The sequence below is a fragment of the Candidatus Hydrogenedentota bacterium genome (assembly GCA_013359265.1).
Lineage (GTDB): Bacteria > Hydrogenedentota > Hydrogenedentia > Hydrogenedentales > SLHB01 > JABWCD01.
In genome coordinates, this window is record JABWCD010000035.1 from 1 (window position 1) to 57,671 (window position 57,671).

At 60.2% G+C, this 57,671-nt stretch carries 45 protein-coding genes and 1 tRNA gene (1 of these 46 running past the window's edge); 22 read left to right on the plus strand and 24 right to left on the minus strand.

Annotated elements, in window-relative coordinates; all coding sequences use genetic code 11:
- Together HUU46_23170 and HUU46_23175 are read left to right on the plus strand one after the other, a co-directional pair.
- Positions 1 to 1,065, plus strand: a 1,065-nt coding sequence (locus HUU46_23170) for a glutamine synthetase (GenBank protein NUM56543.1), incomplete at its 5' end; no start/stop codon positions are given.
- Between the two features lie 564 nt (positions 1,066 to 1,629).
- Complete coding sequence (locus HUU46_23175) at positions 1,630 to 1,962, plus strand: helix-turn-helix domain-containing protein (GenBank protein ID NUM56544.1); 333 nt, start codon at positions 1,630 to 1,632, stop codon at positions 1,960 to 1,962.
- 899 nt (positions 1,963 to 2,861) lie between these two features.
- Here the strand turns inward: HUU46_23175 and HUU46_23180 are convergent.
- The gene (locus HUU46_23180; protein ID NUM56545.1) at positions 2,862 to 3,167 is read right to left on the minus strand and encodes an MFS transporter; all 306 of its coding nucleotides are present in this window, start codon (positions 3,165 to 3,167) and stop codon (positions 2,862 to 2,864) included.
- Between the two features lie 44 nt (positions 3,168 to 3,211).
- Positions 3,212 to 4,519, minus strand: a complete 1,308-nt coding sequence (locus tag HUU46_23185; GenBank protein NUM56546.1) for an MFS transporter — start codon at positions 4,517 to 4,519, stop codon at positions 3,212 to 3,214.
- Between the two features lie 194 nt (positions 4,520 to 4,713).
- On the opposite strand from HUU46_23185, the gene thpR reads away from it, so the two are divergent.
- The 4 genes from thpR (at position 4,714) to HUU46_23205 (ending at position 7,053) form a co-directional block, all read left to right on the plus strand.
- On the plus strand, positions 4,714 to 5,271 hold the full coding sequence (thpR, locus tag HUU46_23190) for an RNA 2',3'-cyclic phosphodiesterase (protein ID NUM56547.1): 558 nt from the start codon (positions 4,714 to 4,716) through the stop codon (positions 5,269 to 5,271).
- Positions 5,268 to 5,546, plus strand: coding sequence for a YggT family protein (locus tag HUU46_23195; protein NUM56548.1), 279 nt, complete (start codon positions 5,268 to 5,270; stop codon positions 5,544 to 5,546). Before thpR ends, HUU46_23195 begins: the two co-directional genes overlap by 4 nt.
- Positions 5,547 to 5,638: 92 nt before the next feature.
- Complete coding sequence (locus tag HUU46_23200) at positions 5,639 to 6,253, plus strand: protein-L-isoaspartate(D-aspartate) O-methyltransferase (GenBank protein NUM56549.1); 615 nt, start codon at positions 5,639 to 5,641, stop codon at positions 6,251 to 6,253.
- Positions 6,254 to 6,270: 17 nt separating this feature from the next.
- Positions 6,271 to 7,053, plus strand: a complete 783-nt coding sequence (locus HUU46_23205; GenBank protein ID NUM56550.1) for an ATP-binding cassette domain-containing protein — start codon at positions 6,271 to 6,273, stop codon at positions 7,051 to 7,053.
- 24 nt (positions 7,054 to 7,077) lie between these two features.
- On the opposite strand, the gene HUU46_23210 is transcribed toward HUU46_23205, so the two are convergent.
- The 4 genes from HUU46_23210 to HUU46_23225 all read right to left on the minus strand — a co-directional run bounded on the left by HUU46_23210 (position 7,078) and on the right by HUU46_23225 (position 10,947).
- The gene (locus tag HUU46_23210; protein NUM56551.1) at positions 7,078 to 7,485 is read right to left on the minus strand and encodes a GntR family transcriptional regulator; all 408 of its coding nucleotides are present in this window, start codon (positions 7,483 to 7,485) and stop codon (positions 7,078 to 7,080) included.
- Positions 7,486 to 7,617: 132 nt separating this feature from the next.
- Positions 7,618 to 8,418, minus strand: a complete 801-nt coding sequence (locus tag HUU46_23215; protein ID NUM56552.1) for a carbohydrate ABC transporter permease — start codon at positions 8,416 to 8,418, stop codon at positions 7,618 to 7,620.
- 181 nt (positions 8,419 to 8,599) lie between these two features.
- Positions 8,600 to 9,514: a sugar ABC transporter permease gene (locus HUU46_23220; protein ID NUM56553.1), complete on the minus strand. Its 915-nt coding sequence runs from the start codon at positions 9,512 to 9,514 to the stop codon at positions 8,600 to 8,602.
- Complete coding sequence (locus HUU46_23225) at positions 9,511 to 10,947, minus strand: ABC transporter substrate-binding protein (GenBank protein ID NUM56554.1); 1,437 nt, start codon at positions 10,945 to 10,947, stop codon at positions 9,511 to 9,513. Before HUU46_23225 ends, HUU46_23220 begins: the two co-directional genes overlap by 4 nt.
- A gap of 225 nt (positions 10,948 to 11,172) precedes the next feature.
- Between HUU46_23225 and HUU46_23230 the strand changes: the two genes are divergently transcribed.
- Positions 11,173 to 12,069 carry a fumarylacetoacetate hydrolase family protein gene (locus HUU46_23230; GenBank protein NUM56555.1) on the plus strand — a complete coding sequence of 299 codons (897 nt, stop codon included), beginning with the start codon at positions 11,173 to 11,175 and terminating at the stop codon, positions 12,067 to 12,069.
- Positions 12,070 to 12,096: 27 nt separating this feature from the next.
- On the opposite strand, the gene dnaA is transcribed toward HUU46_23230, so the two are convergent.
- Positions 12,097 to 13,491: a chromosomal replication initiator protein DnaA gene (gene dnaA / locus HUU46_23235; protein NUM56556.1), complete on the minus strand. Its 1,395-nt coding sequence runs from the start codon at positions 13,489 to 13,491 to the stop codon at positions 12,097 to 12,099.
- Positions 13,492 to 14,323: 832 nt separating this feature from the next.
- Here dnaA and pdxA point away from each other — a divergent pair.
- Both pdxA and HUU46_23245 read left to right on the plus strand, forming a co-directional pair.
- Positions 14,324 to 15,262 (plus strand): 4-hydroxythreonine-4-phosphate dehydrogenase PdxA, encoded by a 939-nt coding sequence (gene pdxA / locus HUU46_23240; protein ID NUM56557.1) that lies wholly within the window; start codon positions 14,324 to 14,326, stop codon positions 15,260 to 15,262.
- Positions 15,262 to 16,503 carry a VCBS repeat-containing protein gene (locus tag HUU46_23245; GenBank protein NUM56558.1) on the plus strand — a complete coding sequence of 414 codons (1,242 nt, stop codon included), beginning with the start codon at positions 15,262 to 15,264 and terminating at the stop codon, positions 16,501 to 16,503. Before pdxA ends, HUU46_23245 begins: the two co-directional genes overlap by 1 nt.
- Here the strand turns inward: HUU46_23245 and HUU46_23250 are convergent.
- From HUU46_23250 to HUU46_23265, 4 genes are all read right to left on the minus strand, one after another.
- Positions 16,486 to 18,717 carry a DUF3488 domain-containing protein gene (locus tag HUU46_23250; protein NUM56559.1) on the minus strand — a complete coding sequence of 744 codons (2,232 nt, stop codon included), beginning with the start codon at positions 18,715 to 18,717 and terminating at the stop codon, positions 16,486 to 16,488. The genes HUU46_23245 and HUU46_23250 overlap by 18 nt on opposite strands.
- Entirely contained in the window at positions 18,710 to 19,789 is a 1,080-nt protein-coding gene (locus HUU46_23255) for a DUF58 domain-containing protein (GenBank protein NUM56560.1), read from the minus strand. The genes HUU46_23250 and HUU46_23255 overlap by 8 nt, the downstream gene beginning before the upstream one ends.
- 3 nt (positions 19,790 to 19,792) lie before the next feature.
- The gene (locus HUU46_23260) at positions 19,793 to 20,764 is read right to left on the minus strand and encodes a MoxR family ATPase (protein ID NUM56561.1); all 972 of its coding nucleotides are present in this window, start codon (positions 20,762 to 20,764) and stop codon (positions 19,793 to 19,795) included.
- A 192-nt stretch (positions 20,765 to 20,956) separates the two neighbouring features.
- Complete coding sequence (locus tag HUU46_23265; GenBank protein ID NUM56562.1) at positions 20,957 to 21,919, minus strand: dienelactone hydrolase family protein; 963 nt, start codon at positions 21,917 to 21,919, stop codon at positions 20,957 to 20,959.
- Positions 21,920 to 22,053: 134 nt separating this feature from the next.
- Here HUU46_23265 and HUU46_23270 point away from each other — a divergent pair, with 134 nt between their 5' ends.
- Entirely contained in the window at positions 22,054 to 22,506 is a 453-nt protein-coding gene (locus HUU46_23270) for a TerB family tellurite resistance protein (protein ID NUM56563.1), read from the plus strand.
- Positions 22,507 to 22,509: 3 nt separating this feature from the next.
- Here the strand turns inward: HUU46_23270 and HUU46_23275 are convergent, their stop codons facing one another.
- Both HUU46_23275 and mutS read right to left on the minus strand, forming a co-directional pair.
- Positions 22,510 to 23,154: a hemolysin III family protein gene (locus tag HUU46_23275; protein ID NUM56564.1), complete on the minus strand. Its 645-nt coding sequence runs from the start codon at positions 23,152 to 23,154 to the stop codon at positions 22,510 to 22,512.
- Between the two features lie 286 nt (positions 23,155 to 23,440).
- Positions 23,441 to 26,059 carry a DNA mismatch repair protein MutS gene (gene mutS, locus HUU46_23280; GenBank protein NUM56565.1) on the minus strand — a complete coding sequence of 873 codons (2,619 nt, stop codon included), beginning with the start codon at positions 26,057 to 26,059 and terminating at the stop codon, positions 23,441 to 23,443.
- Positions 26,060 to 26,541: 482 nt separating this feature from the next.
- Here mutS and HUU46_23285 point away from each other — a divergent pair, with 482 nt between their 5' ends.
- The gene (locus HUU46_23285) at positions 26,542 to 27,027 is read left to right on the plus strand and encodes a DinB family protein (protein ID NUM56566.1); all 486 of its coding nucleotides are present in this window, start codon (positions 26,542 to 26,544) and stop codon (positions 27,025 to 27,027) included.
- 42 nt (positions 27,028 to 27,069) lie between these two features.
- Here the strand turns inward: HUU46_23285 and HUU46_23290 are convergent, their stop codons facing one another.
- Entirely contained in the window at positions 27,070 to 29,250 is a 2,181-nt protein-coding gene (locus HUU46_23290; protein ID NUM56567.1) for a hypothetical protein, read from the minus strand.
- 434 nt (positions 29,251 to 29,684) lie between these two features.
- Here HUU46_23290 and HUU46_23295 point away from each other — a divergent pair, with 434 nt between their 5' ends.
- Positions 29,685 to 31,052 carry a L,D-transpeptidase family protein gene (locus HUU46_23295; GenBank protein NUM56568.1) on the plus strand — a complete coding sequence of 456 codons (1,368 nt, stop codon included), beginning with the start codon at positions 29,685 to 29,687 and terminating at the stop codon, positions 31,050 to 31,052.
- A 1-nt stretch (position 31,053) separates the two neighbouring features.
- Here the strand turns inward: HUU46_23295 and HUU46_23300 are convergent, their stop codons facing one another.
- Complete coding sequence (locus HUU46_23300) at positions 31,054 to 31,329, minus strand: hypothetical protein (protein NUM56569.1); 276 nt, start codon at positions 31,327 to 31,329, stop codon at positions 31,054 to 31,056.
- A 282-nt stretch (positions 31,330 to 31,611) separates the two neighbouring features.
- Between HUU46_23300 and HUU46_23305 the strand changes: the two genes are divergently transcribed.
- Positions 31,612 to 34,473 carry a sigma-70 family RNA polymerase sigma factor gene (locus tag HUU46_23305; protein ID NUM56570.1) on the plus strand — a complete coding sequence of 954 codons (2,862 nt, stop codon included), beginning with the start codon at positions 31,612 to 31,614 and terminating at the stop codon, positions 34,471 to 34,473.
- A gap of 277 nt (positions 34,474 to 34,750) precedes the next feature.
- On the opposite strand, the gene HUU46_23310 is transcribed toward HUU46_23305, so the two are convergent.
- Entirely contained in the window at positions 34,751 to 35,638 is an 888-nt protein-coding gene (locus HUU46_23310; protein ID NUM56571.1) for a histidinol-phosphatase, read from the minus strand.
- Between the two features lie 111 nt (positions 35,639 to 35,749).
- Complete coding sequence (locus tag HUU46_23315; GenBank protein NUM56572.1) at positions 35,750 to 37,066, minus strand: MFS transporter; 1,317 nt, start codon at positions 37,064 to 37,066, stop codon at positions 35,750 to 35,752.
- Positions 37,067 to 37,172: 106 nt separating this feature from the next.
- Here HUU46_23315 and HUU46_23320 point away from each other — a divergent pair, with 106 nt between their 5' ends.
- The 4 genes from HUU46_23320 to HUU46_23335 all read left to right on the plus strand — a co-directional run bounded on the left by HUU46_23320 (position 37,173) and on the right by HUU46_23335 (position 41,787).
- Positions 37,173 to 38,030, plus strand: coding sequence for an SMP-30/gluconolactonase/LRE family protein (locus tag HUU46_23320; GenBank protein NUM56573.1), 858 nt, complete (start codon positions 37,173 to 37,175; stop codon positions 38,028 to 38,030).
- 3 nt (positions 38,031 to 38,033) lie between these two features.
- A complete protein-coding gene (locus tag HUU46_23325) occupies positions 38,034 to 39,413 on the plus strand; it encodes a hypothetical protein (protein NUM56574.1) in 1,380 nt (459 codons plus the stop codon).
- A 71-nt stretch (positions 39,414 to 39,484) separates the two neighbouring features.
- Complete coding sequence (locus HUU46_23330; protein NUM56575.1) at positions 39,485 to 40,552, plus strand: PA0069 family radical SAM protein; 1,068 nt, start codon at positions 39,485 to 39,487, stop codon at positions 40,550 to 40,552.
- Between the two features lie 65 nt (positions 40,553 to 40,617).
- A complete protein-coding gene (locus HUU46_23335) occupies positions 40,618 to 41,787 on the plus strand; it encodes a PKD domain-containing protein (protein NUM56576.1) in 1,170 nt (389 codons plus the stop codon).
- A gap of 136 nt (positions 41,788 to 41,923) precedes the next feature.
- Here the strand turns inward: HUU46_23335 and HUU46_23340 are convergent, their stop codons facing one another.
- The 4 genes from HUU46_23340 to HUU46_23355 form a co-directional block, all read right to left on the minus strand.
- Entirely contained in the window at positions 41,924 to 44,008 is a 2,085-nt protein-coding gene (locus HUU46_23340) for a right-handed parallel beta-helix repeat-containing protein (protein NUM56577.1), read from the minus strand.
- An 11-nt stretch (positions 44,009 to 44,019) separates the two neighbouring features.
- Positions 44,020 to 44,823 (minus strand): RMD1 family protein, encoded by an 804-nt coding sequence (locus HUU46_23345; protein NUM56578.1) that lies wholly within the window; start codon positions 44,821 to 44,823, stop codon positions 44,020 to 44,022.
- 207 nt (positions 44,824 to 45,030) lie between these two features.
- Positions 45,031 to 47,124, minus strand: coding sequence for an enoyl-CoA hydratase/isomerase family protein (locus HUU46_23350; protein NUM56579.1), 2,094 nt, complete (start codon positions 47,122 to 47,124; stop codon positions 45,031 to 45,033).
- A gap of 360 nt (positions 47,125 to 47,484) precedes the next feature.
- Positions 47,485 to 47,991: a lecithin retinol acyltransferase family protein gene (locus HUU46_23355; GenBank protein ID NUM56580.1), complete on the minus strand. Its 507-nt coding sequence runs from the start codon at positions 47,989 to 47,991 to the stop codon at positions 47,485 to 47,487.
- Between the two features lie 188 nt (positions 47,992 to 48,179).
- On the opposite strand from HUU46_23355, the gene HUU46_23360 reads away from it, so the two are divergent.
- Both HUU46_23360 and HUU46_23365 read left to right on the plus strand, forming a co-directional pair.
- Positions 48,180 to 48,410 carry a hypothetical protein gene (locus HUU46_23360; GenBank protein NUM56581.1) on the plus strand — a complete coding sequence of 77 codons (231 nt, stop codon included), beginning with the start codon at positions 48,180 to 48,182 and terminating at the stop codon, positions 48,408 to 48,410.
- 23 nt (positions 48,411 to 48,433) lie between these two features.
- Positions 48,434 to 50,059 (plus strand): exo-alpha-sialidase, encoded by a 1,626-nt coding sequence (locus HUU46_23365; GenBank protein ID NUM56582.1) that lies wholly within the window; start codon positions 48,434 to 48,436, stop codon positions 50,057 to 50,059.
- Positions 50,060 to 50,075: 16 nt separating this feature from the next.
- Here the strand turns inward: HUU46_23365 and HUU46_23370 are convergent, their stop codons facing one another.
- Together HUU46_23370 and HUU46_23375 are read right to left on the minus strand one after the other, a co-directional pair.
- Entirely contained in the window at positions 50,076 to 52,346 is a 2,271-nt protein-coding gene (locus HUU46_23370) for a hypothetical protein (GenBank protein ID NUM56583.1), read from the minus strand.
- Between the two features lie 1,027 nt (positions 52,347 to 53,373).
- The gene (locus tag HUU46_23375; protein ID NUM56584.1) at positions 53,374 to 53,784 is read right to left on the minus strand and encodes a lecithin retinol acyltransferase family protein; all 411 of its coding nucleotides are present in this window, start codon (positions 53,782 to 53,784) and stop codon (positions 53,374 to 53,376) included.
- 136 nt (positions 53,785 to 53,920) lie between these two features.
- Here HUU46_23375 and HUU46_23380 point away from each other — a divergent pair.
- The 3 genes from HUU46_23380 to HUU46_23390 all read left to right on the plus strand — a co-directional run bounded on the left by HUU46_23380 (position 53,921) and on the right by HUU46_23390 (position 56,941).
- Positions 53,921 to 53,999: transfer RNA gene (locus tag HUU46_23380), tRNA-Pro, on the plus strand.
- A gap of 290 nt (positions 54,000 to 54,289) precedes the next feature.
- Entirely contained in the window at positions 54,290 to 55,834 is a 1,545-nt protein-coding gene (locus HUU46_23385) for an amidohydrolase family protein (GenBank protein ID NUM56585.1), read from the plus strand.
- A 36-nt stretch (positions 55,835 to 55,870) separates the two neighbouring features.
- Positions 55,871 to 56,941 carry a transglutaminase domain-containing protein gene (locus HUU46_23390; GenBank protein ID NUM56586.1) on the plus strand — a complete coding sequence of 357 codons (1,071 nt, stop codon included), beginning with the start codon at positions 55,871 to 55,873 and terminating at the stop codon, positions 56,939 to 56,941.
- 21 nt (positions 56,942 to 56,962) lie between these two features.
- Here the strand turns inward: HUU46_23390 and HUU46_23395 are convergent, their stop codons facing one another.
- Positions 56,963 to 57,671, minus strand: the final stretch of a protein-coding gene (locus HUU46_23395) for an MFS transporter (GenBank protein NUM56587.1). Its footprint extends 773 nt past the window's final position; the window shows 709 of its 1,482 coding nt (coding positions 774-1,482); the start codon falls outside the window, past its right edge — the gene reads right to left on this strand; it ends in the stop codon at positions 56,963 to 56,965.

Consider the following 57,671-nt stretch of genomic DNA (forward strand, 5'->3'; position numbering starts at 1 on the left):
ACCGCGATGGTCGTGTGCGACACCTACGACCACCACGGCCACCTCGTCGATATCGCGCCGCGCACCCTGCTCCGCAAACAGATCGAGAAGGCCAAGAAGCTGGGTTTCGTGGTCAAGGCCGCGCCCGAACTCGAATTCTTCCTCTTCCGCGAGACCCTCGAAGGTTCGCGCGCAAAAGACTACCGCGACCTCGAACCCATGTCTCGTTACATATCCGACTACTCCATCTTCCGCTCGTCCATGGACGAATGGATCATCGGCCCGATGCGCCGAAACCTTGCCGAAGCCGGCATCGAAGTCGAGTGCAACAAGGCCGAATGGGGCCACGGCCAGTTCGAGATCAATCTCGTCTACGGCGACGTGTTGCCCATCGCGGACAAGCACGTCATCTTCAAGACCGCCGTCCGCGAAATGGCCGCGCTCAACGGCGTGCAGGCGACCTTCATGGCGAAGTGGGACTCGAAGCACAGCGGCAACGGCGCGCACATCCACATGAGCCTGTGGAAACAGGGCAAGAACGCCTTCCCCGATCCCAAGGGCGAGCATGGCATGTCCGCCACCATGCGCCACTTCCTCGGCGGCATGATGCACCTCGCGAAAGACCTGCAACTCTTCTACATGCCGAACATCAATTCGTACAAGCGCATCGAAGACCTGTCGTTCGCGCCCAGCAACGTCACGTGGGGCGGCGACAACCGCACCTCCTCGTTCCGCGTCGCCGGCCAGGGCAAGTCGATGCGCCTCGAAAACCGCATCCCCGGCGCCGACGCCAACGCGCACCTCATCTACGCCGCCATGCTCGCGTCCGGCCTCCACGGCATCGAGCACAAACTCGAGCCCGTCGGCCCCTTCGTCGCCGCCAACGCCTACGAACTTCCCAACCCGCCCAAACTCCACCGCACCCTGACCGAAGCCACTGACGCCTTTTCGAAAAGCAAGGCCGCCCGCCAACTCCTCGGCGACCCCGTCGTCGACCACTACACCCAAATCGCCCGCTGGGAAATCGGCGAATACAACAAATACGTAACCGACTGGGAACGCCGCCGCTACTTTGAGTTGATTTGATAGAGCAAGAGGGTGATACAAATCAGGGACTTTTGCTATATACTACTGAGTAGGACATGAAATTAACGCTGGTCGAGTTCAGATTATTCACGAGCCGCGTCGGCGAGTATTTGGATAGCGAAAGTTACCGGAAGCTGCAAAACGTACTTCTCGAACTCCCGGACATAGCAGCCCGTGGCAAAAGTCCAAATACCGCAATTTGTAGCGTCCCGCTCTCCGTGGCGGGCGCGATTTTGGGCCGAACTTGGCCTTTCCGCGTTTCGCCCGGCGCGGAGACCGGGCGCTACAGGACTTTTGCCACGGGCTGATAGGGGACATAATGCCCGGATGCGGCGGTCTTCGCAAGGTGCGAGCTTCGAATCCGGGCCGGCAGATAGGCAAACGAGGCGGTTGTCGAATAATCTACCTTTACATCCCAGAAGCGTCTCGAATTGACCTCCTGGCCATTTATGGGAAGGTAGAGCGTGAGGACTTGTCCGAAGAGCAGAAACGGCAGTTAAGAGGCTTGGCGGACATCGCACGCCGAGAGGCTTCTACCAGTTGGAAAGCACGAAGCAAACGACAATGAGCAAGAAGAAGCGCGCAGTATCGGCCTTTGAGCAAATCAAATCGGGACTGGAAGACAGTATCGCCTACTCGAGGGGCGAACTGTCCCTGCCAACGATTACCATGACACTTCCTGAACCCCCGCCCAAAACCAATGCGAAGAAAATCGCGGCGCTCCGGCGCAATCTGCGCATGTCTCAAACCGTATTCGCGGCAACCCTCAACGTGTCGAAGAAGACCGTGCAAAGTTGGGAACAGGGATTGCGCTCTCCGAGCGACGCTTCGTTGCGCCTACTTCAAATCATCCGGCGCAGGCCAGACGTGATCGACACAATCGTGTCGAACGGTTGATTCCCACTCGTTACGAAGTTTCCATTTCGTAACGCACTCTTGAAAAGCTCCGCTTCCCACTCGTTACGAAGTTTCCACTTCGTAACGCATTCTTGAAAAGCTCCGCTTCCCACTCGTTACGAAGTTCCCATTTCGTAACGCACTCTTGAAAAGCTCCGCTTTGTCCTTCCACCGAACCCCCGCACCTCGTCAACGACCATCCGGCTGCGCCGAGTATCCACACCCCCGCATCCGCGCCGAAGGTGCATCGCAACCCTAGCCAGGGGCATCGCCCCTGGAAAAGGAGGCCACCCATACCGTCTCGCGCTGAAAGCGCCCTGCTTTCACTTATCGCCTCCCTTGTCAACCAAAAGACCCTCGTTTCCCGCCGCGAGATTACATGGTATGTGCAACACCGTAGGCCAAGAGACGAAAAGGTCGCGCTTTACACAACTCGACAGCCCGCCGCAGCCGCAAACGCAGGGAGCATCGATCCTGTGAGGATTTGAGTTATCCGGCCCGGCCTAAACCAAGTAGTCACCACGCGCCAGCCCCCGGTGGCTGTCTTGAATACGGAGGCGTTCATGAAACCAGCACGCGCAGCGAACATGGCCCGGCTGCACCCCTTGTTTCGCCAAATAACCAGACCGACGCCCCATCCCCCGGAGCGGTACCGAATCGCACGCGTCATTATGAAATCAGCACTTACGACGAATACGGCTCCGCACCCCCCCTTGTTCCGTCAAAACGATTTCGGTACACCCCCCTGTCACCGCCCACGGATTTCCCAAGTCAACGTCTTGCTTCCTTGCTTCCTCGCTTCCTCGCTTCCTAACCGCTTCGCTACTCACCATTTCGCTATTCGCCATTCGCAAACCACAGTGCAACACGCTGGGCATATAAAGTGAAGGCACTCGATGCTACTCCGGCAATTTCTTGCCCTTCGTCTCGGGCGCCATCGGAATCACGAGGAGCCCGAGGATGAAAATGACCGAAACGAAAAGGGCCGCCTTTTGCGGTCCGTACAGGCCGCTCAACTTACCGAACAACAGCGGCGCGAACGCAGAGACGTACCGGGCGACGTTGTAGCAAAACCCGGTGCCCGTCGCGCGCAGCTTTGTCGGAAACAACTCGGGAAAATAAATTGCGTAACCACCAAAAAGCGTGAGCAGTATGAAGCCCATGATGCTGAACATGACCACGCCGCTCGCAAAGGAAGTTGTCATGAAGAACGCGAGCGGCACAACCACCGCGCCGCCGCAGGCTGCCGCTAGCTCGGCAAACGCTTTCCGCGCGTCTCCGGCGCGAACGGTAGCACCAGGAGGCCCAGCAGGAACACGATCGACATGAGCGCCGCCGACCAACCGAATCCGAGTTTTGCGCTGAGTATCCCGAAGGTCCACGGACCGGAGATCGAGATATACCGGGCGACGTTGTAACAGAACCCCGTGCCCGTCGCGCGCAGCCGCGTCGGAAACAACTCGGGAAAGTACACCGCGTATCCGCCGAACAACGACGTAAGGAAGAACCCCATGATCGCGACCATGCACAAGACAACGGCCGGCGAGTCCGAGATGTTGAACGTTAGCGGCACGACGATCGCGCAGGCGGTAAACGCCACCGCGAAGGTGGGCTTGCGGCCGATACGCTGCGCGAACCACGCCCACGTCAATATGCCGAAAAACGCGCCCGCGTTCTGAATCATGATGGCGTAACTCGCGAACTTATCGGCTTGGCCCCGCAATTCCGGCGCACTCTCCGGGTTAACCAGGCCCCGCAGGAAGTCCAACGAGAACGTACCAATGCCCCAGAACCCGACAACGCCGACTGCCGCCAGACACACGCCGACAATGGTATGGCTTCGCAACTCGCGATCCGAGAACAGCGCCGCGATGGAACCAAGCTTGATATCGCCGCTCTTAGCTTCCTGCTTCGCGGCGTGCCACTGCTCCGGTTCTCTCACGAACAGTCGAATGATGAAAACGAGCAGCGCCGGCACAAAGCCAACGAAGAAAATGTATCGCCAATTGTCTTCGCTGCCAATTGTCTGGAACACCGTAAGGCTGATCACACCCGCCAGAATGTTGCCAATGGCCGAGCACGCCTGCATGATTCCCAACGCGACCGGCCGCGCGTGGTCCGGAAACACCTCCGCCACAAGCGCGGCGCCCGCGGCGAACTCGCCGCCGATTCCCAGCCCGGTGAGAAACCGGAAGAACGCGAACATCTCCCAATTCGTCGCGAGTCCGCTCAAGCCGGTGAACACGGCGTACACCAACACCGTAATGGCCATGGTCATCGTGCGCCCGAGCTTGTCCCCCACCATGCCGAACAGAAACCCGCCTGTGGCCCAACCGAATATGAAGACGCCGTTTACGATCCCGCCGAGTGTCTTCAATTGCTCCGGCGTGCCTTCCGGTCCGACCAGGTCCTTCAATGCCGGTTGTCGCGCGGCCACGTATAGCCACTGGTCCATCGTGTCGAACATCCAGCCCAGCGACACGACCACCAGGACAAGCCAATGGTATCCCGTCAGCCCGTCCGTCCATTTCTTCTTCCCAAACAGTACGTCCGTCACCGCGTCATCTCCCCCGGAGGCACAGGATTCTCCCCCATGCGTTGATCTCTGGTCGCGCCATCCCGGCTCGCGTGGCGCAGACGGCAGTATACGAACGCGGCGCGCGCCTGTCCATTTCTCACCTGCTCGCCCGGCCCGCCGTTCGCACCTCTGTTGCTGTAGAATTGAATGCGAGGGGGACGAAGCGTACACGTATGCGCTGCTTTCTCGCTATAGAACTACCCGAAAGCGTCACCGAGCGGCTGGGACATCTCGCGGCGAGGCTGCGGCGGTGTCCCGTCCGCGCGTCATGGGTCCGTCCCGAGCACATGCATCTCACCTTGCGCTTTATAGGCGACGCGGACGACGCAAGCGTTTCGACGATTGTCTCCAATCTCCGCGGCGCGTTCGACAGCGTCAGACCATTCGAGTTGCACGCCCAGGGCGTCGGCGCGTTCCAAAACCCGCGCAAACCGAGCGTGATCTGGGCCGGTATTGGCCCGTTGACCGGGCCGCTGGAAAACGTCCAGGCGATCTGCGAAGTGGCGGCCCAATCCGCGGGAATAGCGCCCGAGCCCAAACCTTTTCACCCGCATATCACGCTCGCGCGCGTAAAAGACTTCCGCCCGCCCGCCGAACTGACGCAGGCCATCGAGCGCGAGCGGGGATTCACCGCGGGTGAATTCGCCGTCTCCGCCGTGTCATTATTGAAGAGTGAATTGACGCCGCGCGGGCCCGTCTACACGCGGCTGGAGGAGTTCCGTTTCGCGTGAGCATCGATTTGGGCGCAATGATCGGCAGCGCCATTTACAGCGGCTTCACGTTGTACATGCTGCTGATCCTGGTTCGGTGGCTCGGTCCATACATCGAACTCGATTTCTACGACACGCGGCTGCGCTGGATCGCGCGCGCCGTGGACCCCTTGCTCCGCGCGATTCGCGGTATCGTGCCCGCGGTGGGCCCGATGGACGTCGGCCCGCTCATCGCAGTACTCCTACTTTGGTTGATCCGCACGGTCGCGATCGACATCGTGACCCCGCCGGTGTAACCGTCATGTGGGGCCGATCGCGCGATACGGGACCTCGCCGGGACGACAGCGGTTCGCTACCCTTCGATTCGTACGAAAACGAACGCGCCCGCATGGTCGAGTCGCAACTCATGGCGCGGCGAATTGTCGACGAGCGCGTCCTCGATGCGATGCGCGCCGTCCCGCGCCATGCCTTCATCCCCGAACCGCTGCGCCGGCATGCGTACGAAGACCATCCGATCGAAATCGGCCACGGCCAGACCATCTCGCAGCCCTACATGGTCGCCGTGATGACCCAGTTGCTGGAACTCGATCCGTCGGACCGCGTGCTCGAAATCGGCACCGGCAGCGGATACCAAACTGCCATCTTGGCGTCCATCGCGTCGCACGTTACCTCCGTCGAGCGCATCCCGCCTCTCGCCGACAGGGCCGCCGAACGGTTGAGAAATCTCGAGTACTCGAACATCGAAGTGGTAACGGGCGACGGCACCCTCGGCTGGCGCGACGGCGCGCCGTACGACGCGATTGTCGTGACCGCCGCGGCGCCTTCCGTGCCGCTGTCCCTGCGGGAGCAACTGGCCGAAGGCGGACGGCTCGTCTGCCCGGTTGGTCCGCGCGAACTTCAGTATCTGGTGCGCGTGGTCCGGCACGGCGGAAGCTTTCATGAAGACGAGAGCGTGAAGTGCGTGTTCGTACCGCTCATCGGCGCGGAAGGCTGGCCAGGCTAGATGGGATCGCGGCCGCTGTGACGGACATCCTCTCCCTCGATTCGATCGGCTTCGTCCGGGATAGCCGCACTATTCTTAATTGCGTCTCGTGGACCGTGCGGCGGGGCGAACATTGGGCCATTCTCGGCGCGAACGGTTCCGGCAAGACGACGCTGCTCAAAATCGTCACCGGATACGAATGGGCTTCGGAAGGCACGCTCGATGTGCTGGGGAACCGGTTCGGCGAGACCGACGTCCGCGCGTTGCGCCGGCACGTCGGGTGGGTCAGCGCGTCGATCGAACAGCGCTTGCCCGCCGACGACGATGCACTCGACGTCGTTCTGTCCGGTATCGATGCGTCGCTCGGTCTGTATCGCCACTTCGATAGGGACGAACGGAACGCAGCGCTTGCAGCACTGGCCGGCGTCGGCGGCGACCACCTCGCGCACCGGAAGTTCGGCGTTCTGTCGCAAGGGGAACAACAGCGCGTTCTCATCGCGCGGGCGCTCGCCGCGCGTCCGGCCCTGTTGTTATTGGACGAACCCTGCGCGGGCCTCGACCCGGCGGCGCGGCACCACTTCTTGCGCGACATCGGAAATCTTGCGCAAACACCCACCGCGCCCGCGCTCGTCCTCGTCACCCATCACATCGAGGAAATTGGACCGTGGATTAACCGGGTCCTAATCCTCGCGCGTGGCGCCGTACTGGCCCAGGGCACGCCCGAAGAAACGCTCACGGCGCCGATTCTGTCGGAAGCTTTCGCCGCGCCATGCGAGGTAACCTTCGAACACGGCTCGTACCGGCTGGACGTGAAACCCTAAAAACGATACGGCGCCGAGGCCGTCTCAACGTTTTCGGTAGGGCCCCTGGCTCTTGGTGATCGTGTCGGCCGCCAGCGAGCGAATCTGCGCCGGTTTGATCCCGACTGCTACGCATTCGGCGACCGCCTCGCGCAGATGTTCCGTTACCAAAGCGCCTGCGCGGTCGCGGGCAAGTTTCGGGGCCTTCTCTGTTATCGTAACGCCCACGCCTCGGCGCGATTCGACGATACCGCATAGTTCAAGGTCGCGGTACGCCTTCATGACCGTGTTGGGGTTTACACCCAACATCAGCGCCAAATCCCTGCCGGACGGCGCGCGATCGCCTGCCTTCAGGCGCCCCGACGCGACGTCAAACAAGATTTGGTTCTCGATTTGTGTGTATACCGCGAGTGGGCTGTCAAAGTTGACGGAATACCGGGCATCGTTAGACATCAACTCTCCCTTATACGTGAAAGTGTCTGTGTAGTTATTTTCGCTACAGTACACATCGACATAAGGTAGCGGAATCTATGACGTATTTCAAGATTACTGCATTGCAGATATAGGACGGCGCCTCGCCGCGGCCTAGCCCTTCAGGCCGGTCATCGTAATCCCCTGAATGAACATGCGCTGTGTCAAGAAAAACAGCACGATGATCGGAACGGTAATGACGGTGGACATGGCCATGAGCGGCCCCCACTCGCTCTCGTGGGTGCTCTGGAATTGTTGCAGCGCGATCGCGAGCGTGTACTGGCGATCGTCCTGCAGATAAATGAGCGGATTGAGAAAGTCCGCCCACTGGAACAGAAACATGAACAGCGCGGTCGTTGCCAGAGCGGGCTTCGACAACGGAACGATTACGTTCATGAAAATGCCCAACTCGCTGCACCCGTCGATGCGGGCGGCCGCCGACAAGTCGCGCGGGATGCCCATGAAAAACTGGCGCAACAGAAATATGTAGAACGGGGTGCCGAAGAATGCGGGGATGATCAGCGGTTTGAAGCTCCCGGTCCAGCCCAAGTGTTTATAGAGCACAAACAGCGGCACGAGCGTCACTTCGTAGGGAAGCATCATGGTCGCGAGGACTGCGATGAAGAGCGCGTCGCGCCCCGGCCAATCTATCCGCGAAAAACTGTAGGCCACCAGCGAGCACGAAATTACCGTGCCGATTACCACTGACACACAGATAAAAAGGGTATTGCGCAAATTGATCCAAAAGTTCATTGTGTCGAACGCCCGTGGATAGTTCTGCCAATGAAACCCGATATCCTGCTGAACCGCGACATCCGACGGCCAGACGGACAATTCCTGTCCGTCGACCAGAATGACCTTCTTATCCTCTTCGTCACGGAGTTCGATTCCGGACTTGCCCTCGTACGTGACCATGCGGCGTCCTTGGTCGTCGAAGCGCTCGGTGCGCGGAATCCATTGGGGCGGTTCGCCTGACTTCGGGAAGATCGCCGATTCGTGTTTGAGCGAGGTGGACACCATCCACACGAATGGCGCGATGAAGAGGACCGATGCCGCAAGCAACAGCGAGTGCGCCAAGAACGAATGGAGCACGGACTTATTCGCCATGGTAGTGGACCCATCGCTTCGACGTATACATCACGCCCATCGTGCACGCGAGTACGACTACGAATAGCATCCACCCCATCGCGGACGCATAGCCCATGTTCAGGTAATTGAATGCCTTCTGGTAGAGATAGAGCGCGTACACGAGCGTCGAATTCGCCGGCCCGCCCGTGCCCGCCGTCATGACGTACACCTGGGTGAAATACTGGAATGCGCCGATAAGCCCCATGACCAGGTTGAAAAGAATCGTTGGGGTGATCATCGGGAGCGTGACGTTCCAGAATTTTCGTATCGGGCCGGCGCCGTCTATTTCCGCCACTTCGTAGAGCGACTGCGGGACTTCGGCAAGGCCCGCCAGGAAGATCACGACGGCCCCGCCAATGCCCCAAAAGCTCATGAGGATGAGAGATGGCATGGCCCAATTTTCGTCGGAAAGCCAGTTGGGCAGCGGGAGGCCGGCCCGCGCGAGCAGCCACTCGACGCCGACTTGGCGCAGCACGCCGTTTAGCAGTCCGCTTTCGGCATTGAACACCCACAGCCACAACACGGACGTGGCGACGATCGGCACGATCGTGGGCAGAAAAAAGACCGTTCGGTAGGCGGACATACCGGTCAGCTTCTGATTGAGAAATACCGCCAACAGAATGCTGAGTGCTATGCCGATGGGCACCGACCCGAGCGTGTAGTAGAACGTGTTGTACAGCGACGTATGCAGATAGCCATCGGACAGCATTTGGCGGTAGTTGGCGAGTCCCGTCCACACGGGCGGATCGATCGCGTTAAAGCTGCAAAAGCTGTAGTAAACGCTCGCTCCAAACGGGTACAGCGTAAACGCCAGAAACCCGATGATGTAGGGCGACGCGAAGAGCAGTCCATTGCGCAAATCTCGGCGAGCGGACTTGGTCATGGCGTCTTCGCCACCTTGGTTTCGCGAACGCGGTCCCAATCCGCGTTCACCATGCGCTGCGAGTCCGCCAGGGCCTGCTCCGGCTCTTTGGCGCCGAACATCACGTATTCGCGCGCTTTCTGGCATTCGTCCGCAAACTGACGCCCCACGGGAATCGACGGGTAATACACGGCCGGCTTCGTCATGAGTTCGTTGACGAACACGCGGAACTTCGGATCGCCGCTGAAGCGTTCCTGAGCGGCCTCCGACCGCCGGCCCGTCACATTGTGGATCATGTACGCGAAATCGCTCGCGGGCGACGGCCGGCCGTCCGGCCGTTGCGAATAAAACCACGCCAGGAATTCGAGCGCTTCCTTTTCGTGTTTGCTCCCAGCCGGAACGCCGTCAAGCACACATGATCCCGAATAGCACATCGGCGGGGCGCCTTCCGGCTGCGGGATCGGCGCGACTCCCCATTCGAGATTCGGCGCGTACTTCGGAACGAACGTGCACTGCCATTCGCCCTCGTGGATCATCGCGACCTTGCCGGTATAGAACGGATTGGTCGCGCTGAAGTACGCCCCGCCCGCGGAGAACCCGTTGTAGAACGCCTGCGCCACGTCCTTGTCCAGCGAATACGGAGCCGGGTTTGGATCGGCGGGGTCGCGAATCCAGCTCCGCTGCCATTCGAGCGAGCGGACGATATTCGGGTCCTGCGCGGCGACGACGATGGAGTTGTCCGGATCGAACCACTTTCCTCCGAAGAAGTTTCCCCACATGTAGGTGAAGTCCCAGGGCAGCCAGGGAAGGAATCCAATTTGCTCAATGCCGCCCGACGCGTTGCGCACAGTCAGCTTTTGCGCATACTCCTCGAGCTCCTTCAGCGTTTTCGGCGGGCGTTCGGGATCGAGCCCCGCTTTACGGAATGCAGCCTTGTTCCACAACAGGCAGTAGACATCCGTTGTCGTCGGAATACCGTAAACGTGGCCGTCGATGTAGACCGCCTCGTACATGTGCGGGAAGAAGTCTTCCTTACTCATGTTCGGCTGCTTGGCCATCCATTCCTCGAGCGGAATAAAGCACCCTTGGGGCGCGAGTTGGGCGAGCGCTTGCTGATCCATGCTGCACACGTCCGGCGGGGCGCCGCTTGAAATGGCCGTCAACAGCTTCTCGATGCGCCACCCGATGCTGATGGAGTGAACGTAAATCCGGTCCTGGCTCTTATTGAACTCGTCCACGAGTTCTTTGTGCATATCGAATTCGTGGCCTTGCGCACGGTTCCAATAGGTGATGACCGTGCGGCCCTGTTGAACGGCCTCCCACTCGGGGTCTGCGCCGGGAGCAGGCGGGACGAATACGGCGAGAACCGTACCCGACCGCACGGGCCAGAGAAAGAACAGAACAAACGCGCACCCCAACGCGGCGGCTGCCCAGGAGAAATACGTCCTCTGCAATACCTATTCTCCACCCCGACGCGCCACGCCCGGACACGTTCGCGGGCAATCGACTCAAGCCGATCCGATGCGCACTGGCTTTGGGGATTTCCAAAACCGGCGCACGCTCCACACCGAATGCGTATTATGCGATTCCGTGTATGAATTTTCCAACACAACGCGCACCACATTGTCTTTCGTGTAGTGTGGCGTGTAGGCTTGCCCCGTTTTCCGAAGGAGACCGGCGTGAAAATTGGCGTAGTTCGTCTCGAAAGCGAGTCTGCCGTAGCGCTTGAGGTTGATGGCCGTTGGTTCGATTTTACGCGCGCCTACCGAATATACGAACTGATGGAACGGCAACGGCTCGGCATGCCGGTGCGCGATGTGCTCGAATTGCTGCGCATGGGATTGGTCGATCCGTCCGCGCTTTCCCCGATCCTTGCGGAGTTCCGCCGGCATTCGATCGTTGACAAGTGTGCGCTGACGGGACCGCTCAGCTTCGAATTGCCGTATCGTCCCGGAAAGATCGTCGCCATCGGCCGCAACTATGCGGCGCACGCCGCGGAAACCGGCCACGATGTTCCCAAAGAGCCCATATTCTTCTCGAAGGCGCCGACGTCCTGCATCGGTCCTGACCAGGCGATCGTGATACGGCCGGCGTATGGACGCGTCGATCACGAGGGGGAACTGGCGGTCGTCATCGGCCGCACGGCCAAGGATATTTCGCCCGCGGATGCGCGGGCGTGTATCGCGGCGTACGCGTTGGTGAACGACGTGACGGCACGCGAGATGCAACGGGAGGACATCGCTGCCGGCCACCCGTGGTTCCGGTCTAAGAGTCTCGATACGTTTTGCCCGTTCGGGCCGTACCTCGTGCTGCGCGACGCCCTGCCCTGGCCGCTGGAAGTGGACATCGAGTGTGCGGTGAACGGCGAAGTCCGGCAAAAGAGCAACACGCGCCACTTCATTTTCAAATTGCCCGAACTGATCGCGTACGTCTCGCGGTTCGTCACACTCGAGCCGGGGGACGTGCTGTCCACCGGTACTCCGGAAGGTATCGCGGCACTCCACCCCGGCGACGTCGTCGAGGTGCGTGTACCGGAAATCGGTGTCCTTCGCAATACCGTGCTTGGAGTTCGCTGACTCTTGCTCTCACGCCGGCCAGGGCGGCTATCCCCGGATTTTTCGCTGTAGCAGCGCGGCGAGTTGCGCGGTCCCCTTGTCGTTCTTCACTTCCTTGCCGATCTTCTGGACCGCGTACAGCACCGTTGTGTGGTCTTTACCGCCGAGCGCCTCGCCGATCTCCGAATAAGACAGCTTCGCGATCATGTCCTTGCAGAGATACATGGCAAGTTGGCGCGGGTACGCCACCTGGCGCTGCCGGTTGCGGCTGCGCAAGTCGGAAATCCGCACGTCAAAATGTTCCGCGACGGCGCGGAGCACGGCTTCGACGTTTATCGGCTGCAGACGTTCCTTACCGATGAGATCACGCAATACTTCCTCGGCGAGTTCGGGTGTGATCGGTTTTTCCGTCAACTTGGCGTACGCGAGGAGCGTGACGAGCGAACCTTCGAGTTCGCGAATGTTCGACGTAATAAACTTGGCGATACAGTCCAGCACTTCGGCCGGTACGGTCAGGTTTTCGCGGGCCGCCTTATTCTGGAGGATCGCAATGCGCGTTTCGAGGTCGGGCGGCTGGATGTCGGTGACCAACCCCCACTCGAACCGCGAAATGAGTCGCTGTTCGAGACCGGCAATCTCCTTGGGGGGGCGATCGCTCGATATCACAATCTGCTTGTGCATATCGAACAACACGTTGAACGTGTGGAAAAACTCTTCCTGCGTCGCTTCCTTGCGCGAGATAAAGTGGATGTCGTCGATGAGCAGCACGTCCGCTTTCCGGTACTTCGTTCGAAATTTCATCGTCGACTTCTTCGCGATGCTCTCGATGAGTTGATTGGTGAAGTGCTCGGAGGAGATGTAGCAGATGTTTGCGTCCGGCCGGCGCTGAAATATCTCCTGCCCAATGGCTTGCATGAGATGCGTCTTGCCGAGGCCCGTGCCCCCGTGCAGGAACAGGGGGTTATATGCACGGCCTGGCGACTCCGCGACCGCGCGTGCGGCCGCGTGCGCGAACCGATTCCCGTTCCCGACGACGAAGCGGTCAAACGTATACCGCGGATTGAAAGGTTGCGGGCGCGGGGTCTGCGGAGCGCGCTCTTGCGGCATACGCGGGAGCTGGAGTTGCTCGGGCTTTGCCTTGACCGCTTTAGACGCACCGTCCGTCGAAACCGGCCGAAAAACCACTTCGCGCAAATCGGGAACGACGGTCCCCGCGCACGCAAGCACGGCATCCATGTAGTGCTCGCGCAACCAGTCCGCGAAGAACTTGTTGGGTACGGCGACCGTCAGCCGCCCATCTTCATAGGAATCGAATCGGGTTTGGGAAAACCAGTTCTCGAAGCTTAGCTCGTCGAGGATTTTTCGCAGACGCTCCTGTGTTGCGTCCCATGGGTTTTGATCGTCAAGGGCCGCATGGACCCCACCACCGTCGTTTGCAGGCAAAATGCCGAACCCCCTTCCGCCATTAGTGAGTTGAAATCCCGCGCTCAGGTCAAACCGCCGAACTCGCGCGAGGCTCCGACCCCTACCGTTTCTCGATACCCACGGACGACCGCAGCCACGTACCGTCCCATGAGCCTACCGCGTACCCACTCCACAGCGGCAATGCCCAGTCTGCAAGAAACGCTGCGCGACACATCGGTCAGAAATGCGCGCGATCGCTTTGCACACGCAATCCACAAGTTATCCACAGTACGTGCGCAACATGCGCCGTGAAGTAAGTGCCGAAGTTTGCATCACGATCGCGCGAACTGTCAAGCACCTTTTCTACATCACTGACGCGTGACCGTTTACATCGTGTTACGCTCACCGCGCGATTCGTTCTGTCGCGCACGGTTCCAAAAATCGCGCACGCACATCACGGAAATCACGACTTGTTTCCGCCCGCAACGCAGACAGATTGGGTACGCCAGTTTTCCAATTTGGGAGTAATGGAGCGTGCAGATACGTACGAACAGACACAACTCACCCGCTTCGAATTGTGATGCCATAACAGAAGACTGAAGCCGACGGCTTTTGCACACCCAACCTGCCGCCGCTCCCCAACGATCCGCTCCAAGATCGAGAATTGAAATTATAACATCCGATTGGCCGCCACGCAAGAGCAATCGCGTTCGAGCGCGAGGCAGCGTGCGCGGCATCAACTCCTGACACCGAGTGTTCCAGTGGAGTTGCCGGGTGCGCGCGCGTATGCTATGCGCTTTCGGAGCAACACGTGGAAGTGCAACAACGAGTAGACGAACGCTTCGTGCGCAAGCCGCGCGTTGCGCTTACGATGGGCGATGTAAACGGGATCGGTCCCGAGATTCTCGCGCGCGCGCTGGGCGACCCAAAACTGGCAGCCATTTGCGCGCCGATCGTTTACGGCTGCGCCCGCACACTGCGTGACGCGCGCGACCGAGTGCAGGCGTCGTTCGGGGACGATTCGACGGTAATCGATTGCGGCCATGATTTCCCGCGCCGGACCCCGGGCATCGTGCAAAAGGATGCCGGCCTGGCGGCGATCGCCTGGATTCGCGAGGCCGTAAACGCGGCGCTGCGAGGTGATGTCGACGCCGTAGTCACGTGCCCGATAAACAAGGAAGGAATTCGGCTAGCGGGGTGCCGTGCAATTGGCCACACCGAAATCGTCGCCGAGATGACCGGTTCGGCCGAATACCGGATGTCGCTGTTCGCCGGCCGCATGCGGATTGTACATATCACCGGCCATTTGCCGCTGGCCGAAGCAATTACCGAGGTGAAGACGCCGCGTATCGTCGAGACCGTCCGCATCGCCCACGACGCCCTGGCGCGCCTTGGCGTTGCGCCGCGCAGAATCGCCGTGGCGGGGCTGAATCCGCATGCGGGCGAGAACGGGCTTCTGGGAGACGAGGAATCGCGGGAAATCGCACCTGCGGTCGCCGCGTGCGTGCGCGAAGGCATCGAGTGTACTGGCCCATATCCTCCCGATACAGTGTTTCGACGCATGCGCGAGGGCGAGTTCGATGTCGTCGTCGCCATGTACCACGATCAAGGGCATATCCCCTTGAAGCTCATCGCCATGGACGAAGGCGTCAACGTAACGCTCGGCATCCCCATCGTGCGGACAAGCGTCGATCACGGCACCGCGTACAATATCGCGTGGAAGGGAATCGCGCGCGCAGACAGCCTTCTCGCGGCAATCGAACTCGCCGCGCAGTTTGCCGCCGCGCGCCCGGCTCGAGTGGCGCGATAATGTCTGCATCCCTGCGCATCAGTGTGGTGGCCGCGTGTTTCCTGACGTCCGTGGGCGCCGAGGTATTTGTCAAGCACGCGGAACGCTTCCAAGTCGGCCCAAATCCCTGCTCGATCGTGGTCGAGGACCTGAACGCGGACGGCATTCCCGACATTGTCACGGCGGACCGCGGCGAGTTGGCGAGTATGCGCGAGGAACGCCCCGCCAACGACGAGTTGTCGCTGTTGCTCTCCGAATCCCCGCTAAAGTACGTGGCGCGTCCGCCGCTTCGCGCCGGGTTTGCGCCGTACTGCGTGGTCGCCGCAAACATCGACGCACTCAAGGCGCCCGACCTGGTTGTCGCCAGCTTTCACGATCCGCGCCGCCGGCACATCACGCTGTTTCGCAATCTCAGCGAGAGCGGGTTTGAACCGATTACGTTCACCATACCGGACACCGGGCTGCGCTACGCGCGAATGCTCGACAACGATCAGCAGCCGTTGTACACGGTGCCGGGCCTTACCTCGCTTGTCGTGCGCGACTTCAACCACGACGAGTTTCGCGACGTTGTAGCGACTGCCTGGTCTGCCGATGCAATCGTCTTTCTGCCGGGCGATGCGGAGAAATACTTTGGCGCACCTGTGATTACGCCTGCCCGCGGCGGTCCGCGCGACGTTCAAGCGGCGGACCTGAACGGCGACGGCGAGGTGGACCTCGTCACAGCAATGTACAATTCGGGCGAGATTGCGGTCTGGAAAGGCGCGGGCGATGGCACCTTCGCCGAGGTAAACCGGTTTTCGAGTACCGGTCCGTTGCCGCTCAAAGTCCGGCTAGCCGACTTCAACGGCGACGACAGAACCGATATCGCGGTAGCCCATTGTTTTACGACGGACTCCGTCGATATCTTCTTCGGCGACGCCGAACGTAGCTTTCGTTTCGGGATGGCGCAACGGGTCTCCATGTCGGAGAACGACGATTACCAGCGTGTCGACGACGAAATCCGCGATCTCGTCGCGGGGGATTTCAATCGAGACGGCAGGCCGGACTTTGCGACCGCGTGCTACGCTTCCTCGAAGGTCCGCATCTTCCTCAATGGGTCGCCGCCGGGACAGCTACCACTATCCTTCGCGCGGGAGGTCCATTCGTTCAAGGACGGCCGGCCTCGCGCAATCGTCGGCGGAGACTTCAATGGTGACGGCAAGACAGACATTGCCGTCGCCTTGTGGCAGCGGAACGCGGTCGCGTTACTGCTCGGCCAATGACGGCTGCCGCGCCCGCGCGTCGCGCTTGACGAGGCGTACCGCCCGGGCCAATTCCTCGTAGCTCCGCTTGTCCATCGGGCGTCCTCCGAACCGGGTTTCGTTGTACGCCCGGACGATTCGTGAGACCGTCGCCGCGTCGATCGACGGATTCGATTCAACGGCGTGGACCAATTCGCGCGCGCCGATGCCGTGCGCGTCCGTTCCCAATGTGGCGACGCGCCTGCGCAGTCGCACGTAGAGCCGGGTCGCGCGCGCCTGATCGGCGGAATAGACCAGCCCTGCGCCGGTCTTCCGGCGTAGCGCGGCGCTCCGGTACATGAGCACGAATCCCCACACAATCGCCACACCTACAAAGAGCGATATCACGATTGCGGGTAAGCCGGTGCTGAGAGACTTCAGCGACGGCAGCGATGTCCGCATCAGCTCAACGTCGAACTGAATCAGCCCCATTGAAAAATCTGCAATGTCACTGAGCTGAATACCACTGCTGTAACCAATGATGTCGCGGTAGTACATAAATCGGGCCATGAGCAGGTAACGCCCGAGCACGCGCTGGAGCGCGGCCAGAAACGTATCGTTCGGATCGGCTTCGCCCGAAGGATCGAATATGCACCATCCAATTTCGGGGTCCAGATACACCTCGACCCACAAGTGCGCATGCCGCCGCCGCACGATAAACCCGCCGTCGTCCTCGCTCCAGTCGCCGTCCCGAAACCCGGACGCGACGCGTGCCGGCACGCCGACGCTACGCAACATCATGCACATGGCGCTGGCAAACAACTCGCAATGGCCGTGCTTTCGGATAAAGAGAAAGTCGTGGATGGGATCGACGGTCGACAAGCTCTCCAACGACGTCGAATACGAGTAGTTCGACGGGTCCTTCAGATACGTTTGAATCGCCAGTGCCTTGTCGTACGGCGTTTCGAGTCCGTCGGTGAGACTCTTGGCGAGTAACTTGGCCTCCTCGGAGATCCGGTTGTCGGTATGCTTTTGCATGGCGATCCGCGATTCCAGATCCATCCGGTATTGCGGCGGTTTGGCACGAAGCTGCGCGGGTGTCCAATTGGGCACCCGCGACTCCGCACGGTACGAAACGCTTTCGCCGACCGACTCCGTGATGACTATCGTCATCGGGTCTGTCTCAGACTGCGCAAAAATTGCCGCCGCGTTCGCCGTAGATCGAAGTCTATAAACTCCCGGCAGCGCCGGGACTCCCGGCAGGCCCTGGGCATCCTGAAGAAAAATCTCCTGGACGACGCGGCGCCCCACTTCCGGCGCCTCGCGGTCCAGCCTGCCGCCCCGGCCGCGCCAAAATACGTAGTCGAAGTCCACCGCGAGCCGGTCCCACTCGGAACCGATTAGGCGGTTGTAACTTGTAACCCGCCAATAAAGTCCGTCCGTCAGCCACTCCGGTTTACCCGTTGGCTCGTCGGGAAAGCGAGCCAGAAACACCGGCGCCTCGTCTGTCGCGATTGTGCCGCCCGCTGCGATGTTCACTCCGGAATCCAACCCTGAACGCTGTACATTCGTGACTAGGTTGCTGCGCCCGAAGACGCCCGCCTCGATCCGCGGCGTAAGCAGGAACAATACGAGCGTCACAACGATGCACCCAATCGATACACCCGCCAATACCGGCCCCACGGACATCTGATCGCGGCGCTCCCCCCGAATCCACTGTAGGACCTCCGGCGGAAGGAAACCGCGGCGGTATTCGGCCGGAAGGAGGTCGGCTATATTTCCGTTCTTGTTGGCTTCCGTTTCGGCATAGATTTGAACTGTTGCGAACGCCCATACCGCACTGAAAACGAATACCGGGACGACGAGACCAAAACCGGAATCCGGGCTTTGCGCCGCCGCGTCAACCAGTAGGAAGAACGCCATGAGGAAGAGGTACTTGTACTCCTTCACCCCTTTCCCGTGCAGAATCAGGTAGGCCTGTACGTACAAGACAATTGCCGTGAGCCCGGAAATGAGGTTGAAAAAAAGGTACGGCACGACAAGGATCGTGAAGACTATGGTGACAGACTGCGAGACGCGCCGATATGCCGCCGAGCGTGCATCCAATCGCTCGAAGAAGCGCATCGCCGCGACGAGCGCTATCGGCACAATCGCAATCTCGGGACCGAACGCCTCCGTCGTTGCCAGCGCGAGATAGCCGGACAGCGTCATGATCGCGAGGCTGATGCGCACGGTGCGCAGCGAGAACTCAGGCATGGATCACCTCCCGCGGGTCGAGCACGCGCGGTTGGCCCGCCGCGAACATAGCTCCCCACTGCGCCGGGTCCGGCGAGACAAGTAAATAGGACGCGTGTTGGTAGTCCCCCTCTTCTAACGCGCGGTCGAACGGATCGCGCGCGTCCGCTTCGGCCGGTTCGATCCGCGCCAGCAACTCGAGCACCTTCAAGGCGTGCGCGGCCCCTTCGCCTTCCCGGAGGACCAACGTCGGCGTGACAATGGCCACGCGGTATTGCCGGTTAAGCAGCGTGACGGCGATGGACGCGACAAGCTCGATCGCTTCCTCGAATCGGTCGGGGTAGTTGTCCACACTGGCCTTGATGCGCGAGTCAAACGCGATCACGACGTAGCGCGACGTCTGCTGCTCGAGTTCCTTTACGTATAACGTTCCGGTCCGCGCACTTGCCCGCCACGAAATAAACCTTAGGTCGTCGCCGGGAATGTACTCGCGCAGGCTGAAGAATTCGTCACCAGGGCCCTGCGCGACTTTCGGCAGCTCCCCGGAACCCCGCAACTGCTCGATCAACGCCGTGCGCGCCGCGAGTACGCGCGGGTACACCAGGACTTCCGTATCAATTGGGACGATTCGGCGCGCCTCGATTATGCCGAACGGGAACGATGTCACAAGTTCGAGACTCGGGAGCTTTCGCAGCCCACGGCGCTCGAACAGTTCCGTATAACGTATTTGCGCCGTGCGCATCGCTGGAATCGAAAGCACGTACCCGATCGAGACGTCTCGGTATCCCTCGTTTTCGATGCGGATGGACGCCACGGGCAGGTATTTTCGATGGTTCGCGATGCGCACCAGTACGCCGAAGGATTCGTTCCGGTTGACCGCGCGGGGCGCCTCGCGGACGAACTCGAGCTTCTGCAGCGTCCGGCGGCTCAGCACAAATGATGCGGCTATGAAACTCGCGATGCCCGCAAAGATTAGGTAGTAAAGATTGATGCCTGAGTTCCATGACGCCAGAAGCGAAAGCATCGCGCATACGACGAACACAAGCCCAGTCCGGGTGATTCGCCGCCGGGTGTGCCGGATACGCTTCTTCATGGTCTACTCGGGAATTGGGGTCTGTTTGAGTATCTCGTGGATCACGCGCGCCCGCGCCCGCGCCGACGCAATCGGGTTCCCGTCGCGCGATTTCACGAGAATGCGGTGCGACAATATCGGTATGGCCATCTGTCGAACGTCGTCGGGCGTCACGTAGTCGTGCCCTTCTACCATCGCGCGCGCCTGGCACGCCTCGTAAAACGACACCGACGACCTCGGACTCGCGCCAAGCTGGACAAACTCGTTGTCGCGCGTAGCCTGGACGATGGCGAGCATGTAGCGTGCGACGCTCTCTTCGACCATAATCGTGCCCGCGATTCGCTGAAGATCGGTGATGTCCTTGGCCGCCAACACGGGCTTGAGTTGTTCCAACGCGACTTTCGGATCGCGCCGCCGCATGATGTGCAGCTCGTGATCGTCGCCCGGATAGCCCATTTCAACCCGGAGCATGAACCGGTCCAATTGGGATTCGGGCAGCGTGTATGTGCCCTCGTACTCGATCGGGTTTTGCGTCGCGAGCACGATGAACGGATCGGGCAAGGGCCGAGTCACGCCGTCCACCGATATCTGAAACTCGCTCATCGCCTCGAGCAGCGCGCTCTGCGTCTTCGGCGGCGTCCGGTTGATTTCGTCCGCCAACACCACGTTCGCGAAGAGCGGCCCCTTGCGAAACTCGAACTCGTTCGTGCGCTGGTTCAGGATCGACACACCAATGATGTCCGACGGCAGCATGTCGCTGGTGAATTGTACGCGGTGAAATGTGCCCTCGATCGACCGGGCAAGGCCTTGGGCGAGTGTCGTCTTCCCCATGCCGGGGACGTCTTCGATTAGGATGTGTCCGCGCGCGAGAAGGCCCGTCACACACAGCTTTACGACTTCGGACTTGCCGAAAATGACCTGTTCAATGTTCTCGACGAGACGCGTGACGCGCTCGTCCACCACCACGGGCCGTGCGTTCTTCGTGACCGTTGCCATGACTACTCCCGAGCGTTAAAGAGATGATATATGAGGGCATAACAAATCGGCTCGCCGTGCCAAAGCGACACTGGATAATTTGTCGACCGAACGAAAACCGGAGCTAACACCGACCAGGCTCGAGCGCTATATTCAGTAAACCTCGCGGCCCTTGTCAACCGCTACGGGTGCCGGTCTATTCCGGTACCGGGGTTACAGCCAGCGCTCGAACCAGTCGTCTGCCTGCTCGAGGGCCTGGCGCGGCAAACCTTGGTCGGTCTGGTACGCGTATTGGACAAGCGCGTCTGCGGCGCCAAGGTACTTGTACATAGTTTTCGCGGATTTAACCGCTTTCTCGCCGCTCTTGGCATTGGACAACGCTTCTTCGTTCGTCGCAATTAGCATGGTCGGCGTCGGCGCAATCAGCGCCAGGATGTGCTCCCAATCAAACGCGTACGACTTTGTCGCAACGGCGTCGCGAAGCTTCGGCAGTTGGATGAAGCCGTTATCGCTCGCCCATCGGCCGGGGTTCTTGTCGTCCGCAAACCGGATAAACCCGCAACTCGATACGCAGCATTGCACGCGCTGATCGAATGCGGACAGGAGCAATGCGTTGGTTCCCCCCAGTCCGTGACCGACTACGCCAAGTCGCGCCGGGTCGACGCGCTTCAGATCGCACATCGCGTCGAGCGCGTACGAATGGTCCTGCAGCATCTTGCCGAGAACAGACCGCTTCGGATTGTCCTTGTAGAACGACTTGGTGTCGTACGGCGGAAGACCGTGGGAAAGCCGCTCGCCGGCCGTCACGCAGTCGGGCGCGATCGTAACGTAGCCCAGTTCGGCATAGCGTTGCGCAATCGCCAGCCGGGCGTCACCCTTCACGCCCGCGGGTTCGTCTTTGCCCTGCGGCACGGCGGCGTGACAGCACAAAATGCCGGGCACCTCGTCGCGCCCGTCCGGGACGAAGAGCCACGCGGTCACGCGTTCCCATTCGTCCACGAAATAATTTACGCGGCGGCGCGTGAACCCGGGAAAGGACGTTTCGTCGAGCGTCTTCATCTGCAACTCGACGCGCTCGGTATCGATCTCGCCGAGTACATTCCTGACCGCCGCGTCGATCTTCTCGCGGACCGCCGGCCATTCCGTCAAGCCTTTGAGCTTGCTCAAATCCTGCATGTTCGCTGCACTTCCTCCGTGGGGTTCAATGTAACAATCCATCCATGCACGGTGCAATCGCATGTCCACGGCGCACCGCGCCTAGAATCCGGATACGCCGCGATGGTATCGTCCCGGCAGGACGAGGTGCGTTCATGCTTTCACGAATTGTCTCGCTATTCGCCCCGCAGGTGCGGGATACCGCCGAAAATCACGCGGAACGACTGCGCCTGGCAACCTCCGTCATCCTGATCGAAGCGGCGGGTGCGGACAACGAATTCTCGGCGGCGGAGTGCGAGCACATCGTCCGGACACTGAAGGAGCGCTTTTCGCTGACGCAGGACGACGCGGAGGAACTCGTGCAGTACGCGACCGAACGCCGTGCGGAGTCGAGCGATTTGTGGAAGTTCACGAACACCATCAACCAGGCGTGTACGAACGAGGAAAAGCTCGACATCCTGCGCGAGGTATGGCGCGTGATCTACGCGGACGGCACGCTGGACGGTCACGAGGACTACCTCGTCCATAAGCTCGCAAAACTGCTCAACCTCAATCACCCGCAGTTGATTGGCGTCAAGATGTCGGTGCGTGCGGAAGTTTGCGGCTGACCGCTACATCGCGTAAAAGAGTATCGCGAAGAAGTGCATCGCGCTTGCGCTGAGCACGAACATGTGCCAGATGGCGTGGTTGTACGGCAGTTTCTCGAGCGCATAGAAAATCACGCCGACCGTGTACGTGACGCCGCCGGCAACCAGCAGTTGCATACCGCCCGGCGGAATCGCCTCGATCGACGGTTTCACCGCAATCGCCCCCACCCACCCCATCGCAACGTAAATGAGCGGCGTCAGGATCGGGAAGCGGCCAATATGCCACCACTTCAAAACAATTCCGATCGCGGCAAGCGCCCAAATGGTCCCAAACAACGTCCAACCGACCGGTCCGCGAAGGTTTAACAGGGTGAAGGGTGTGTACGTTCCCGCGATCAACAGATAGATGGCGCAGTGGTCGATAATCCGCAGGTAGTGTTTGAGTCGCGGCGAGTGGAAGCTGTGGTAAAACGTCGATGCCAGATACAGGACGACGAGGGACGCCCCATACACGGAAAAGCTCACAACCATGTACGGGTCGCCGTGTATCGACGCCGACACCACCAGGATTACGAGGCCCGCCACACTCAGGACGAACCCGATCCCATGGGTAATGCTATTGGCCAGTTCTTCGCGTAACTGCTTGCTCGTCACAACCGTATGATTCACGTACTGCCCTCGGCTGCCTGCGGACGCGCCGCCGGCGAAGCGCGCGCTCGCAACGACATTGTACCCGGATCGTCCTTGCTTCGCTAACCATTCTTATCGACACAAAGCGCTAACTTCTTTACAAGCTCGCAGTCTGGCCGTTTCACTGGCAACCATAGATTCGCCCGCACGGCACAACCATCTCACCTGTGCGCGGACGCGGCACGGGCTGAAAAACCGTTCCGGCGGGGTCGTACGGGGGCGGCGTAGCCCTGATCAAGCCGCCCGCGCGACAAGACTATGTCGCCTACCCCTCTTTCCGGGGCTTCGCAAGCAGGTGCTTCAAGTGGCAGACCAGTTCGTGCGCCTCGCGCGGCGACAGATCGTCCGGGTTGACTGCCTCGAGTTCGCGCTCGATGGCGGTCGGCTCCGTGGCCGCGCTCGCGCCGAACAGATACATCTGCTGCGGCAGCCCGAGCGACGCGGTGCTGCCCGACTCTAACGATTCCAGAATATCGCGCGCCCGCTCGATGACGGGCTTCGGCAATCCCGCCAGCTTGGCCACCTGAATGCCGTAGCTGTGGTCCGCCCCGCCGTCTACTATGCGATACAGGAACACCACCTTGCCGCCCCATTCGCGTACGGCAACATTGACGTTCTTCGCGTGTTCCAGCTTGTTCGCCAACTCCGTGAGTTCGTGGTAGTGCGTCGCAAACAACGTCTTCGCACGGATGCGGTCGTGGATGTGTTCGGCGACAGACCACGCGATGCTGATGCCATCGAAGGTGCTGGTACCGCGGCCAATTTCGTCCAGCACGAGCAGGCTCCTCTCCGTCGCGGAATTGAGGATGTTCGCCGTCTCGATCATCTCGACCATGAACGTGCTCTCCCCGCGCACCAGGTTGTCCGACGCGCCCACGCGAGTGAAGATGCGGTCCACGACGCCGATGCGCGCCTCCGCCGCAGGCACGTAGCTGCCAATCTGCGCCATGAGCGTAATGAGCGCCACCTGCCGCAGGTACGTCGACTTTCCTGCCATGTTCGGCCCGGTGACGATCTGCATGCGCGCGCCGACCGGCTCGAGGTACGTGTCGTTAGCGACGAAATCGTTGCGCGCCATCAAGTCTTCTACGACCGGATGACGCCCGTCGCGAATCCGGATTTCTCCCCCATCGTCGATCGCGGGCTTGCAGTAGCCCTTCGCGGATGCCGTTTCCGCAAGCGACAACATGACGTCGATCGTTGCGATGGTGTCGGCGGTCGCCTGAATGCGCCGCGCTTCGTTCGCGACGCGGTCGCGCAACCTCACGAACAAATCGTACTCGATTTGCTTCATGCGCTCGTCCGCGCTGACGATCTCTTCCTCGCGCGATTTGAGCGTCGGCGTGATGTAGCGCTCCGCGTTCACCAACGTCTGCTTGCGTTCATAGTCCGGCGGCACGAGGTGCGCGTAGGACCGGGTAATCTCGATGTAATACCCGAATACCTTGTTGTATCCGACCTTCAAATTCGGAATCTTCGTCCGCTCGGACTCCTCCCGCTGCAACGTCGCGATCCAGTCGCGCCCGCCGCGCACAAGCCCGCGCAGCCGATCGAGTTCCGCGTCGCACCCGTCGCGCATGATTCCGCCGTCCAGCAACGCCAGCGGCGGTTCGTCGACAATCGCATCGGCGATCCATCCGGTCACGTCGGCAAGTTCGTCGGTACCGTCGCGCAACGATGCGAGGAGTTGCGATTGGCAACCGGCAAGCGCCTCGCGCAGCGTCGGCGCGTGCGACAACGACAGGCCCAACGCCTTCACGTCGCGCGCGTTCGCCGACCGAGAGGTCAGCCGCCCGGTGAGCCGTTCGAGGTCCGCGATACCGCGCAGCACGTCGCGCAGCGTCAGGCGCAGTTCCGCGTTGCTGTGCAACTCCTCGACGCCGCCGAGCCGCTCGCGAACCGCATTCACATCGAGCAGCGGGTGAAGAATCCAGTGGCGCAGCTTGCGCCCGCCCATACTCGTCGTCGTCCGGTCAAGAACGGACATCAGCGTGCCTCTGCCCTTCTTGTCAACCATGGATTCGACAAGTTCGAGATTGCGCTGCGTGTTGCCGTCGAGCACGACGTATTGCGAGGGACTGTACCGGCGCGGCAGGCGCAACAACGGCGCCATGTCACGTTGTGTCGTACGCACGTATTGAAGCACCGCGCCCGCGCAACTCGCGGCCTCGGGCGCGTCGTCGAGACCGATCCCCTTCAACGTCGCAAGACCGAACTGTTCCAGCAAACTCGTCCGCGCATCGCCTGCGTCGAACTCGTCGTCCGATCGGTTCGTAATCGCAATGCCGGAGAACCGCGTGCGCAGGCGGTCAAGCGCCTGCCCGTTGAAACCGGCCGGCACCAGCAATTCCGCTGGGGCCATGCGCGTCAGTTCGTCGAAAAGTGTGCGCTCAACGTCGCCATCGATTTGAGCGGCGAGGAACTCGCCCGTCGTGATGTCCACCAGCGACAACCCCGCGCGGTCGCCGCGCACGCACAGGGCCGCGAGATAATTGTTGCTGCTCGCTTCCAGCAGGTGTGGTTCGAGCACCGTGCCTGGCGTGATGGTGCGCACGATCGCACGCTTTACCACGCCCTTCGCGTCTCGCGGGTCTTCGACCTGCTCGCAGATCGTGATCGTGCGGCCGGCCTTGATCGCCTTGGCCAGGTACGTGTCCACCGCGCGCACCGGCACCCCGGCCATCGGAATGCGGTCGTCTTTGTTCACCGCGTCACGCGATGTCAGCGCGATTCCCAACAACTCGGCCGCCTCGACCGCATCCTCAAAAAACAGTTCGTAGAAGTCTCCCATGCGAAAGAAAAGCAGAGAGTCCCCACTCTCGGCCTTGGCTTCAAGATATTGCCGAAGCATCGGCGTGAGGTTGGCTTGCGAAATATCGCCCAATTTTTTCCACTGGTGCGCCACGGGGGTCAGAGTATATCAATCGCGGTGAATTCGGACACTACTGGCTCCCGTCAATCGATTTTGTTGATGTTTGTAGCGCCCGGTCTCCGTGCCGGGCGGCATTCCACGTGACTGGGACCGCCAAATTCAAATGGCGCAGACCACCAGTGGTTCCCGTCAATCGATTTTGTTGATGTTTGTAGCGCCCGGTCTCCGTGCCGGGCGGCATTCCACGTGGCTGGGACCGTCAAGTTCAAATGGCGCAGACCAGCAGTGGTTCCCGTCAATCGATTTTGTTGATGTTTGTAGCGCCCGGTCTCCGTGCCGGGCGGCATTCCACGTGACTGGGACCGCCAAGTTCAAATGACGCAGACCACTACGCTCTTGACATCTGAATAAATATACAGTATATTGAATTCGTTGGGCGCACGGTGCGTCGCGCTCAACGGCTGGGAAATTGGGCTCGAAAAGGAGTAAACGCCATGTCGTCCACGCTCGCAACGGGATTGGTTACACAATTGAATCTGGTGAAAGAGTACTTTGATCGCTCGACGAAAGTCCTTGATGAAGGGGATTCGTCCTTCTCCCCGAAGGATGGAATGATGACCGTCGCGCAGCAGGTGGCGCACGTCGCCCAAACGATTGATTGGTTCCGGGAGGGAATTGTCCGGCCCGAGGGCTTCGACATGAACTTCGAGGCGCACTGGAATGAGGTGGCAAAGGTCGCCTCGCTGAAAGCCGCCCGCGAATGGCACCAGCGCGCGCATGACGCGATGGTGCAGCAGGTAGCGAGGACGTCCGACGCCGAACTGAACGCCCCGCTGCCTGCCGGCCCCGTCATGGGCGGTGCGCCGAAATCATCGGTCGTCGGCGGGATCGACGATCATACCGCGCACCATCGCGGTGCCTTGACGGTGTACACAAGGTTGATCGGAAAAGTCGCGGCCATGCCGTACATGGACGTGTAGACTCCCAGCACACGCGCGCGGTGCTCGGACCGCGCCGGCGCGTCACGGATTCGCCGGCGCCGGAGTGTCGGGTCCCGGAGCAAATGCGTCAAACGGTCCGGCGGAGTAAGACAAAATCTCGCGGAAGTTCGGTAGCGCCGGTTCGCTGCTCTCGATGCGCCACGCGCTGTCGATCTTCGTGAAGGTCAGCCAAACTTCGCCGGTGTCGTTCAATGGAAACGCCGCGCGGACGGACGCGAAGCGTCCGGTCGGGTCGCTGGCGGCCGTGCCCGCAAACTGGCAGTACAGGAGCATGCGTACCTTGCCGGTGGTCGCGATGGCCGAAAAGTCCCATTGCCGGATTTGCCGCGCCATCGTGCAGTGGCTGTACCGTTCGAAAAACCACTGGTACGCGCGGCCGACGTACTCGCTGCTCCAGTTCTGGGGATCGCGATAGCTCGGCGCGTACACGTTCAATACGCCCGCCACGTCTTCACTGGAAAACGCGGCGTCCCATCGTTCGATGGCCGCCGCGATTTCCATGGCGGCAGGTTTGTTTTCATCGGCAACGCCCTGGACGTTTGGCCACCACTCTTGCGACGCGAGCCGTGTGTCCTGGTTTGCGATAGGCTGACTGTCGGCGTTCATCACCAAGGGCGTTAAGACCGCTTCTTCCGCGATGCGGCTATGCGCGAGGCTCAGCGCCAGGTAGTCGCCGTAGTTCACCACACCCTCGTACACTTCCTTCTCCTGCGTCGCCGCGGTGACGGAGTAGGCGGTGGGCTGCTGCGGGTCGATGGCCGGGTCGGTCCAACTGCGCTGCTCGACGCGATCCGCAACCAGCTCGAACTGTCCGTCGGGATACGCCCGCTTGTACACGCGGTAGAAAATATCGCCCTCGCGCGGCGGCCACGAAACCGTCGCCGTTGTCTCGTCGCGCACCGCCCTGAATCCCCGCACGGGCGCCAGCATTCCGGGAAGCCGGAACGCCTGTTGCTCGTACTGGTTTTCGCGTGTGTGCATGACAAACGCACGCAGCCCGACTTGCGTCACAAACGCGGGGCCCGCACCGTCCGGAACCAGGTATTGGTCAAGAAGCTGCGTCCACTCCCCCACGCTGTTCACGGTATTCGGACGAACCACTCGCGCGAACCCGGACGGGGTCGCGAACGCCGAAAAAATCGGAATCCAAAAATGCGCGCCCGTGTTCGGAATCAACTCCGCTACTTGCCCCGGCCGCTCTATCCCGTACGCGCCGCGAATCATCAGGCCCTCGCCGTAGACACCGTCGATATCGCGCAAGTTCTGTTGCATCTCCGCCGGCGTATTCGACACACCGAGTTGATACGCGACCTGCGCCTTCGTTTCGATGGACTCCTTGCGCGAGATAAGGCCGAGATCGATGATCTCGCGCAATGTCGGCGCTATGGACGCCGTCCACGTGTGGTTGCGCGCGCCAGCCCACAGGTCCTCCGCGTCGTCAAACGCATACACCGTCGCCCCGCACATCGCGCCATTCAGCGCCATCGCACGATAAAACGGCGGAGGCATTGCCGCATTCGCCGGCGCCACACCGAACACGCCGGGTTCGATGAAGCGCGCCGACTTGAACCAACGCGGCGTCGCCTCAACACCCCAGTGTGACGCGGCGCCGTCGAGCCACAATCCCATCACCATGCCGAACTGCGCGATCGCATCGTCGCCGTCCAGTCCCGCGACCGGTATCACGTAGGCTGCATTCGCGCGAAACCCTTCGATCATCGGGCGGCACCATGTATTGGACAACGCGTGCGGCCACGCGTGCGCGCCCAGCCGCAACACAAGATATCGCCCATACTGCGCGGAGGCATCGATCACGCTCGACAACCAACGCACGTGGGGCGGCGCGCCGAACAATTCGCCGCCGCCAAACACGTAGTAGTCATTGAACGACAGGTCGGAAACCCAAACGCCTTTGACGCAGGTGAACTCGTACAGAATCTTGTCCACCAGGTCCGGCGGATGAAGGGTCTTTGGATCGCCGGTCCCAACTACTGCGAAGACAGGCACGTTCAACGCCTGCAGAGGCGACAAGATACTCTGGAACCGGACTTGGCGCGCGGCGGCGTCCGGCGCGTGTGCCTCGACGCGCATCGCGCCGTATGGCTTCATGTTCTCCGGCAACGCCGCCCAGGCGTCCGCAGTGCGCTGCGCGTAGGTGGCCGCGTCATCGGTGGCAGAGCCGGGAGATTGAAACACAAACAAGGGCCGGTCAACCCCGATCTCCGTCGTCGGCGGGGGCGTATTCTGCGCAAATACAGACGCTGTAACGAATAGACAGAAGATAGCCTGCGCCCGGCCCCCTGTCGGTCTCCAGCATCCTCCCAGCATGAGCGGGATTGTAGCGATTTGGGAATATATTTGCAAGTGATTGACCAGCAATTAGTTGTGACTCCGAAAGCCCGGGAACATTGATTGCCCCGTTCTTTCGCTGCTACTTCCTATCCCCTTGCAACGATTAAAGATGCATAGCACGTGTCGCCATATGGTATACTTCTGTGGTTCGCACGTGTCGTGCGGGCTGCGGGTGCTCACGCCCGCCGTGACGTCGCTACCGGGGCTGCGGGAACGGCGTCGCATGGCTGACGCGACAAGGCTGCGTGAAGATGCAGGGGTCTTCGTGCAGCGTGGGCAATGCAATGGCGCAACAATCAGAACGTAGATCGGCCCCGCGCGCGGCGATAGAACGCCAGGCGATGTTCGTCGCGGTGGACGGTTCCACCCTGCTGCAAGCGGGCGCCGTAACCGACATGAGCCGCGACGGGCTCCACCTGCGTACGCGGCAACCCGCCCCCATAGGCACGATTATCGAGATTGAAATGGAACCGCGCGAGGGATCGGCGCAATCCAAACCGATCATCATCCGCGGGCGCGTGGTACGCATCCAGGAACTCCCCGGCGGCGAATTCTCCGTCGGTGTGAAATTGCGCTACCGCGTCGGAAAAGCGAACGCCGTACCCGCCCGTGCTGCTACCCCCGCGCGCGTATTGACGCCGGCAACGACGGCGGAAGCCCGGAGGAAGACGCCGCACCCGCAAAAACTCGACTGGCGGCACGGCGCGATGATCGGTTTCTTCGCCGGCGTCATCGCGTTACTTCTGTTGTGGCCGCGCGACGGATCGCCGCGCGCCGCGGCAAGCGGCGCATCCGGCGAGCGCACTTCGTTGGATCAAGTGATTGCCGAGATTAAGCAGCGTCCGAAGAATCAAAGCAGCACAGGCTCAGGCGGCGCAGCGCAAAAGGGCTACTCGACGCGTCCCGCCGTCCCGTCCAGCAGCATCGTCCAACGGACGCGCGATCGCGTGTCAACATTGGATGAGCGCTCATCGGCGACGCGCAACGGACGCAATACGTCCGGCGCGCTGGAAAGCGTTCGTTCGGACCGCGTTCCGCGTACATCAGAACTATTCGCCGCAAACGCATTGGGCCTGTCCCCCGCGATCGACGGCGCAATGCTGGCAGGCGGAGCTCGGCAAAGCGATTCCGAATACGTGGTGGGAACCACGGGTGATTCGTCGGATTCGCCACGCAATCGCGAATTGGCGGCGATCGTTCGCGCGCTGGACGAACGGGCCGCGTCCGAATTTTTTGAATCGACACGCGCCGCCGAGTCCGCACTGTTCGACCCAGTCCATATCGAAGTCGATCAGGACGCATATACGTTGACGGTCTATCGCGCGGGTAAACCGTTTACGGAGTTTCCGATCTCGGTCGGCTCAAACCGCAGCACGCCCAAGGGCACGTTCACTATCCATAACAAAATTCGAAATCCCGACTGGTACGATCGCGGCAAGACCGTACCCTACGGCGATCCGCGCAATCCGCTCGGGGCGTCATGGATGGGCTTCGCAAAGAATGGCCAGCCCCTCAGCTACGGCATACATCCCACGAACGACTTGGGCGCGATGGGCCAGCCCGCGGGCCGCGGGTGCGTACGTCTGAAACCGGAACACGCGGAGGCTTTGTTCCGCATCTGTCCCGTCGGCGCGACGGTGACCATCCGGTAGTCTATGGCGCGTGCTCGCCCGATTCCGCACTGACGACCACTGACTTCCCATCGCTCGTTGCCACCGTCGCAACGCCCTTCTGCGTATCGAAGATCGAATACGTCGTCACGCCATCCTGTTCGTCGACCTCGAGTTGGTAGCGCCCACTGGTGCGCGCGCCGTGATCGCCGTTCCCCGATCCAACATCTGCGAGTGTAATGTTCGGCCCCACCAGCAGCGCGCTGACAATAGTCAGCGCACTTCCCAAAATGGCACCACCTATGAATTGCTTTAGCATGGCTCCTCCCGAACGCTTGAAAATGTTGTCCCACCACTTGGGAGAGCAATCCACGTGCCGCGGCTCGACTTTTTTGTAACCGATTCGTGCGCAATGGCTTGCACGCGTGCCGAGCACACAGGCTCCAGATCAGCAAATTGGAAAGTCCGCCAACTTGCGGCGAGAATCAGCATCTCTTAGGTTTCCCACGCAATTTAACATGGCGGTGTCGACCTCAGACCACAAACCTTTGCACCTACTCCCGTGTCTTTGTTCGTGTACGTAACGATGGTGGCGGTAAACGTGGACAACCAAGAACTCGAGCGGCTCGTCGAAGCGGCAAAACGCGGCGATGCCCAGGCGTTCGCGCGTCTGACCCAGGCGCACTATCGACTTGTCTACTCGCTCGCATACAGCACCGTCGGCGACTGGAGCGCGGCACAGGATATCGCACAGGACGCATTCCTGGTTGCCTGGACGCATTTGGGAAACCTTCGGGGAGCAGGGGCATTTCCAATGTGGATTCGAAAGATCGCGCGCAATCTCGCGCTGAATTGGATTCGTTCCGCGGACTATCGCCGTCGGCTCGCGGAACGCCACGAGCAACTGGTCGCGCCGCTCCAAGAGCCGCCACAAGACCCCGCGCAATTGCTTGGCCGAGAAGAGCGGCGCGCGGCGCTGTGGAAGGCGCTTCAGCATTTGAGTCCTCCCGTTCGCGAGGCGATGGTGCTGTTCTATCTCGAAGGACGATCGACGCCGGAAGCCGCCGCGAAACTGGGCATCAGCGAAAACGCGTTCAAGCTTCGCCTGCATACCGGCCGCGCGCGATTGCGAAAGTTTCTCGAGGATCAAGTCGAGGAAAGTTTGTACGCCGACCTCGCGCCGCAGGACACAAAATCTGCCGCCGGCCGGGTTCTTGCCGGACTGGCAATTGGCCCTGTCATGCCCGACCTCGCGCAGTCGGTCTCCGGCGCCGGCATCAGCATGTGGCTGCACCACGTCGCCCACAACGGCGTCACCGAGACGATCATCCCAATTCTTCAAGGAGGAGCCATCGTGAACGCAAAAAAGATCGCCATTGGGGCGGCCGTAGCCGCGCTGTGCGCGGGTGGCGCATATTGGGGAATCTACCGCGCGGCCACTGTACCGCAGAGCGGAGAAAACTGGCGGCGCGTCAGCAAGTCCGAAACGCCTTATGACGTTACCGATCTCTCGGCGCCGGCCTCCGCTGCAGACACTACTTCCACTGCGGCTCAGCTTGCGAAAAGCGAGTCACAATACGACACGGCGACGGATGAAGCATCGAACGTAGAACTCGCTTCCGCTCCTGACGAACAACTGCAACCCACCGGCGATATGACGGCGTCCGCCGCGCTGCTGATGAGTATGGAGAAGGGGCGGATCAAAGACCCGAAAGATTACGCGACCGTTTCGGGGACCGTAGTGGATACCCACGGAAGTCCAATTGAAGACGCGACCGTACAAGTCTCGGCAATCGGTGGCGCAGAAACGCCCCAGGGAATCAGCAACAACCTACTCGCGGCACTGCAAAACCCCGCGCACAAACAAACGGCGCAAACGGACCCGGCTGGACGGTTCACCGTTCAGGGCATCGCCTACGAGGGGCGTGCAACCGTCATGGCGTCCGCCGATGGCTACAAAATGATGAGCGGCGGACGCGTCCCTGTCCCCATCAAAGCGGGCGACAAGATCGACAACGTGCGCATTACCCTGGAGCCCGGTAAGGGACTCTATGGCAGATTGTTGTCGCCCGACGGCAAGCCCGTCACCGACGGCGTCGTCAATTTGGTTGCAATCCGCACGCGCGGCGATTCTTCCAATGGCATGCTCGGCAGCACCAATACCGATGCAAAGGGCCAGTTCCATTTCGCGTTCTCGCGCGAAGGTACGGCAAGTCTCGTTACCTCGTCGTTGAAATACGGCGGCGCGAGCTTCGACGATGTGCCCGTCGGCGGCGAAGACGTGATTGAACTCCAAATGCCGAAAGGCGCGCAGTTGACAGGAACGATCACGTGGGCGGCCGGCGGCGCGGCATCGGACGTGCTCGTGTTTCTTGTCGGCAAGGCGAACGACGGTCGCGGCCTTCGACGCAATCCCGCGTCTGTGTACGCAGCGAAAACAGACAGCGGTGGCAACTATACAATCGATGCGATCGACGCCAACCAGTCCTATTCCGCTTCCGTCGCCATGTTGGACGAAACTGCGCTGTCGCAGCCACAGCCCGTTCCGGATTTCTCCCCGGGCGGAACGCAAACATGGGACTATGCGATACAGGAATTGATCTACGTGCGCGGCCGCGTCGTCGGCGAAACGACCGGAAGACCGTTGCACCACGTGAAAGTCGCGGCGCTGAAAGATGGAAAGTACGTTCAAGACAGCGATACGCCGACCGGCGCGGACGGGTCGTATGAACTGAAACTATCGTCCGGTCCAGGCAATTACAGGATTTATCCGCGCCTATGGCGCATCGAACCCGAACAAACCGGATACGAATGGGGCAAGGACATCCAGCTTTCTGCGGCACAGGAAGCAACACTCGATCTGACGTTCGTGGACACGGCGACCATGTCCATCAAGGTGGTCGATGCCGCGGGCAATCCACTAAGCGACATGGGCCTTGGCATTCGCGAAGACGACCACACCTGGGGGCCGGTGGCGCGTACGGCCGCAGACGGCACCTACACGTGGAACGGATTCATGCCGGGCATCGAAACGAATTTCGTGGTGTTCGGTCAAGGCGGGCCGGGGCGGCTTGGCTCGACCCGGCCCACGGTCCTCGAACCCGGTCAGGTCGTACCCGAAGAAACCGTCGTCGTCTACGGCAGCGCGGGCATCGAAGGCATCGCGGTCGGGCCAAACGGCCAACCCTTGCCGAACGGCGTCATCATTTTGCACGTCTACTACGCCCTCACGCACGAAATCGAGCGCCGCGTCAACACGGACGACACCGGACACTTCCTCATCGAAAGTCAACTGCCTGCGACTGCCGTATTCCTGTCCATGGAAGGCTACACCGAAACCGATGGCAGCGTGGATCGCTATTCCTACGAATCCGACGAGATCGAACTCATCGATAAACAAATCGTTGACCTTGGAAAGATTGCCTTCACGCACAGCGAATCGAACGTGAACGTCGAGGATTAGAGCAATTCAAGTTTGAGCACACCGTCTGTTTCGTGCTCGTGCTCGTGCTCGTGAGTCGTCATCGTACTCGCACTCGATCCTCGATAAGATCGAGTACGATGACGACTCACGAGCACGAGCACGCGGTGCAGCCGACCTTGAAACGCTCTAAACGCAGCAACTCAGTTGGCGATCATGCTTCGCTGTCAGCGCCAACGGCGCGCCGCAACCCTAGCCAGGGGCATCGCCCCTGGACACCGCGCCCGGTCACACACCCGCGCGCTGAAAGCGCACCGCATCACAGCGCCACACGCCTACGCTCAACAGATTCGCCGCGACGATCCAACACCGTCACTGCCGTAACGCCATTCCGAAACAGATACTCCCGGGCCTCGGGAATACCCGCTCCGACCAACTCCGGCCCGTGGCTATCGTCACCAAAACAAAACGGTACGCCCATTTCATTCGCACGCTGCAACAACCACGGCGCAGGGTACGGCGAATCGAGTCCCTTCCGCCAACCTGCGGTATTCAAATCCAGAATGCAGTCGTGCGCCTTGGCCACTTCCAATGCGCGCTCCGCCGCCTTGCGAATCGCCGGCGTATCGAGCGGTCCAAAAAGATGACCGTTCTTGCGGACAAGGTCGAGGTGTCCGACGACTTCCGGTTCCAGCGCTTCAATCATTCCCGATACGGCCGCGTAATACTCTACGGCGAGGGCCTCGAGCCCGCCCGCTATTTCCATGACCCGCTCAAATTCCTCGACGCTGCTGTCGATGGAAATATCGTGGAGGTAATGGACCGACCCGACCATGTAGTCGAACCGAAACCGCTTGCGGTAGTCCAGCATGATCTCCGCATACCGATCGTGTGGCACCACTTCGATTTCATACCCGCGCAGGATCGTGATGCGATCGGCATACTCCTTCGCCAACCGGAATATCGCCTCGCCATACGCCTCGAAATCCGCGAGAATCTTCTCTAACGTCCATCCCTTGTCGCGCTCATTCGCGTAACGATACCGCTCGCCGTGCCGCGGCGCGTGCTCGCTGATCCCATATATCTCGAAACCGCCCGCAATCGCCGCCTCGATGACCTCGCGTAATGTGCCGGTCGCGTGATCGCAAAACTCGCCCGAATGACCGCCATGAAGGGAAACTTTCCATGGCGCGACTCCCGATCCCATCAATATCACCTTTCAAACAACAGGGCGACCGCATCTGGCCGCCCGCCATCACAACTCCCGCGCTACGGTGCGTCTGTTCGCAATCGAATTGGCGATTGCGGATTCGACCGCCTACGCCGCCGCTTCGGAATGTACCGTCTTCGATTCGTCTACTCGAATGAGCAGCAGGCCGCCCAACGCAAATAAGACGATCAAACTGAATACGCCCTTTCGCGTGTCGCCCGTCGTCCATCCGATTCCCCCGACCATCACCGGCCCGAGAATTGTCGCAAACTTGCCGAAGATATCGTAGAACCCAAAAAACTGCGCAGAATTTTCCGGCGGCACCAGTTTCGCGAACATGCTCCGGCTCAGCGACTGGATGCCGCCCTGCGCGAACGCAATCATCATGGCCAGCACCCAGAAGTGCCACACCTCGCGTATGAAATACGCAAGGGAAGTGACCAAAAAGTAGACGCCGATGCCTACAAGCACCATGCGCTTTGCGCCGGCAAATTTCGCGAGATATCCGAAAAGAATGGCGCATGGAAACGCGACTATCTGCGTCACGAGCAAAATCGTCAGCAGCTTGGTCTGGTCAATCCCTATATCAAGCCCAAACGCGACCGCCATTTTGTAAATCGTGTGTACGCCGTCGATATAAAGGAAGTACGCGATCAGAAACCCAAAAAGCGCCCTGTATTTCGTGACGTTCCTCAATGTTCCGGCCAGCCGCGAAAGGCTCTCCCCGATTGGATTTGCGTGCTCCGGCACAAAGTGTACCTGCCGCACGTTCAACAACATCGGAACGCTCAGCCCGAACCACCACAAGGCCGTGATGAGAAAGGCAATCCGCGTCGGCGCCAGCGTGGAGTCAAAGCCAATCCGCTGATGCTGCGTTATAAGCAGCATACAAAGAATGTACGGAATCGTACTCGCAAAATATCCCCACGCAAACCCATTCGACGAGACCCAATCCATCCGGTCCTTTGTCGCGACGTCGACCAAAAAGGAATCGTAAAAAACGACCGCGCCGTAGAAGCCAATCGTAGAGAGTCCAAATAGCGCGAGGCAGAACAGCCACTCTCCCTCCCCCACAAGCGGAAGCGCCGCCGTCGCGACGAGACCAATCGTAAGAAATGTAACGAACAACCGCTTCTTGAACCCGCGATGGTCGGCAAGCGCGCCAAGCATCGGCGACATGATCGCCACGAAGACCATTGCGACCGTATTGCCGACTCCCCAGTAGAATGTCGACTCCTCGTCCGCCATGCCCTTCGCGGCGTAAGATTTGAAGAAAATCGGTAAGATGGTCGTCGTGACGATCAAAGTCTGCGCGCTATTCGCGCAGTCGTAAAGTATCCAGCTTCGTTCGGCTTTGGTCACGGAACAGTTCCCCGGATTCGAGGCGTAAGTGTGGCGCGACGAGCGTATGGAGTCAAACCACATTCCCGAGGGAGGCTATTCCGACAGCGGCCCAACAGGTTGGAAAACGCAGCTCCCGAAGTGTAAGACTGGCTTGGGAAACTCCGCCGCAATCCAGGGGGACTAAATCATGATCACATCGCTGTGCCTCGGAGTCGCGATTTTCGCCGCCGCCGAAACCGTCACAACGGGCCCAGTCGAATTGGTCGCGGACGGGTTTGTGTTTACCGAGGGACCAGTATGGATCCCCAGCGGAGGGTTGGTATTCAGCGACATCCCAGCCAATCGCATTTACAGAGTGGACAAGACGATCTTCCGCGAGCCGAGCAACAACTCGAACGGCCTTGTCATCGATACCCAGGGCCGGCTTATCGCATGCGAACATGGTTCGCGCTCCGTTACACGCACCGAGAAAGACGGCACAATCACAACCATCGCCTCAACCTTCGACGGCAAGAAGCTCAATAGCCCGAATGACGCCACCGTCCGCGCCGATGGCACAATCTTCTTCACCGACCCGCCGTATGGGGTCAAGCAAGAAGAGCGGGAACTGGATTTTCAGGGTGTGTACGCAATCCTGCCGGATGGACGGGTGAGCAGCGTCGCGCCGGACTTTATCAAGCCGAATGGCATCGGCCTCTCGCCCGACGGCAACACACTGTACGTCGCGGACACCGAGGGCAGTCACATCCGCGCATTCGACGTGGCGAAGGACGGCTCGCTCTCCAACAACCGCGTATTCTGTGAACTGCCTCACCCCGACGGCATGGCCATTGACCAAAAGGGATACGTCTGGTGCACGGCGGGAGATGGCGTGCGCGTTTACAGTCCAAAGGGCGAACTCGTTCACACCGTCGTCGTCCCGCAGGTCCCCGCGAATTGCGGATTTGGCGATGCAGACGGCATGACGCTGTACATCACCGCGCGCACGGGCCTGTACAAGGTGCGGTGCGCCACGCCAGGTCTCGGATTCCCTGCGGGCAAGTGATTGATGCTTGTCGCGCTCTGCATTGCCGCCTCGATCTCCGCGCCCGAAGCGACGTATCAAATCAGTGCCGCGAAGGGCCCGTATTTTGTCTGCGACGAACGCGTCATCATGGACCGCTGGCTCGCGGAACGGTTCGTGGTGCAGCCTACGCGCTATGAAAACAACCCCGTCATGCGGCGCGAGTTTCCGTGGGAAGGGTCGGGTCCACACCTCGGCGGGTCGGTGTTGTATGACGCCGCGGACAACAAGTTTCGCATGTGGTACAGCGTTTTCAATCGGCACGCGTACGACAATCGGCTGCCCTTCTCATACAACGTGTGTTACGCCGAATCCGGCGACGGCATTGCTTGGAGCAAGCCGTTTCTCCGCGTCTTTGACTACGAGGGCAGCACGGAAAACAACGTCATAAAACTCGGCACTGACAAGACGCAGAACATTGACGTGTGCCTGAATCCGCGCCCCGATCGATGGCCGGGCAAATTCCTCGCGGTGCACAACCAGAAGGGCGGCTTGTTCATCTCGTCCTCAAACAACGGCGCTACTTTCGATTGGCTGTGGCAGGAACCCGCACTCGCGTACCACAGCGACACGCACAACAACTTCGTGTACGACGAGGTTCGCGACCGCTGGTTGCTCTACTGCCGGCCACGAACCTATGCAGGCGATCACAAACGCCGCGTTTCAATGCAGTCCTCGAACGACCTTCAACATTGGACGCACGAAGAGACGATTCTCGTGCCCGGCGAAGACGAGAAGCCGGAGTTCTACGGCATGGCCGTGTGGCGGCGCGGCGATCTCTTCTTCGGTTCGCTGCAAGTCTACGACCGCTACACAGGCCACCCGCACGTCGAGCTGGCATGGAGCGGCGATGGCGAACGCTGGCGCCAAATTCCAACGCATCCCGAGTTTGTTTCGCGCGGGCCAAAGGGCGCATGGGACGCAGGCATGGTCTTTCTTGCCGACTCCCCCATCGAACTCGGCGACACCGTGCGCTTCTACTACGGCGGCTTCGCGCTCCCGCATGACACGAAGGAAGAAAACATCGGTGCAATAGGTTTGCTCACATCGCAACGCGACCGCTTCATCGGCATTCGCCCGACCGGCGCCGAACCCGGCTTCGTGCTCACGCGTCCGTTCAATCCGAATGGCCGCCGCCTCTTCGTGAACGCGCGCGCAGCGGGCGAACTCCGCGCCGAGGTGCGCGTCGGCAATAACAAGACGCTCGACGGATGGACGTTCGACGCCTGTGATCCGTTTACGGGAGACAGCCTGGACGCCGAGATAACGTGGGGTGGCAAGCATCTTGGCGATCTCTCGGAGCAGGAAGTCTCGCTCAACTTCAAGCTGGACCGCGCCGAACTGTTCACGCTTGATCTTCGCTAACGCCCAATTTTTCGCTTGCCATCTCGCGAGTTTCGTGGTTCAATATATCTGAAATCTATTTCAGGTGTACCATGCTCGACCCAACCAAAGCCATTCGCGGACGCGGCGCCACGAAGAACCCGCGAAACCGGTTCGACGAAATCGCATATGTCCGCGACGACGAATGGGACGAAGAGGAGACGCCGCGTCCGGGGACTGTCTATCTGCCCGACGCGTCAAAGAGCATTCTCGCGACAAACGACAGTCCTGACATTCCGTTCGACGCGAGCCTCAACCCATACCGCGGCTGCGAGCACGGCTGTGTCTACTGCTACGCCCGCCCCACGCACGAATACTTTGGCTATTCCGCGGGCCTCGATTTTGAGACCAAGATATTCGTCAAGCACGAAGCGCCGGAATTGTTGCGCAGAGAACTCATGTCGAAACGATGGGAGCCGAAGTCGATCAGCATTTCCGGCGTGACCGACCCCTACCAACCGATTGAACGCAAGCTGCAAATCACGCGGCGATGCCTCGAAGTGCTCGCCGAATTCCGAAATCCCTGCGGCATCGTCACAAAGAACCGGCTCGTCACACGCGATATCGACGTACTCCAGGAACTGGCGAGCTACAATGCCGCGCTCGTGTTCGTCAGCGTGACGACGTTGGACGTCCCGCTTAACCGCGCGATGGAGCCGCGCACGTCGCTGCCGCAACATCGGTTGGACACGATACGCGCGCTGAAGGAAGCGGGCGTTCCCGTGGGCGTATTGATCGCGCCGATAGTCCCCGGGCTGACGGACGAAGAAATCCCGCGCATCGCCGAGGCCGCCGCAGACGCCGGCGCAACGCACGCGGGCTTCATCATGCTGCGCTTGCCCTACGCCGTCGCGCCACTGTTCGAGGCCTGGCTCGATCAGCACTACCCCGCGCGAAAGGAAAAAATACTCAACCGCGTCCGCTCGATGCGCGGCGGCAATCTCTACAAGTCCGAATTCGGTTCCCGCATGCGCGGCGAGGGTTTCCACGCCGATCAGATCGAAAACATTTTCAAAGTCGCCTGCAACAAACACGGACTGAACAAGACCGGCGTAAATCTATCGACTGCGTACTTCAGGCGGCCGGAAACTACCGGCCAACTGGAGTTGTTCGCAAAATAGTGAAAGGCGGCTTTCATAGTGTATAATAGTGTATCAATTAGCTCCCCCAGAAAGGAGATCTGCTCATGGCCCGACCGCTGCGTGCCGTGACGTGGCCCGGTGTCTTGGCTATTGCGTTCGTATCGGGGATGATGGGTTGCCAGCCTGCCTTTGTTCCGTTGCAGATCGACCCGGCGGCGATCGAATTCAGCTACAACGTCGATTCGATTGATTTTCGCGTTGCGAGGGCTGCCGAACGGCCTCCCGACCCCAATTTCAGGATTACCGATGGCGGCACGGAATGGTTGGATGTAGAGCCGCGCAAAGGCAGCAGCACCGGCCCTGACGACTGGGCCAATTTCACGGTGACTGTCGACCGCTCCAAGATGAATTTGGGCCTCAATGCCGCCCAACTCGAGTTTGTCTCGCCTAGCGCACCACGGCAACTGGTCTCCGTTATGGCCTCGAGGGCGCTGGCCGCGGACTTCGCCGCAACGCCGCTGGTGGGCCTACCCCTTCAGGAAGTCAGTTTCTTCGACATTTCCATTGCGGCGCCGGCATGGGACCAGATTTCTGGATGGATGTGGGACTTCGGCGATGGGACCGGCCCAAGCTACGCGCAGAATCCCAAACACACCTACACAAGCCCCGGTAAGTACACTGTGACGTTGGAGGTCCGAGCGGGTCTCGTCGCCGAGACCATCGTCAAAAAAGAATACATCGAGGTCGTCGCACCGGAGGCACCAATGGCGGACTTCGTCGCTTTGCCCCTGAGTCCGCCGGTGAATATGGTCGTCCAATTTACGAACCTGTCTACGAGCGGCGACGGCATTGCGTCGTGGTTCTGGACGTTTGGCGACGGTTCGTTCAGCACCGACATGCATCCGCGGCACGTGTATTCCGCAATCGGCATGTACACCGTATCCCTCACCGTCGCCGACAGCTACGGAAGTTCGGACACCGAGACAAAAAACGATTACATCGACGTCCAGCCCACCGGGCCCACGGCACAATTTTCCGCCCCCGGGCGCGTGGTGTTGGCCGGCAGCTCCGTCTACTTTACCGATCTTTCCGATCCCGGTTCCTCGCCGATCACAATGTGGGAGTGGTTCTTCGGCGACGGCGGAGCCAGTAACGTGCAGAATCCCTCGCACACCTACGCCGCGGCGGGGCAGTATACGGTTACCCTCACCGTTTGGACGCCGATCGGTCACGACACAAGAACAAAGACCAACTACATAACAGTAATAGAGTAACAAAGCAGAGAGCGGTCGCAATGTCCAGCCTCTTTCCCGATTCTTACGCGGACATCCGGCGCACACGTTATCCTTTGCGCGCGCTGAAGCCTGATGCCTCTATGTTCTCACACTTTTTTCGCGTCGAGAATTCGGACTATCGTCGTTCGACCCCTGACCGCGCGGGTATCGCCGCGCGGTACCCGTCGAGTTGCAGGCCGATTTGATCGAAGGGAATCGGCTCGAAGCCCGGTACGGTCTTGAACACGATCGAGTCCTCCCGCAGGGCATAGTTCCCGTTCGCGGCGTCCACGAATCCCGGGTCCCAGCGAAGGATCAAATTATCGCGCACGTCCCAATTTCCGTCGATGGACGATTCGCATTTCACAATCACGTTGCGCGCGGAGTGATTCAGCCGCGGTACCTTCCACGACTCCATGAACCCGGCAAGCGCCGGATAGCGGTCCGTGTACGGCGGCTTGGTGATGTCCACTTCCTTGAGTAAGCGCTCTTGCCATAACGACTCACCGAGCCACTGCTGCCATGTCGTGTCCGGCCAGGGCGACGCGCCCATCGCGCGTTTGCACTCGATAAAAATGTTGTTCTCGACCCAATTGTCGTGGCCACCGTGACTGAACACCGCGCCGTGGTTGCCCCCGGCCGCGCGCAGGAACACGTTGCCGTACACGCGTTGCCCTCCGGCGCCGTCGTCGAAGTAGATTGCGGAGCTGCCGTGCGCCATCTTGCTGCCCACGTCGTGCCAGAAGTTGTAACGCAAGACGGTGCCGCGTTCCGACGGATTGCGGCCCATGTAAAACGCGCCGCAGTCGTCGCTGTCCATGCCGATGTTGTACACCTCGTTGTACTCGATGAGGTGATCGTTCCCCCCGATAGTGATGCCCTGGTGCGGCGCATCGTGTATCCAATTGTGCGCGACGCGAACGCCAACGCCGCCGAGCAGCATGTTGTATGCATGCGTAGCCTGTCGAAGCGATACGTGGTGGATGTCGTTGTTCTCGATTCGATGGCCGGACGATGTCAGGGACTTTCGATCGCCTCCGGACACGACGACGCCATTCGTGCCGGCGCCGTAGATATCACACGCGACGACGCTGTGGTCCTCGCCACCGATTACTTCAATTCCGCTGAGGCCCGTGTTGCGGACGATGCACCCGTTGATGGCTACGTTGCTGCCGCCCTCGATTTTGACGGCGGCGCCCGCGCACATCTCGAACGTCAGACCGCGAACAACGACGTTCGCCACGTTTGCCAAAGACATAAGCGGCTCGCGCAGCGTCGTGAGCACTATGTCATGTCCGTCGCCGGAGGCGGGCGGCCAAAAGTAGAGGACACCGTTCTCACGATCGATGAAGTATTCGCCGGGTTGGTCCAACTCTTCGAGCAGATTGAACGCCTTGTATCGACGCGGCGCGGAGTTGCCGCTTCCGATACCGTACACATGCCGCTCGGCGAGCGTAATCCGTCTCTTTTCCGTATCGATCGATTCGATTTTGATGCTGTCGATCGCCCAGTCGAAACACCAATACCCTTGCAGCCACACCGCCGGCGCGGCGGCCCATCGTTCCGGACGATCGCCGGAATAGGCGAACACGCCGAGCTTATCCGATGCGTGGTTGCGCCACGGGGCTGGGCCGCTCTCGACCACCTCCGCGATTTCCGCCCACCCCTCGTTCGGCCACCGCGCCAGAACCATGCGCATACCGTCGTAATAGAGTTCCGAAACCGCGGGCGCCGCCTCAAAATGACTCGGCATTTCGCCGGTATCGGCGATACCCAATGCGCGGAGATCGGACCACAGGACGTGACCCCGCGCCGACTCGTCCATTCGCCCCACGATTGTTTCGTCTGTGATCGGGAGAAGGGCATCGACGGGCACCGCGCGCCCGCCAATGATTCGTGGAGACTCCCCTTCCGCGGCGCGGTACACGACTGGCGATTCGGCACTGCCGCCGTCTTCGGCGCCCAGCGCAAACGATTCCGCCAGCGGATACACGCCGCCGTGCAGCCAGACGGTCACCGCTTCACCCGTTGCAGCCTGACCGCGCCGCACATCGCGTATCGCGTCCCGCGCGCGCACGAGCGTCGCAAACGGCGCTTCCGCGGTGCCCGGGTTCGTATCGAGTCCAGTGGGAAGGACGTGGAATTCCAGCGCGGCCGCGGACGCGCTCAGCAACACAACCGCGCTGAACGCGACCGCGGTTCTATTCGATTGCAGATTCATCTCGGTACTTTCTAATGCCCACGCCAAAACATTTCGTACAGGGTCAGCATAATCTCGACGACAATGAGTATGACGATGTACCACTCGACGCGCAGGTTCCGCCGGTGGTGCAGCAGATCGAGAACGGTTTCAACCGTGCGCGAAGTTAGTTTGAGCTTGCGTTCCAACGCCGCCTGCCGCTCGCGCAACTCATATTCTGTCGCCAGACGCGCATAAAGCGGTTCGAGTTCGACACGCTCCCACAGCACCTCCGGTTTCTCCGCGACTTCGATGCGCCCGACCATCTTGTGTTCGATGAGCATCGCGCCGCCGATGTGCGATAGGAGTTTCTTCGAACTGCGAAACGTCCAGTTGCCCCGTTCGAGCGCGGCCGCGAGCGGCTCGACGCGGTCGAACGTTTTCGCGATGATGTCCTCGTAGCGCTCGAGCACCACGCTCTCCGCCAGCACGTCCGCAACCAGTTGCAGCCGCTCGACGCCGGCGTCGCGCAGCACGATGACGCCCTGCACGACGCGTTCGTCCGCCGCCGAATCGATCTCGAGTTCCGCCTGCTCCTGATACAGACGCTCGTGCGGCTCGTTGATGAGCTTCTTGATATCGGTCAGGAACGCAGCCTCTTCGATCGGTTCCAAACCGAACATGATGACGGCGCCATAGCGGAACACGACCACACAGCCGGCGCTCCCGGCGCGAATCGTGAGCGGCGTTGTCGCAATCCGGCCGGTTACGTCGAGAAGCGGCGTCTCGATGCGATCCGCGAGCAGGACTGCATTCGCACGAATACGCTTGCGTCCCGCGAACAACGTGGTGTCCATGTACGGTTATCCCGGATTTTTCACGCGAACAGCGAAGACGTGTGTCATCCGTTGCGTCACATGAAGTTCCATAGTTTCCCGTCTATACGGGCTATTCGCGCGAAAAATCCTCTCGCCATGCGCTCAAAGGCCTATTCGTGAGCATTTCTCACCGCACAGAGGGATTTTACATCCACCGTGGCGTCGTGGGGCGGTGAGAAATGCGGGTCATCCCATCGTGAAGGTCTTGCCTTCTTTCGCCATTCGTTCGATAAGCGGCGCCGGCTCCCACAACTTTCCATGCACCTCGTGGAACGCGCAGATGTCCTTATAAACCGAATCGACGCCCACGCTGTCCGCATAAAACATGGGGCCGCCGCGAAAGACCGGAAAGCCGTAGCCGTAGATGTAGATGATGTCGATGTCGCTAGCGCGCAGGGCGATGCCTTCCTCGAGGATGCGCGCGCCTTCGTTAACGAGCGGATAAATGCACCGCTTCACGATTTCGTCGTCCGAAATCACGCGGCGCGCAATGCCCTTCGCTTTCGACTCGGCGATGCATAGCGCCTCGATTTCCGGATCGGGAATCGGATTTCGGTTGCCGGGTTCGTACTTATAGAAGCCCGCACCGGTCTTCTGGCCGTAGCGGCCCATCTCGCAAATCTTGTCGCCGATCTCGCAATAGCGCTCGTCTTTCGGGCGCGTCGCGGCCTGCCGCTTGCGAATGCGCCAGCCCACGTCGAGGCCGGCGAGATCGCTCATTTGCAGCGGCCCCATCGGAAACCCAAAGTGGTAGATGGCCTTGTCCACCTGATGCGGCAGCGCCCCCTCTTCGAGCAGGAACATCGCCTCGCGTATGTACCCATGCACCATGCGATTACCGACGAACCCGTCGCACACGCCAACCACAACGCCGACTTTCTTGATCGTCTTCGCCAGCGCCAGCGCGGTCGCCAGCGTTTCCTTTGAGGTCTTCGCCGCGCGCACGATTTCGAGCAGTTTCATCACGTTCGCGGGACTGAAGAAGTGCAGGCCGATCACTTTATCCGGCCGCGAGGTGGCCGCCGCGATCTCGTTCACGTCCAGCGTCGAGGTGTTTGTTGCGAGAATCGCTTCGGGTTTGCACGCGGCGTCGAGTTTCGTGAACACCTCCTTTTTGATGTCCATCTCCTCGAATACCGCCTCGACAACAATATCGACATCCCCGATTGCGTCGTAACGCAGCGCGGGTTTTATCAGCGCCATGCGCTGGTCCATCTTCTCTTGCGTGAGCTTGCCCTTCGAGACGGTGCCCGCGTAGTTCTTCTCGATGACGCCGAGGCCCTTGTCGACCAGTTCCTGCGTGCTGTCGATGAGCACGACCGGAATGCCCGCATTCGCGAAATTCATCGCGATACCGCCGCCCATCGTCCCCGCGCCGATGACGGCCGCGGTGCGAATCGGCAACGCGGCCTGGTCTTTCGGTATATCGGGAATCTTCGATACCTGGCGCTCGGCGAAGAAGATGTGTCGTTGCGCGAAGGACTGCGTCGAAAACAGCGCCTCGCCGAAAATCTCGCGTTCGCGTTCGAGGCCCTTGTCGAAAGGCAAATTCACCGCCGCTTCCACCGCATTGATCCCATGTTGCGGCGCCTCAAACCCGCGTTTTGTTTTCGCGACGGCCTTCCGAAATTCGTCGAACATGCCGGGGTTGGCCTTTGCTTCGGCAAGTTTGTCGGTCAGATCGCGAATGCGGCGCATCGGACGCCCTTCCGCGATCACCTTTTGCGCAAATGCGGCCGCGCCTTCCAGCTTCTCGTCGATGATTTCGTCGACGATGCCAAGCGTATGCGCCTTCGCGGCGGGAACAGGATCGCCGCTCGTAATCATTTCGAGCGCGGCTTTCACGCCCGCGATACGGGGCAACCGTTGCGTGCCGCCCGCGCCGGGGATGATCCCGAGTTTCACCTCCGGCAGACCCACCTGCGCAGTCGGCGCGGCGCACCGATAGTGGCAGCCCAACGCAGTTTCCAACCCTCCGCCCAACGCCGTACCGTGAATCGCCGCGACGACGGGCTTGGGACAGTCCTCGAGCGCGGCGATGACCGCGTTCAGGTCCGGGTCTTCCAGCGGCTTGTTGAACTCCGTGATGTCCGCGCCGGCAATGAACGTGCGCCCTTCGCAGATCAACACAAGCGCTTTCGCCTCGCCGTCCGCGGCGCCCTCCGCCAGACACTCGACAATCCCCTTCCGGACGCCAATGCTCAATGCATTTACCGGCGGGTTGTTGACCGTGATGAATCCCACCGCTCCCCTGCGGGCATACGTAACCATACTGCTCATGATCGTGACGCGCTCCTTCCCCTCGTAAGGCCCGATGTTGCACCAACAGACTTATCGTAACGCGTCCGCGGGACGAAAGTGAAAAGGCGCGAAGCGCGCTGCCGTCCATGCCGGGCGCGAAGCTCGACGCGGTTTCTATGTGTGTCTATACCTTTGCCCAACGCGTTGCATCTGCGTCCGCCTTAAGCGGTGGGCATCCGAGGACGACTCGCAGTCCACTGCAACCATGCGAAACGACCCGTGTTTGGTTGACAGCGACACGCGGATTCTACGATGAACGAGGAAGACACCCTGTTGGTGCGGTGATCGATTCAAGGGGTCTCGATGGATTTTCATCGTAGTCACATACGTGACTACTGTTTATTGGACGCGTCCGAGGACCGGGGTATGCGTGGGCGATATTAGGGGGTCGCCCGGCGAATCCAAGCGGGCTATGCGCGTCCGCGAGCCATCGCGCGCACGGCGGCAATGGTTCCCGCCACAGTCACGGCTGCCACGGCCAAGGTGGTGGCGGCCGTAATGGCGCGGCGGACCCGTAATGGCGCGGCGGACCTGTTTGCTCTCGCGCTGGCCGGTCCGGCACCACGAGGCAAAATGCTCACAATTGTTCAGCACCGTGCTGTACCGCGTTTCTTCGAGACGACTCTCGGCCCGGGAAATAATGGCCTCCGCGTCAAACGTGGGGTCCGACTTCACGACGCGCACCCGGCCGCCTTTCGCGAATTGCTCAAGGGTTGTCCTGCGCACCGCCGCGTTGGCCCGGTTAAATAACTCGCCGGTGTAATGGATGACCGTTCCGTCCCCACAGTCAATCCCGTGGTGCCAATAGCCCGTCCGAAACACTCGAACATGATCGCCGCGCGCCACGTCTTGCCGACTCCTGGGTTCGTTCCGGTTGCCAGGGGGTTGTGCTATGAAGCGCCAACCATGTCAACCGATGCCCTAAACACTTAACTGTGCTATGCTTGTTCCCGCTGCAAATACCCGTGTTACATTAGCCGCACTGAGCGTTGGGTGTGGCTACAACGCGTCGCGCTGCGAAAGGGAACCACGTCGTGCCGCGAACCCGTCACGCCTTGGCGCTCATTGCCGAACTTAATTCGGCCGCGCATGTCTTCGCAATCGGCTTCACGAGGGGTACGGCGCTTGTGCGAACAAACGCCGATCCCAACAACTTCAAGTATCGCCTCGACATCGCGAGAGATGACGACCAATATGAGGTCCGCGTAATCTCCAAGAGCGACAATTCAATCGGAGACATGAGCGGCGGTGGATTCACGGTATAGGCCGCAAAATGAGGAGCCGTTCCATGCGCGATTCAGTTTTCGTTCGAGCCATTCCGATACTGTTGATGCTATCGCCCTTCGCGATTGCCGTAAACTTCCAGACAGCCGGGCCTGTGGATTCCACGGCCGATTCGGACGGACTGAATAAGTTCGACCGCGTTCCCCGCGTTGCGACCGATGGCGCGGGACATTGGGTCGCCGTCTGGGAAACGTCGGAATTGGCCAGCGGACCAAATCCAGTCGACCTGGACATTGCCGTTTCTCGTTCGTCCGATAACGGCGCTACATGGTCAACGCCGTCGCACGTTGCAAAGAATGCGGGAATCGATGACGCTTTCCCTGCGATAGCCACTGACGGCAACGGTACATGGGTTTGCGCGTATACCAGCCAGTCGGTCGAGGAGCCGTATCATCGCGCCGTGCAAACCTGTAAATCGACGGACAACGGTGCGACATGGTCACCGCCGGTAGATGCAAATCCAAGCGACCCGATCGGTCCCTATGTCTACTCGCCGTCGATCGCAGCGGACACTGCGGGCAACTGGGTGCTCGTTTGGAGCACGACCTACACGTTGTTGTCCGACCCCGATCCCCTTGTCGGCGATGACGACATTGCTGTTTCCACGTCACCGAACGGAACCGATTGGTCGGCGCCAGCGCGCGTCAACTCGGCGTACGCAACCGACGACCTTGCGGGGGACGCGTGGCCGCAGGTCGCGACCGACGACAACGGCGTTTGGGTTTGTGTGTGGCGGTCGACCTACAAACCGACGGATCCATTCCACGGCGACGACGATATTTATTTTTCCCGGTCTACTACCAACGGCGCCACCTGGACCGCACAGTCCGTGCTTCATCCCGAGTTCGATACCGAAACGTTTTCCGACGAGTATCCGAGGGTCGCGGCAGACGGAAACGGCTCGTGGATGGTCACCTGGGAAGCGCCCGACGTTGCATTCGGCGTCGACAAGGTGTGGACCAGTGTTTCTATGGACGACGGTATGTCTTGGAGCCCGCGAAAACGCGTTTCGGATGAACCTCCCTTGGGAGACAGTCAGCGGCCTGTTGTCGCGTCCGGCGGAAACGGCGAGTGGCTAGTCGTCTGGAGCCGTCATCTTTTTCAGAAGGGCGGCCACTCGGACTACGATATCGCGAAATCGGAGACATCGGACGACGGCGACAACTGGACCGCGGTTGAGAACCTCAACTCGAACGCCACCGACGATCTCGGGGACGATAGAGATCCCGATATCGCGACCGACGGCGCGGGGCATTGGGTCGTGTTGTGGGGAACCGAAGACACGGAGCATTCCGATCAGGACGTGTGGCGCGCCATAAGCGGCGGGGCCGCAGGGTCGTTGACGCTCACCGTTCCCAACGGCGGCGAGAAATGGAGAATTGGCACGAAACACGCCATCGAGTGGAACTCTTCGGGGAACGTGGGAGCGAACGTGAAATTGGAACTTTTGCGGAATGGCGGCGTCATAGATGTGATTAAAGCCTCGACACCGAACGATGGCAAGCAGAAATGGAAACTTCCCAACTCGCTCTCGCCCGGCGGCGGGTACAAGGTGAGGGTCACGTCAAAGAGCGACGGCGCGATTAGGGACACAGGCGACGGCGCATTCAAAGTGAAGGAAGCGAAATGAGCTCGGTTGCGCCGAGTTAGAGGCGAGTCATGACGTATTCCAACGTGCCCGAATTCTTATTGTGAAGATTCACGGTATTGTTATCGATAATCTCGTAGTTGTAATCGTGCGTCGGGAACAAGCTGACCGCGCCGCTTGTACCGTCTTCTTCGACTGACCAGATTCCTTCCGAGCAGGAGTCGATTCCGTCCGGATCGGCGCAAAGCCTTGACGTTCCGTCGTCGCGCAACGTCAGGTGAAGTACGAAGTGTGTACCGAATTGGGCTTCCATGTGCCACGCGCCCACGAAGCTGAATCCGCCATCGATCGCAAAGTTCGTGTCCGAGATATCGAAGAAGATACTGTTCACGCCTTCAATTTTTACGCGTCCCGTCAATGTTCCTGTCTTGGGGAATTTCACTTTCTCTTCGCCGTCATTTGGCGTGCTCGCTTTCAATACAGTCGGGAAGCTCAACCCTCCATCGGTGGAAAGTAGAATCTTCACGTTCGGCGTGCTCACCGGCGCCATGTTAGTTTTGGCAACGTCCCACTTTACTTTCTTTTTCGAGCCGCCCTTTATTACAACCGGCGTGTTAGGGTACTTCACTTTGAACGGGCCGGAATTACCGTCGACGGTGATGCGCGCTTCATCGCTTCCGAACCCGCCCCGCCCGTCCCTTCCGATGACCCAAAAGGTCATCGTGCGCCCTTTCGTTGGAAGGAATTCAAACCGGTTGGCGTATTGCTTCCCGTCCAATATAAACTCGAGCCTCGGGAAGATGCGCCACGAATCGAGTTTGGTCGTGTACGTACGAAATAGCGGACTCCGGCCGTTGTCAGGATCGTCGATCTTTTGCGCGGGGCCGAGGTCACGCTCTTCCCACGCGTACGTGATTGCATCCGCCTCCGCGTCGTCACCCGTTGCCGTTAGAATGAACGGTGTTTGCTTCGGAACCGTATAATCGGCGCCCGCGTCCACGATCGGTCCCGTGTTTCCCGTAGACACGCTGACCGCGCAACTGATCGTCGCAAGAAATTCCTGAATCTGGCGCAGGCTTTCGGAATGGAATATAGGGGCTGAATGCGAGGTAATATCATCCACGCCGCACAGCCCCGCATAAGACATGATGCTGACGCCCGAGCCCCGTTCGAACGCGCGCTCTTTGGCCCGATTGCCTTTGCAGCTCCCCTTCGTGCTGTTAAACGTGTGTTCGCACCCAAACTGGTGCCCGATTTCGTGCGCGACGAAATCCACGTCGAACGGATCGCCAATTGGCGCCAAGCTTGTGGTGACACCCCTGGCCTTCGAATTGTCCTTGCAGACACATTGTAGTTCCCCAATACCCCCGAGATCGGCCACGGCAAACGTGTGCCCAATATCGTAGTTGGCGGCACCGATGATGTTGTTAATCGTTGTCTGGGATTGCGCCAACATCTGGTTGATGGTACCTGTAGGATTGAACGGATCAGTCGCGGCGTTCCAATATAGAATTGACGTGTTGTTCGCCACCAGCATAAATCGTATCGCCAGTTCGATCTCATAGATACCGGTCACGCGATTCATTGTTGTTGTGATCGCTGCCAGCGCGTTACCGATGGTTTCCGCGCTCGTTGCGTCATGGTAGAGCGCGTATTCGCCGCTGCACGCGACGGCAAGCCGGTACGTGCGCGTCGTATCGCCATGAAATGCAAGACCCGCCTTTGATTCATCGACACGCAGCTCGCTTTCCACATTGCACCCAACGGCGTCTTTATGGCGCGGATATTCGTCGCTAAAGTACGATACGTAGACGCCCTCCCGCGTGTTTGGATCGATGTACGCTTGTCGGCCGCCCAGCACAATGGCATGAAACCCTTTCGGCGTCTTATCGAACCGGGCGTACAAGTTCGATCCGTCCCTTGAATGCGCGGTGTAGGTCTTGATTTCGGGGAATTTGGCCGCGAGTTCCGGTTCCATTATGGGGGATTCGACAAACCCGAACTCGATGTGCGTGCCGTCGGGCATGGGCAGCCAGATCGTCGCGCCGCCCGTTGCGAGACGGTCGCGATCGCCTGGATCTTCCATTGGCGCGAACTGAAGCACGTCGTCCAAAAGCGCTTCATCCAGCCACAGCGGGCGAAACACGGTGGGGCGAACGAATGTGCCGGGATCGGCCGACTTGGCCGCAGTCGTATCTAGGTCGACGCCGGACAGGTCTACCCACATACCGTCCGGCGAGTCGGACTGCGCCGTAGCGCCCGGGGCGTGCAACAAAAAGAGCAAACAGACAATGGTCAAAAATCGGAACCGCAGCAAGACCGACGGCATTGCCCACACCTCCACGGCGCAGCCCCCATGCGCAATAGTGTCAATCGAAGACAGCCAACGTGCGACCATGTATACGTCAGTGACCCTTGCATCGCTATCGTACACGCGGTCCTCGAAATCGCGCAATCGGAAAAGTCGCCGATATCGGAGCGGGATGCGGTGCCCGGGAGAAGTATGTGGGCGAGGAAAAGCGCCACCAAGGGGGTGCAGTCTCCACCACGGTCGACACTTCGCGCGGGCGTTCGACACGGGCGCATGGTGGCCGCTCCAAAACGCCGTGGGGGTTTTTTCGAAGTTGACGGATGGGTGCGCGAGGTTTCCGGGCGGGCGCGGGCGACGAGAAGGCGTAAAACTGTTGACGTCAGAGACGCACGCCCAATCGGTATACCGTTTTGCGCAGCGGGATTCGTTCCTCGAGAGTCCCGCCGATCTCCGTGAGCATCACGGATTGGGATGCCTGTATCCCGTAGACCATCTCAGACACGAAGCGTTGAGTCGGTAAACAAAGGCTGCGGGAAAGTTCCCCCGAAAATCGACCATTGCGCGGCCGCAACTCACCCGCTACTTCGGTAGCCTTTATACGTGGGTCTCCTTGCTCTGGCTAGAGTTACGGCCATCTCAACCTTGATTCTGGCCACCCAACGCGCCCACATCAATTACCAAAAAGATCCCCCAAGTCTCACACACTACACTTCTCTATCCGCCTAACCTTACGTCCGTAAAACACTTAACGATTGAATGCAGCTATTTCCGGGGATGTCCTGTATATGGCGTGAGAATCTCGGCCTGTACTATAAAGCGCCAACGCTTTGTCTTAGACCGATTGTGAACGCCGGTAACAAGATCAGCCCAACGGTAACTACACCACCCCTTGAAGTGACGCCACATGAACCCTCTCCCGTCGCGGGGACTATGCTCCTACCCTGCGTGACAGTCAAAGCCGGGGATGCCAGACATGGACTGGTGCGGCTGTGTTGCAGTGTCGGCGGGTGACAAGTCTGAAGTGGATTGGAATCGACCCGGTCAATCAAAATGTAGCACCACCACGAGGCGAATCCAAGCGGGCTACGCGCGTCCGCGAGCCATCGCGCGCACGGCGGCAATGGTTCCCGCCACAGTCACGGCTGCCACGGCCAAGGTGGTGGCGGCCGTAATGGCGCGGCGGACCCTCGCAATTGTTCAGCACCGTGCTGTACCGCATCTCATCGAGACGGCTGTGCGCACGCTCGATAATCGCGTCCACGTCATAGGTCGACTTCGACTTTACGACGCGAACCCGTCCACCCTTGGCGAACTGCTCCATTGATGTTCGGCGCACGGCGGCGTTCGCGCGGTTGAACAGCTCACCGGTGTAGTGAATGACGGTGCCGTCTCCACAGTCGATACCGTGGTGCCAGTAGCCCCGCCGAAAGACCCGAATGTGGTCGCCTCGCGCCATTGCGCCATAACTCCTTGTTCATGGTTCGAACCACCCCAATTGTCCCCGCAATCCATCCGGCTGTCAACCGGTTTCAGGTCGTAAGTTTGACAGTCCTCGCGGTAGAAACGTAGACTATGTGTTCAAACGGTCGGTTCGGGGTGTAGCGCAGCCCGGTTTAGCGCGCTTCGTTCGGGACGAAGAGGTCGGTGGTTCGAATCCACTCACCCCGACCATTTCACTTTCATTCGCGAGCGCCCGGCCGGTGAGAATGCGGACTGCCCGCAGATTAGTCTTGCTCTCCGGCGTGATTCTCTTGCCACTCCGAGAATCAATGGTCTCCATCATCGAACTTCCAGCGTAGCCGTCCAGGCGCCGGTGCTCTACGGCGATTTCGAGTATGTGCCAAGCGCCGATGGCGTGACGAGTTGTAGCGATACGCGCCCTCACCGGGTTGGCATGCGAGCGGATTTTGAGTCGATTTTTGATGCCATGCTAGGCTGACACCCTTGATCTGGAGACCTGCATGGGGTTGGTCGATGTAAACGTGGTGCTGGGGCGGTTTGCTGGTGGCGGCGCGTGTTTTGACGATGTCGGCCAGTTACAGGGGGAACTGAAACGGCTGGGGATTGGGGCGGCGTTGGTCCATCACGCGGTGGCGGCCGAGGCGGATATCGTCGCGGGGAATGCGTTGCTGAACCGGCTTGTGGCGGGCCACCAGAATTTGTACCCGTGCTGGGTCATGGCGCCGTCCTACGCGGGCGATCTTCCGAGCCCTTCGGACTGGGTGAGGCAAGCGCGAGATGCGGGTGTTCGCGCGGTCCGCATTTTTCCGCGTTATCACCTGTATGATTTGCGCGAATGGTGCATCGGGCCACTGTGTTCGGCCCTCGAGGAAGCGTCGCTTCCGTTGATGATCGAGTTTGGGCCGCGTCATTGGTCTGAGTCGATCATCCCGTGGGACAGCATACGCGAGATCGCGCGTGAGCATCCGGGCCTGAACATAGTTATCATCGGTGCAACCGTTGGCGACGTTCGGGCGCTTCCCTGTCTCTTGGCCGAGTTGCCCAATCTTAATGCCGAACTGCACGCATTCAACCCGCCGGATGCCCTGGAACAGTTGGTGTCCGCGGGGCTGGCGAAGCAACTGCTGTTTGGCACCGGCCTGCCGAGACGCGCCGCCGAATGTGTCGTCGGGCAGATGCGCGCTGCGCAAATTGGCGAGCACGAGTTTCGAGCGGTTGCTGGCGATAATGCGGCGCGCCTTTTTGGAATGCAATCACCGCCCGCTTCGCAAACTAACGCCAACGAGCGCCGGCGATTCGACGTGATTGACGTCCACGCGCACATCGGCTCGTGGGAGCGCACAACCACTCCAGTCAAGGGTCCCGAGGCATGTATCGCGAGCATGGATCGATGCGGCGTGGACAGGATGATTTTCAGCAGCTTCACGGCGATTCATGGCGAGACGCGGATCGGGAACGTGGAGACTGCGGAGGCAATCACGGCGGGCCGAGGCCGCTTGTTTGGATACGCGGTCGTGAATCCTAATTATCCGGAGGAGTCTCTCGACGATCTTACGCGCCTGTTCGCCGGCGATTCAGGATTCGTGGGGCTTAAACTTCACTGCCAACTTCACGGTGCGCAGTTGCACGAACCGGGGTATGCCGAGAGCCTGGCGTTCGCGAGCGCGCACGGCCTGCCCGTCCTGGTTCACGGCGGCGGGCATGATCGCTGGGACGACGTGGCGCGGCGATATCCGGACGCAATCTTCATCATGGCGCACGCGTGTTCATGGGACGGGCGCAATCCGGTGGGACGAACACTGTACGAACGCGTTCGGCACACGCCCAATCTGTACGTCGACGTATCGGGTTCGGCTGCGCACCGCGGCGCGCTGGAAGCGTTAATAGACCTCGTCGGCGCGGAAAAGATTTTCTATGGATCGGACTTCCCCATGTTCGATCTCGGGTTCGAGGTGGGCCGAGTCACGTTGAGCAGCATTTCCGATCGCCATAAGGAACTGATTCTCGGCGTCAACGCACGTCGCGTGTTTACGAGACTTCGCTAGCAACGTTCGTTCGAAGCGTCGTTGGAGATATCGCACATGCCGGTCCGTTACAACTTTCGCTGGAACAAACACGACCACGTCCGGCTCAGCGCGCGGTCACTGGGACTGGATCGGAGCGTGTACTTCGACATGATGCCGTGGACGCCGCCCACTACGAACATGGAGGGGACCGTCTCCTACTACGATCAGGAACGGATTGCGTGCGTACGCAAGCGGCTTCGCGACACAGACAAAAAGAAGTACTTGTGCGACATCGTCGATCGGCTGCTGAAAGGAGCGGCCACGGACAGGGAGCGCGTGGCCCGCATTTGCGGATTCGTGAGCGAGGCGATTTACTACAATCCGATTCAGCAGCCGGTCGAACCGAACACAGGCGAATTGATCGAAGACCCGGTCGAGTTGCTCGAACTTCATGACGGACGTTGTGGGCAGGGGGTCACGATCACGGTCGCGCTGTTGCAGGCAGCGGGCATCGAATGCCGCCGGCGCGACGTGTTTCATCACGTGACGTGCGAGGCGAAGTACGACGGGAAATGGCGGCTTGCGGACGCGCTGATGTTCGGCGCCGCGCAGCCCGAGCGGGACGGCGAAGTTGTTAATGTCGCCGTCTTACAGAGCGACCCGTATTACGCCGACGCGTTTCCCATGGCGCATTTCGCGTACACGCCGGAAGAACTCCTGACCGCGGATGGATATCGCCTGCTCGGGTACTCGTTTGGCGACTGGGGATCGCTTGCGTATTACTCGTGGTACATGGGTGGCGAGGAAGACTACCCGCCGATGATGCCGATCGTGTTGCCGCCGCTGCGCCTGCGCAAACAACGCGTCCGCCTGCGCTGGGCGCCGAGCGCAAAGCGAAACGGCGGACGCATCCGCTACCGGCTGCGAGTATACGAGGACCGCGCACGGACACGTCCCGTGTTTTCGAAGGACCTTGCGCGGACAGAATTGGATTGGAGCGTTCCCGAAATGAACCGCATGTATTTCGTCGGCGTAACGGCGACGGACGATCATGTCAAGCGGAACCCGAACACGTGGTATCCGGAGGCGGTTGGCAATTTCGTGCTTGTACCGAAAACGCAATACGGCTGGTACGGCGTGATGTAACGCGCCGCCACTGGGCGAATTCTACTCGGGCGCCACAGACCGCCCGGCTCTTCGCGCTTCGAGTTCGCGCGCAACCCGATCCATGGTTCTGCGGTCGAGCGTGTAACGCGTCAGAATGAGCGCGGCAAGAAATGCGAGCGCGAACGCGGGGAATGCGTAAAGCACGCGCATCCGGTGCAAGGTCTCCGCGGACTGGACGATCCCTTCGCCGGGCTGATATCGAATCACATGATCGAGCGCAAATCCCGTCCAGAAGATTGCAGCGGCGTTGTACATCTTCACGAGAAACGAGTTGGCGCCGTAGAAGACGCCGTCGTTCGATTCACCGGTTTTCCATTCGCTGTAGCTCGCGATGTCGGCGAGCATGGACGCGGGAAAGACATAGACAGCGCAGTAAAAGAAGGCTTGCAGCAGACAATAGAATACGAGCAACGGAAACGATTTCGGCGCGAACAGGAAGTAGCTCGCGCCGTACACGCATCCGACGCCGAGGATTCCGACGATAAGGCAGGTGCGTTTTTCGTAATACCGGCCAATCCGGTTCCAAACGGGCAGGAACAATACGCCACAGCCGATGGCAAAGAAGATATAGAGAAAGAACGCGTCGCGAAAAATGCTGAACGGTCCCACGAGCACAGCCTGAGCAAACGGCGAGTTCCACGTCTTGCCGAACCAATCGTCGAGCAGGAAGGTGTACATCCATAGTCCCGCCAGGATGCCGGCCTGCGCG

Bases quoted from the DNA above. Each gene is read 5' to 3' on its own strand.
- HUU46_23255 (NUM56560.1), bottom strand. From the start codon at position 19,789: ATGAAGAAGCGTATCCGGCACACCCGGCGGCGAATCACCCGGACTGGG.
- HUU46_23200 (NUM56549.1), top strand. From the start codon at position 5,639: ATGGTCGAGTCGCAACTCATGGCGCGGCGAATTGTCGACGAGCGCGTC.
- HUU46_23315 (NUM56572.1), bottom strand. From the start codon at position 37,066: ATGTGGTTTGACTCCATACGCTCGTCGCGCCACACTTACGCCTCGAAT.
- HUU46_23245 (NUM56558.1), top strand. From the start codon at position 15,262: ATGTCTGCATCCCTGCGCATCAGTGTGGTGGCCGCGTGTTTCCTGACG.
- HUU46_23175 (NUM56544.1), top strand. From the start codon at position 1,630: ATGAGCAAGAAGAAGCGCGCAGTATCGGCCTTTGAGCAAATCAAATCG.
- HUU46_23340 (NUM56577.1), bottom strand. From the start codon at position 44,008: ATGAATCTGCAATCGAATAGAACCGCGGTCGCGTTCAGCGCGGTTGTG.
- HUU46_23335 (NUM56576.1), top strand. From the start codon at position 40,618: ATGGCCCGACCGCTGCGTGCCGTGACGTGGCCCGGTGTCTTGGCTATT.
- HUU46_23250 (NUM56559.1), bottom strand. From the start codon at position 18,717: ATGCCTGAGTTCTCGCTGCGCACCGTGCGCATCAGCCTCGCGATCATG.
- HUU46_23365 (NUM56582.1), top strand. From the start codon at position 48,434: ATGCGCGATTCAGTTTTCGTTCGAGCCATTCCGATACTGTTGATGCTA.
- thpR (NUM56547.1), top strand. From the start codon at position 4,714: ATGCGCTGCTTTCTCGCTATAGAACTACCCGAAAGCGTCACCGAGCGG.
- HUU46_23370 (NUM56583.1), bottom strand. From the start codon at position 52,346: ATGCCGTCGGTCTTGCTGCGGTTCCGATTTTTGACCATTGTCTGTTTG.
- HUU46_23215 (NUM56552.1), bottom strand. From the start codon at position 8,418: ATGGTCACGTACGAGGGCAAGTCCGGAATCGAACTCCGTGACGAAGAG.
- HUU46_23375 (NUM56584.1), bottom strand. From the start codon at position 53,784: ATGGCGCGAGGCGACCACATTCGGGTCTTTCGGCGGGGCTACTGGCAC.
- HUU46_23350 (NUM56579.1), bottom strand. From the start codon at position 47,124: ATGAGCAGTATGGTTACGTATGCCCGCAGGGGAGCGGTGGGATTCATC.
- HUU46_23210 (NUM56551.1), bottom strand. From the start codon at position 7,485: ATGTCTAACGATGCCCGGTATTCCGTCAACTTTGACAGCCCACTCGCG.
- HUU46_23180 (NUM56545.1), bottom strand. From the start codon at position 3,167: ATGACAACTTCCTTTGCGAGCGGCGTGGTCATGTTCAGCATCATGGGC.
- HUU46_23260 (NUM56561.1), bottom strand. From the start codon at position 20,764: ATGGCAACGGTCACGAAGAACGCACGGCCCGTGGTGGTGGACGAGCGC.
- pdxA (NUM56557.1), top strand. From the start codon at position 14,324: ATGGGCGATGTAAACGGGATCGGTCCCGAGATTCTCGCGCGCGCGCTG.
- HUU46_23385 (NUM56585.1), top strand. From the start codon at position 54,290: ATGGGGTTGGTCGATGTAAACGTGGTGCTGGGGCGGTTTGCTGGTGGC.
- HUU46_23320 (NUM56573.1), top strand. From the start codon at position 37,173: ATGATCACATCGCTGTGCCTCGGAGTCGCGATTTTCGCCGCCGCCGAA.
- HUU46_23220 (NUM56553.1), bottom strand. From the start codon at position 9,514: ATGACCAAGTCCGCTCGCCGAGATTTGCGCAATGGACTGCTCTTCGCG.
- HUU46_23345 (NUM56578.1), bottom strand. From the start codon at position 44,823: ATGGACACCACGTTGTTCGCGGGACGCAAGCGTATTCGTGCGAATGCA.
- HUU46_23285 (NUM56566.1), top strand. From the start codon at position 26,542: ATGTCGTCCACGCTCGCAACGGGATTGGTTACACAATTGAATCTGGTG.
- HUU46_23310 (NUM56571.1), bottom strand. From the start codon at position 35,638: ATGGGATCGGGAGTCGCGCCATGGAAAGTTTCCCTTCATGGCGGTCAT.
- HUU46_23270 (NUM56563.1), top strand. From the start codon at position 22,054: ATGCTTTCACGAATTGTCTCGCTATTCGCCCCGCAGGTGCGGGATACC.
- HUU46_23390 (NUM56586.1), top strand. From the start codon at position 55,871: ATGCCGGTCCGTTACAACTTTCGCTGGAACAAACACGACCACGTCCGG.
- HUU46_23300 (NUM56569.1), bottom strand. From the start codon at position 31,329: ATGCTAAAGCAATTCATAGGTGGTGCCATTTTGGGAAGTGCGCTGACT.
- HUU46_23330 (NUM56575.1), top strand. From the start codon at position 39,485: ATGCTCGACCCAACCAAAGCCATTCGCGGACGCGGCGCCACGAAGAAC.
- HUU46_23295 (NUM56568.1), top strand. From the start codon at position 29,685: ATGGCGCAACAATCAGAACGTAGATCGGCCCCGCGCGCGGCGATAGAA.
- HUU46_23265 (NUM56562.1), bottom strand. From the start codon at position 21,919: ATGCAGGATTTGAGCAAGCTCAAAGGCTTGACGGAATGGCCGGCGGTC.
- HUU46_23325 (NUM56574.1), top strand. From the start codon at position 38,034: ATGCTTGTCGCGCTCTGCATTGCCGCCTCGATCTCCGCGCCCGAAGCG.